Source organism: Crossiella sp. S99.2, assembly GCF_023094165.1.
Taxonomy (GTDB): Bacteria; Actinomycetota; Actinomycetes; order Mycobacteriales; family Pseudonocardiaceae; genus Crossiella.
The window spans coordinates 199541-256546 of record NZ_JALMDK010000002.1 but is presented as its reverse complement, the minus strand read 5'-3'; the positions used below and the strand labels follow the sequence as shown (position 1 = coordinate 256546).

Annotated in this window: 61 protein-coding genes and 1 tRNA gene; 43 read left to right on the top strand and 19 right to left on the bottom strand. The window is 69.9% G+C overall.

What is annotated here, in order from left to right:
- Positions 1-118: 118 nt before the first annotated feature.
- From MZC64_RS07680 to MZC64_RS07540, 30 genes are all read left to right on the top strand, one after another.
- Positions 119-529 (top strand): hypothetical protein, encoded by a 411-nt coding sequence (locus tag MZC64_RS07680; RefSeq protein WP_247761212.1) that lies wholly within the window; start codon positions 119-121, stop codon positions 527-529.
- Entirely contained in the window at positions 516-755 is a 240-nt protein-coding gene (locus tag MZC64_RS07675; protein ID WP_247761210.1) for a hypothetical protein, read from the top strand. Before MZC64_RS07680 ends, MZC64_RS07675 begins: the two co-directional genes overlap by 14 nt.
- Complete coding sequence (locus MZC64_RS07670) at positions 752-1582, top strand: hypothetical protein (protein ID WP_247761209.1); 831 nt, start codon at positions 752-754, stop codon at positions 1580-1582. The genes MZC64_RS07675 and MZC64_RS07670 overlap by 4 nt, the downstream gene beginning before the upstream one ends.
- Positions 1579-2091: a hypothetical protein gene (locus MZC64_RS07665; protein WP_247761207.1), complete on the top strand. Its 513-nt coding sequence runs from the start codon at positions 1579-1581 to the stop codon at positions 2089-2091. Before MZC64_RS07670 ends, MZC64_RS07665 begins: the two co-directional genes overlap by 4 nt.
- On the top strand, positions 2088-2966 hold the full coding sequence (locus MZC64_RS07660) for a hypothetical protein (RefSeq protein ID WP_247761206.1): 879 nt from the start codon (positions 2088-2090) through the stop codon (positions 2964-2966). The genes MZC64_RS07665 and MZC64_RS07660 overlap by 4 nt, the downstream gene beginning before the upstream one ends.
- Before the next feature lie 226 nt (positions 2967-3192).
- Positions 3193-3714, top strand: a complete 522-nt coding sequence (locus MZC64_RS07655; protein WP_247797665.1) for a hypothetical protein — start codon at positions 3193-3195, stop codon at positions 3712-3714.
- A 96-nt stretch (positions 3715-3810) separates the two neighbouring features.
- Positions 3811-4323 carry a hypothetical protein gene (locus tag MZC64_RS07650; protein ID WP_247761202.1) on the top strand — a complete coding sequence of 171 codons (513 nt, stop codon included), beginning with the start codon at positions 3811-3813 and terminating at the stop codon, positions 4321-4323.
- Between the two features lie 194 nt (positions 4324-4517).
- Complete coding sequence (locus tag MZC64_RS07645; protein WP_247761201.1) at positions 4518-5282, top strand: hypothetical protein; 765 nt, start codon at positions 4518-4520, stop codon at positions 5280-5282.
- A gap of 77 nt (positions 5283-5359) precedes the next feature.
- A complete protein-coding gene (locus MZC64_RS07640; protein WP_247761199.1) occupies positions 5360-5983 on the top strand; it encodes a hypothetical protein in 624 nt (207 codons plus the stop codon).
- 224 nt (positions 5984-6207) lie between these two features.
- A complete protein-coding gene (locus tag MZC64_RS49075; protein WP_374205687.1) occupies positions 6208-6423 on the top strand; it encodes an HNH endonuclease in 216 nt (71 codons plus the stop codon).
- Positions 6424-6893: 470 nt separating this feature from the next.
- Entirely contained in the window at positions 6894-7532 is a 639-nt protein-coding gene (locus MZC64_RS07635; protein ID WP_247761198.1) for a protein Mom, read from the top strand.
- A gap of 21 nt (positions 7533-7553) precedes the next feature.
- Positions 7554-7991 (top strand): hypothetical protein, encoded by a 438-nt coding sequence (locus MZC64_RS07630; RefSeq protein ID WP_247761197.1) that lies wholly within the window; start codon positions 7554-7556, stop codon positions 7989-7991.
- Entirely contained in the window at positions 7981-9657 is a 1677-nt protein-coding gene (locus MZC64_RS07625; protein ID WP_247761196.1) for a Terminase, read from the top strand. The genes MZC64_RS07630 and MZC64_RS07625 overlap by 11 nt, the downstream gene beginning before the upstream one ends.
- Positions 9658-9676: 19 nt before the next feature.
- Complete coding sequence (locus MZC64_RS07620; RefSeq protein WP_247761195.1) at positions 9677-10984, top strand: phage portal protein; 1308 nt, start codon at positions 9677-9679, stop codon at positions 10982-10984.
- 8 nt (positions 10985-10992) lie between these two features.
- Complete coding sequence (locus MZC64_RS07615; RefSeq protein WP_247761193.1) at positions 10993-11799, top strand: hypothetical protein; 807 nt, start codon at positions 10993-10995, stop codon at positions 11797-11799.
- Positions 11682-12251, top strand: coding sequence for a hypothetical protein (locus MZC64_RS07610; protein WP_247761192.1), 570 nt, complete (start codon positions 11682-11684; stop codon positions 12249-12251). Before MZC64_RS07615 ends, MZC64_RS07610 begins: the two co-directional genes overlap by 118 nt.
- Before the next feature lie 27 nt (positions 12252-12278).
- Complete coding sequence (locus MZC64_RS07605; protein ID WP_247761190.1) at positions 12279-13172, top strand: P22 phage major capsid protein family protein; 894 nt, start codon at positions 12279-12281, stop codon at positions 13170-13172.
- 47 nt (positions 13173-13219) lie between these two features.
- Positions 13220-13633 carry a hypothetical protein gene (locus MZC64_RS07600; protein WP_247761188.1) on the top strand — a complete coding sequence of 138 codons (414 nt, stop codon included), beginning with the start codon at positions 13220-13222 and terminating at the stop codon, positions 13631-13633.
- Positions 13630-13965 carry a hypothetical protein gene (locus MZC64_RS07595; protein WP_247761187.1) on the top strand — a complete coding sequence of 112 codons (336 nt, stop codon included), beginning with the start codon at positions 13630-13632 and terminating at the stop codon, positions 13963-13965. The genes MZC64_RS07600 and MZC64_RS07595 overlap by 4 nt, the downstream gene beginning before the upstream one ends.
- Positions 13965-14246, top strand: coding sequence for a DUF5403 family protein (locus tag MZC64_RS07590; RefSeq protein WP_247761186.1), 282 nt, complete (start codon positions 13965-13967; stop codon positions 14244-14246). The genes MZC64_RS07595 and MZC64_RS07590 overlap by 1 nt, the downstream gene beginning before the upstream one ends.
- Complete coding sequence (locus MZC64_RS07585; protein ID WP_247761184.1) at positions 14243-14674, top strand: hypothetical protein; 432 nt, start codon at positions 14243-14245, stop codon at positions 14672-14674. Before MZC64_RS07590 ends, MZC64_RS07585 begins: the two co-directional genes overlap by 4 nt.
- A 13-nt stretch (positions 14675-14687) precedes the next feature.
- On the top strand, positions 14688-15272 hold the full coding sequence (locus MZC64_RS07580; RefSeq protein WP_247761182.1) for a hypothetical protein: 585 nt from the start codon (positions 14688-14690) through the stop codon (positions 15270-15272).
- 44 nt (positions 15273-15316) lie between these two features.
- Positions 15317-15706 (top strand): hypothetical protein, encoded by a 390-nt coding sequence (locus MZC64_RS07575; protein ID WP_247761181.1) that lies wholly within the window; start codon positions 15317-15319, stop codon positions 15704-15706.
- Positions 15707-15762: 56 nt separating this feature from the next.
- Entirely contained in the window at positions 15763-16008 is a 246-nt protein-coding gene (locus tag MZC64_RS07570) for a hypothetical protein (protein WP_247761179.1), read from the top strand.
- A gap of 152 nt (positions 16009-16160) precedes the next feature.
- A complete protein-coding gene (locus tag MZC64_RS07565) occupies positions 16161-18356 on the top strand; it encodes a hypothetical protein (RefSeq protein ID WP_247761177.1) in 2196 nt (731 codons plus the stop codon).
- An 18-nt stretch (positions 18357-18374) separates the two neighbouring features.
- Complete coding sequence (locus tag MZC64_RS07560) at positions 18375-19232, top strand: phage tail family protein (protein ID WP_247761175.1); 858 nt, start codon at positions 18375-18377, stop codon at positions 19230-19232.
- 28 nt (positions 19233-19260) lie between these two features.
- The gene (locus MZC64_RS07555; protein ID WP_247761173.1) at positions 19261-20286 is read left to right on the top strand and encodes a hypothetical protein; all 1026 of its coding nucleotides are present in this window, start codon (positions 19261-19263) and stop codon (positions 20284-20286) included.
- 128 nt (positions 20287-20414) lie between these two features.
- The gene (locus MZC64_RS07550; protein WP_247761171.1) at positions 20415-20651 is read left to right on the top strand and encodes a hypothetical protein; all 237 of its coding nucleotides are present in this window, start codon (positions 20415-20417) and stop codon (positions 20649-20651) included.
- A 63-nt stretch (positions 20652-20714) separates the two neighbouring features.
- Positions 20715-21800, top strand: coding sequence for a hypothetical protein (locus MZC64_RS07545; protein ID WP_247761169.1), 1086 nt, complete (start codon positions 20715-20717; stop codon positions 21798-21800).
- 16 nt (positions 21801-21816) lie between these two features.
- Positions 21817-22557 carry a hypothetical protein gene (locus MZC64_RS07540; protein ID WP_247761168.1) on the top strand — a complete coding sequence of 247 codons (741 nt, stop codon included), beginning with the start codon at positions 21817-21819 and terminating at the stop codon, positions 22555-22557.
- Between the two features lie 38 nt (positions 22558-22595).
- On the opposite strand, the gene MZC64_RS07535 is transcribed toward MZC64_RS07540, so the two are convergent.
- Positions 22596-23003: a hypothetical protein gene (locus MZC64_RS07535; RefSeq protein ID WP_247761167.1), complete on the bottom strand. Its 408-nt coding sequence runs from the start codon at positions 23001-23003 to the stop codon at positions 22596-22598.
- A 97-nt stretch (positions 23004-23100) separates the two neighbouring features.
- Here MZC64_RS07535 and MZC64_RS07530 point away from each other — a divergent pair, with 97 nt between their 5' ends.
- From MZC64_RS07530 to MZC64_RS07500, 6 genes are all read left to right on the top strand, one after another.
- Entirely contained in the window at positions 23101-23433 is a 333-nt protein-coding gene (locus MZC64_RS07530; RefSeq protein WP_247761166.1) for a hypothetical protein, read from the top strand.
- 146 nt (positions 23434-23579) lie between these two features.
- Positions 23580-24467: a peptidoglycan-binding protein gene (locus tag MZC64_RS47635; RefSeq protein ID WP_282104979.1), complete on the top strand. Its 888-nt coding sequence runs from the start codon at positions 23580-23582 to the stop codon at positions 24465-24467.
- 2 nt (positions 24468-24469) lie between these two features.
- On the top strand, positions 24470-24595 hold the full coding sequence (locus MZC64_RS47630) for a hypothetical protein (protein WP_282104978.1): 126 nt from the start codon (positions 24470-24472) through the stop codon (positions 24593-24595).
- Between the two features lie 20 nt (positions 24596-24615).
- Positions 24616-24915, top strand: a complete 300-nt coding sequence (locus tag MZC64_RS07510; protein ID WP_247761164.1) for a hypothetical protein — start codon at positions 24616-24618, stop codon at positions 24913-24915.
- A gap of 39 nt (positions 24916-24954) precedes the next feature.
- Positions 24955-25230 carry a helix-turn-helix domain-containing protein gene (locus MZC64_RS47625; protein WP_282105053.1) on the top strand — a complete coding sequence of 92 codons (276 nt, stop codon included), beginning with the start codon at positions 24955-24957 and terminating at the stop codon, positions 25228-25230.
- 290 nt (positions 25231-25520) lie between these two features.
- Positions 25521-26966, top strand: coding sequence for a site-specific integrase (locus tag MZC64_RS07500; RefSeq protein ID WP_247761162.1), 1446 nt, complete (start codon positions 25521-25523; stop codon positions 26964-26966).
- Between the two features lie 44 nt (positions 26967-27010).
- Here MZC64_RS07500 and MZC64_RS07495 read toward each other — a convergent pair.
- Positions 27011-27086 (bottom strand) — tRNA-Thr (locus tag MZC64_RS07495).
- A 201-nt stretch (positions 27087-27287) separates the two neighbouring features.
- Here MZC64_RS07495 and MZC64_RS07490 point away from each other — a divergent pair.
- Positions 27288-28646, top strand: coding sequence for a hypothetical protein (locus MZC64_RS07490; RefSeq protein WP_247761160.1), 1359 nt, complete (start codon positions 27288-27290; stop codon positions 28644-28646).
- Positions 28647-28668: 22 nt separating this feature from the next.
- Here MZC64_RS07490 and MZC64_RS07485 read toward each other — a convergent pair whose 3' ends face one another.
- Both MZC64_RS07485 and MZC64_RS07480 read right to left on the bottom strand, forming a co-directional pair.
- Positions 28669-29901, bottom strand: a complete 1233-nt coding sequence (locus MZC64_RS07485) for a glycoside hydrolase family 88 protein (protein WP_247761158.1) — start codon at positions 29899-29901, stop codon at positions 28669-28671.
- Between the two features lie 65 nt (positions 29902-29966).
- The gene (locus MZC64_RS07480; RefSeq protein ID WP_247761156.1) at positions 29967-31571 is read right to left on the bottom strand and encodes an L-lactate permease; all 1605 of its coding nucleotides are present in this window, start codon (positions 31569-31571) and stop codon (positions 29967-29969) included.
- 139 nt (positions 31572-31710) lie between these two features.
- Between MZC64_RS07480 and kduI the strand changes: the two genes are divergently transcribed.
- The 4 genes from kduI to MZC64_RS07460 all read left to right on the top strand — a co-directional run bounded on the left by kduI (position 31711) and on the right by MZC64_RS07460 (position 34999).
- Positions 31711-32541 carry a 5-dehydro-4-deoxy-D-glucuronate isomerase gene (gene kduI / locus MZC64_RS07475; protein WP_247761154.1) on the top strand — a complete coding sequence of 277 codons (831 nt, stop codon included), beginning with the start codon at positions 31711-31713 and terminating at the stop codon, positions 32539-32541.
- Positions 32542-32552: 11 nt separating this feature from the next.
- Positions 32553-33320, top strand: a complete 768-nt coding sequence (locus MZC64_RS07470) for an SDR family oxidoreductase (RefSeq protein ID WP_308300972.1) — start codon at positions 32553-32555, stop codon at positions 33318-33320.
- Positions 33317-34075 (top strand): IclR family transcriptional regulator, encoded by a 759-nt coding sequence (locus tag MZC64_RS07465; RefSeq protein WP_247761153.1) that lies wholly within the window; start codon positions 33317-33319, stop codon positions 34073-34075. Before MZC64_RS07470 ends, MZC64_RS07465 begins: the two co-directional genes overlap by 4 nt.
- 114 nt (positions 34076-34189) lie before the next feature.
- Positions 34190-34999 carry an alpha/beta hydrolase gene (locus MZC64_RS07460; RefSeq protein ID WP_247761152.1) on the top strand — a complete coding sequence of 270 codons (810 nt, stop codon included), beginning with the start codon at positions 34190-34192 and terminating at the stop codon, positions 34997-34999.
- On the opposite strand, the gene MZC64_RS07455 is transcribed toward MZC64_RS07460, so the two are convergent.
- Genes MZC64_RS07455 through topA form a run of 4 tightly spaced genes read right to left on the bottom strand, consistent with a single transcriptional unit; the run spans position 34990 to position 41590 of the window.
- Positions 34990-36231, bottom strand: a complete 1242-nt coding sequence (locus MZC64_RS07455) for a DNA polymerase III subunit delta' (RefSeq protein WP_247761150.1) — start codon at positions 36229-36231, stop codon at positions 34990-34992. The two genes, MZC64_RS07460 and MZC64_RS07455, sit on opposite strands and share 10 nt — an antisense overlap.
- Before the next feature lie 5 nt (positions 36232-36236).
- On the bottom strand, positions 36237-38237 hold the full coding sequence (locus tag MZC64_RS07450) for a dTMP kinase (RefSeq protein ID WP_247761148.1): 2001 nt from the start codon (positions 38235-38237) through the stop codon (positions 36237-36239).
- Between the two features lie 52 nt (positions 38238-38289).
- Entirely contained in the window at positions 38290-38730 is a 441-nt protein-coding gene (locus MZC64_RS07445) for a hypothetical protein (protein WP_247761146.1), read from the bottom strand.
- Positions 38731-38785: 55 nt separating this feature from the next.
- Positions 38786-41590: a type I DNA topoisomerase gene (topA, locus tag MZC64_RS07440; protein ID WP_282105049.1), complete on the bottom strand. Its 2805-nt coding sequence runs from the start codon at positions 41588-41590 to the stop codon at positions 38786-38788.
- Positions 41591-41925: 335 nt separating this feature from the next.
- Between topA and MZC64_RS07435 the strand changes: the two genes are divergently transcribed.
- Entirely contained in the window at positions 41926-42753 is an 828-nt protein-coding gene (locus tag MZC64_RS07435) for a serine protease (protein WP_247761142.1), read from the top strand.
- Between the two features lie 82 nt (positions 42754-42835).
- Here MZC64_RS07435 and MZC64_RS07430 read toward each other — a convergent pair whose 3' ends face one another.
- The 4 genes from MZC64_RS07430 to MZC64_RS07415 all read right to left on the bottom strand — a co-directional run bounded on the left by MZC64_RS07430 (position 42836) and on the right by MZC64_RS07415 (position 47153).
- A complete protein-coding gene (locus tag MZC64_RS07430; protein ID WP_247761141.1) occupies positions 42836-43417 on the bottom strand; it encodes a hypothetical protein in 582 nt (193 codons plus the stop codon).
- Positions 43418-43491: 74 nt separating this feature from the next.
- Positions 43492-43971 (bottom strand): hypothetical protein, encoded by a 480-nt coding sequence (locus MZC64_RS07425; RefSeq protein WP_247761139.1) that lies wholly within the window; start codon positions 43969-43971, stop codon positions 43492-43494.
- Between the two features lie 27 nt (positions 43972-43998).
- Positions 43999-44706, bottom strand: a complete 708-nt coding sequence (locus tag MZC64_RS07420; RefSeq protein WP_247761138.1) for a hypothetical protein — start codon at positions 44704-44706, stop codon at positions 43999-44001.
- Positions 44707-44828: 122 nt separating this feature from the next.
- Positions 44829-47153, bottom strand: a complete 2325-nt coding sequence (locus MZC64_RS07415; RefSeq protein WP_247761137.1) for a sodium-translocating pyrophosphatase — start codon at positions 47151-47153, stop codon at positions 44829-44831.
- Positions 47154-47424: 271 nt separating this feature from the next.
- Between MZC64_RS07415 and MZC64_RS07410 the strand changes: the two genes are divergently transcribed.
- The gene (locus tag MZC64_RS07410) at positions 47425-49863 is read left to right on the top strand and encodes a DEAD/DEAH box helicase (RefSeq protein ID WP_247761136.1); all 2439 of its coding nucleotides are present in this window, start codon (positions 47425-47427) and stop codon (positions 49861-49863) included.
- Here the strand turns inward: MZC64_RS07410 and MZC64_RS07405 are convergent.
- The 7 genes from MZC64_RS07405 to ssd all read right to left on the bottom strand — a co-directional run bounded on the left by MZC64_RS07405 (position 49841) and on the right by ssd (position 56610).
- The gene (locus MZC64_RS07405; RefSeq protein ID WP_247761135.1) at positions 49841-50467 is read right to left on the bottom strand and encodes a bifunctional DNA primase/polymerase; all 627 of its coding nucleotides are present in this window, start codon (positions 50465-50467) and stop codon (positions 49841-49843) included. The genes MZC64_RS07410 and MZC64_RS07405 overlap by 23 nt on opposite strands.
- A gap of 225 nt (positions 50468-50692) precedes the next feature.
- On the bottom strand, positions 50693-51991 hold the full coding sequence (locus MZC64_RS07400; protein WP_247761134.1) for an Rv3654c family TadE-like protein: 1299 nt from the start codon (positions 51989-51991) through the stop codon (positions 50693-50695).
- Positions 51991-52191, bottom strand: coding sequence for a DUF4244 domain-containing protein (locus tag MZC64_RS07395; RefSeq protein WP_247761133.1), 201 nt, complete (start codon positions 52189-52191; stop codon positions 51991-51993). The genes MZC64_RS07400 and MZC64_RS07395 overlap by 1 nt, the downstream gene beginning before the upstream one ends.
- A 694-nt stretch (positions 52192-52885) precedes the next feature.
- Positions 52886-53590: a type II secretion system F family protein gene (locus MZC64_RS07390; RefSeq protein ID WP_282104975.1), complete on the bottom strand. Its 705-nt coding sequence runs from the start codon at positions 53588-53590 to the stop codon at positions 52886-52888.
- Positions 53557-54396, bottom strand: coding sequence for a type II secretion system F family protein (locus MZC64_RS07385; RefSeq protein WP_247761677.1), 840 nt, complete (start codon positions 54394-54396; stop codon positions 53557-53559). The genes MZC64_RS07390 and MZC64_RS07385 overlap by 34 nt, the downstream gene beginning before the upstream one ends.
- Complete coding sequence (locus tag MZC64_RS07380; protein ID WP_247761132.1) at positions 54393-55544, bottom strand: TadA family conjugal transfer-associated ATPase; 1152 nt, start codon at positions 55542-55544, stop codon at positions 54393-54395. Before MZC64_RS07380 ends, MZC64_RS07385 begins: the two co-directional genes overlap by 4 nt.
- Position 55545: 1 nt before the next feature.
- Entirely contained in the window at positions 55546-56610 is a 1065-nt protein-coding gene (ssd, locus tag MZC64_RS07375; RefSeq protein WP_247761131.1) for a septum site-determining protein Ssd, read from the bottom strand.
- Positions 56611-57006: the final 396 nt, after the last annotated feature.

The window sequence follows — 57006 nt, the reverse complement described above, 5'->3', positions numbered from 1 at the left end:
GGTCGGCCCTCCGGTCCAGAAAGTCCACAACGGACTGTAGTCGCCGCCAGGAGGGCGGCTTTCTATGCCACACAACGATTCCAGGCCGACTGAGCCACGCGGCGAACAGACGCCGGTCGTGCTAGCGACCCTGGTCACACAGATCACCGACCACGTTGCGGCCGCTCCGCCGGACCTCGCCGAGACGACCTCGGCGATTACCGCGCTGCTCGTGGCCGAACCCCGCAACCGCGACGACGTGGCCGCCGTGGTCGAGGCCATTCTCGACGACGCGCTCGGCGACCCGTTCCGCGAGACCACCGCCAACCGATGGCGCGCGCTGGTGCCCCGCTGGGTCCACCGGCCGATGCTGGGCGCGACGGTCCGGCGGATGGTGGAACTCGAACTGCTCGTGCCGACCGGCCGCTACGTCCACTGCACCGACGCGTCCGCGCGCAACACGAACAAGCTCCAGCCGATCTACGCCTTGGACCTGATCGCGCTCCGCGAGCACCAGGCCGATGAGGCGGTGACCGATGCTGCCTGCTGACCAACACCACGATGCCGAACAGGTTCGCCGGTGCCTGCGCGGCGAACTGGTCGGCGAAGAGCTGACCCCACGCGGGCGGGAAATCCTGGTCACCAGCCTGCACTGCGCAGGCTGGCCCGATCCCCGGGTTGCCGAGATCAGCCGGATGTCCACCTACGTCGTCGCGCTGATCCGGACCCGGCTCGGCCTGCCCGCGCACCAGTTCGACGCGGGAGGTGTCCGGTGACCTGGTTCAAGGTCGACGACTCCCTTCCTGATCACCGCAAGGTCCGCAAAGCCGGAACCGCGATGGGGTTGTGGGTGCTCTGCGGCGCCTGGTCGTCACGCGCCCTCTCCGGCGGGTTCGTCCCCACCGACATCGCCACCCGGTACGGCACGGCCCGGCAGGCTGCCCGCCTGGTCGCCGCCGGCCTGTGGGTGCCCGCGGTGGACGGCGACGAGGAGGGTTGGCAGTTTCACGACTGGTCCGACTACCAGCCCTCCCGCGAAGAAGTTCTGGGCCGCCGCCGGGCTGCGGCTGACCGCCAGGCCCGTAGCCGAGCACGCAGGTCCGGCCAGGACGTCACGCGTGACGAGGACCGCGGTCACGCCTCCCCCGACCCGACCCGGCCCGACCCGGATGGTTCTTACGCTGATCGGGCGGGATCTGTTGCTGTGCCGGACCGATGGGCCGCCGCCCCTCCCAGTGCACGCCGTCGGATGCCTGGCCCGGATCACATGCAGGCCGCCGTGAGCCTGGTCGCCGAGCTGGTACCGACCCAGCCCAGCGCGGTGACCAGCCGCCTGGTCGACGAGTCGGCGCGGCTGCTGGCCGAGGGCCTCGGCGTCGACCAGGTCGGCCACGGCTTGCGGCTGTGGGCCACCAAGGCGGTCGGGGCAGGTCTGTTGCCCGAGATCGTGGGCGAGGCGATGCGGGCGCCAACCGGCAACCCGTCCAAGACCTCCACCACCGACTCCAGGGTCAACGCCGCGCTCAAGCTCGCCGAGCGATTCGCGGCGGAGGAGAGCGCCCCCGCGACCCGCGTCGCCGAGCTGCAGGAGGGCCCGCGGTGACCCCGATGGGCCTCTCCGAGGCAGCCCGGCTGCTCGCCCTGGCCGCCGCCTACGACCAGCGCACGGTGGGCGAGGCCGACGTGTTGGCCTGGCGCACGGCACTGTGCGGCACGTCCTTCGCCGAATGTGAATCGGCCATCCTCGCCCACGTCCGGCGGGAGACCGTGCGCGTAACCCCGGCGCACATCCTCGACCGCGTCCAGGCCGACCGGCGAATGCGGGCCGACCGGCGGGCGGCGCTCCCCACCGGGGCCGATCGCGCCACCGCCGCCGAGGCTGCCCAGCGAGGGCTTGCGCTCATCCGCGAACAGATGGGCTGGCCAGCCCCGTCGACGGCCCAGCTCACCGCGCTGGAACGGCCATGTCCGCACCCGGGGTGCCAGGCCGTGGCCACGGTGTTGTGCCGCCGGGTCGGCTCGCTGCGGCTGGCTCGGGTCCTCGGCCGCGCCGGTGCCGTCCGCCTCCACCCGTCCCGGTTCAACACGACCCGCCAGGAGGTCACTGCGTGAGCACCACGATCGACCGTGAACGGCCCGCATGCGTCCTGGGATGCCGGACGGCATCCGGAACGCCCTGGCTCGCCCAGCACGGCTACCTGACCTGCGACCCGTGCGCGACCGAGCTGCGGTCCGCCCTGGGCGAGATCGTCGACCTCTACGCCCTGCTCGACGACGCACTGATCCCGGGCACCACCGGCCCCACCGGCACTAGGGGCGCGCCCGGTTTCGGTAGCCGGTCACCGGCCAATGACGCGGTCATCGTCGCCACCGACATCCGTACCCGGCACGAGGAGGAGGGCGACCCGCATTCGGTCCTGGCCGTCATGTCGAGCTGGGCGGACAACATCATCGAGTACACCGGCGCGCCAGAGCGGTCCGGCCCGGCCACCGTGGCGGGCGAAGTCCGGGTGATCATCAAGCACCTGGACTTCGTCACCAAACAGCTCTGGGTCGTCGATCTGGCCGAGGAAATCTATGCCCTGCAACGGCAACTGCTGGCCACGCTCGGCCTCCAGGAACGCTCGGTACCGGTTGGGACCTGCCCCGCTCGGGTGCCGGACCCCGGTTCGGCGCACCTGGTGGTGTGCGGCCAGCAGCTTCGCGTTCGGCTGCACAGCGAGCGGATCACGTGCCGCTCGTGCGGGGCGGCGTGGCCGCGGGAACGCTGGGATGACCTGCGGTTCCAGATGGGGGGACCCGCGGTCATAGAGATCGCCTCGTTCACGGTGTGGCTCCGCGTGCCCAGCGGCACCTTGCGCCGGTGGCGGCATGAGGACCAATGGCACAACTACGGCAACCGAAGCCGGGCGCTGTACGCCCGCACGGATGTACTGGCCTCATGGCAACGGAGGGGGCGTAGCCGGGTGACGGCTCCAGCCGGCTGATTCCGGCGCGAGGCCCGCGCAGTCCTAAAAGGACCGTTCAGACCGCGGGCCTCGCTACTCCCACTTCTCAACCGCGATCAGAAGGAGACCCGGCAAGCCGGGCTGCCCCAGTTTAGGTGACGCGGGACACTCTTGCGCAGCGCGCAGCGTTCCGGATATAGTTTGTGACGTCGGCAAGGGATTCAGACCCCGGCCCCGACACCACAACCGCGATCAAAGGAACTCCATGAGCAGGTATCGCAGTAGCGAGAAGACCCCAAGTCCAAACCAGTTGGGCAGCACACAGGTAGTCTCCAATTGGGCCGGACACCTGGGGCGCATCAATTGGCCCTCTCCCATGTCCAGCGTCCGGCGGGATGAATTCGGCGAACCTGTAATTTCCACTCCTGGCCTGATGATCCACGTATCGGACATGACGGTCTCCCATAGCTTGGGCTGGCACCTCAACCGGAGAATCTTCTCCAACCTTGCGGCCACCTATCGTGGACGCGTGCCGTTCTTCTCCGAAGAACCGATTGTCTTCTCTCAGGTCTACTTCCGTGAGCCGACTAACATCGCTTGGGGCATGTCCACCGACGACGCGGCAAACAAGGTCGGAATGATCCACCTCGGCCCCATCCGGCTGAGGTTCTGGGATCAGGACGGTCTTGACTGCTGGCAGTCACTCTGGCGAATCTTCGACCACACCCCAGGCCACTGGCACGGCAATCCCTGCAACTGCCACCAGGATCTGTGGACCAACCACTGATTAAGTAGGACGGTCGGGGTGAGCAAACCTCACCCGACCGTCCCGCCTCCAAACCGGCTTCAGACCCGGTGAGACCAACCGCGAACTGAGGATCAGATGACGTTTATCGTCTGGGGAGAAAACGGCAGTCACTATGAGCCGCAGGTCTCAAATGTCACCATTCGATGCACTGACTACAACTACGAATGGCATCACAGCCGTTGCTACGGCGGCGGCCGATGTGAGATCAACTTCGCCGATGGCGTTACATTCACCCACTGCGACCAGGACCTGATCGCAAGAGTTGGCAAATACTGCAACAAGTACGGCCACCTGTTCACCTCACTTCCCGTGGTCGCACCAGATATTCCGATCATCTTTGGCCACCACGGCGCAGATGGGATCTCAGTAGAAGTCAACTGGGACACTAACGATCTGCCCTTACTGAGAGTGCGACTCATTGAAGCGACTCGACACAAGATGCGGCACGTCAGCTTCAGAATCGGACAGATTGCCTGGGAGTTCTACGATCAGAACGCCTTCACCTCTTGGCAAGCAGCCTGGGCTGATTGCTGGCACCTGCGAGAGCCAAACCCGGATGCGCCGATGTGGCACAAGTTTTCCAGCTAGCCGGGAAGACCTGACACCGGAATGACCAGACTGGTGGGGGTGGCCGATCGATCGGCTACCCCCACCAGCAGGCCAGAAGTGACCCTCGACACGCTTCCATCTGCGCTGCGTTCCGGATATAGTTAGTGACGTCGGACAGGGACTTCAGACCCCCGAACCGACACCACAACCGCGATCACGACAGAGAAGGAACCATGGCCAACACCACCCCCATCGACCGCGCCAACGCGAAGATCGCCATGCTGATCAACAAGATCCAGGACCCGGCGACTCCCGATCTCGACGCCCAGCTCAACATCGCCCTCGCGGCTGAGCTGTCCGAGCGGGCAACCGTCGCCGTCGCCACCCAGCGAGCCAAGGCCGGTCGCCGACCGGAGAACCTGGTGGACTGGGACTTCGAGGTCACCGGCCAGGGCCACCACGGCAAGGGTCGCGCCGCGATCCCCTTCCGCATGGCTCAAGCCCTTGGCTGCCAGCCGATCCACCTCGACAACGTCCTCGACTCGACTCCGCGCACGGTCAGGATCGTCGGACCGGCGAGCACGATCGCGTTCATGAAGCTCCTGTTCCCAGTGCTCATGGCGGAAGCGGAGCGCCGTGGCGAAGCAGCGACCGAGATGTACATGAAGACCACCGGCAAGGACATCCCCAAGGAGAAGAGCCAGCGTGGCCGTGCGCGGCGGGACTTCTTCCGCTCGTACCTCAAGGGATTCGGTCTCGGCACCGCCATCAAGACCGCGCAAGCGCTCCGGGCCCTCGACGAGTCTCTCGCTGGCAAGGCCAGTGCAGGGATCATGAAGAGTGACCGCGACCGGATCGCGACCGCGTTCAAGAAGCGGTTCCCCGAGTGCAGGACCCTCAGCGCGGACACCCTGCACGAGGACGGATTCGAGGCCGGACTACAGGGCAGCAATCCCAAGCTGGTCACCAGCGACGAGCGGACGCCAGCTAAGAAGTAGCTGACCTGGGTGCCCCGGTTCCACACCAGGAACCGGGGCACACTTGTCACCGTTACCGCCGACACCAGGGAGAAACCGTGATCCCAGCCGGACACCACGCGACCGACTGGCGTGGCATTGCCGTCCTGTGGGGACTCAGCGAGAGCCAGGCCCGCCGCAGGAAACCATGGGCCGACCCCGCTCACCCGCCAGCGTTGACCGGCGACCGGCCGACCGGACCCAAACGCCCGCGGCTCTGGGATCACGACCAAGCCGCGGCCTACGCCAGCGGGACGCAGATCCCGGAGCTGCCGGACGTCAAGCACCCGCGCGATCTCCTCAACGCTGAGGAAGCTGCGGCCGAGCTGAACATGCGCACGGAGACGTTGACGCGGTACCGGCGCATGGAAACCGCCCGGGACAAGGAATCTGGCGAAGTCACCCTGGTGGCTGCCCACGACAAAGAGGTCTTCGGCGAACGGTACTGGTATCGGTCGACGGTCGAACGTTCCGGCAGCGACCGCGCTGCCCGCCGAGGTGAGCCACACGGCGGGCGCCCTCCCGGGCGAGGACGGATCGACGTCGACACCGGGGTACGCGAGTACCTCGAAGAGGTTGCTGCGCAAGGAAAAACAGCGGACGGGAAGGAACTCGCGGCGAGGTTGGGCATCTCGCACTCAACGGCGCTGCGACGAATCCGTGAACACGAATCCGCTACGTAGGGTTGCGCCCGACCTGCACCGAACGTAGTGTTCCTCATGTTGGTGTCGTCTATCCCCCCTGACGGCCCTGGCGAAGCCTGAAGTGCCCCAGTCTCTCTCCCCCCTGAGACTGGGGCACTTCTGCGTCAGCCGGTAGCCCTGCCTCAAGGGGGTCGCCGGTCGCCTGGTCATCGAGCCGCCGCGCCGAACGGCTACCGCCGAACTGGTCCAGCCTCCGCAAGCGAATCCTGCGCGCCGAACCAATCTGCCGGGTCTGCTCCTACCGGCTGGCCACCGAGGTCGATCACATCGTGCCCGGCGACGACCACCGGCCGGAGAACCTTCAGTCGATCTGTTCGCCTTGCCACAGAACGAAAAGCGCCCGCGAGGGCGGCCAAGCATCAGCCGCCCAACGCATCCCTGCCCAACGCCCGGCTGTCCGCCATCCTGGCCTGATTTGAGAGGTCTCCCCGATCCAAATCCGTCTACTTGCTCCGGTCGGAGGACGTGCCGAGGGCACCGTGTTCGACCACGATGAGGCCGCCGCGACCTGGCTGATCAACGCAGGCTACGCCGAAGCGGTCGACGAGCCGTCCAGCTCTTCGACCAGGCCGACGAACACCAGCTCCGCGCGCCGTGGGGGTGGGGGGTGACTCCCTCTTAGAACAGCCCCTATCGGTATGTCATAGCGACCCGCGGTCTGTACGAAACTCGGAGATTTTTGGCCCCAACTCCGGCCACGTGGCGGCCGTCCCCTTGCCCCTTGTCCCTGCCGAATCGAGCCTGCCCCTGCCCAACCCACTCGACCTGATCGACACCAGCCCACAGCCCGCCTCCAGCGTTCCGCGGCTCGACCGGTTCGACCCGCCGAAGCGCCCGAAGAACCCGCGATTGCAGATGCCGGCATTGGACCTCGGGGGTGCGGGTGAGCATGCCGACTGAGTTCCTGGTCGCCCCCTGCACCCGTGCGGCAGCCCGGTACGCCGTGGAGAACTGGCACTACAGCAGGTCGATACCCGTCTCAAAGCTCGCGTGCTTCGGGCTGTGGGAAGCCGCGAAGTTCACCGGGGCCGTGGTCTACGGACGCGGCGCAACCAGCGCACTGGGCAGGCCCTACGGGTTGTCGCAGACCGAATGCGTCGAGCTGGTGCGGGTCGCCCTCACCGACCACGCCACCCAGGTCAGCCAGGTACTCGCCGAATCCCTGCGGCAACTCCGCGCCACAACCCCGGGTCTCCGGCTGGTCGTGTCCTTCGCGGACAGCGGCCGGAACCACCACGGCGGGATCTACCAGGCCACCAACTGGATCTACACCGGAACCACGAACTCCCAGGACTGCTACTACGTCGTTCACGGCCAGCGAATCCACGGCCGGTCGTTCCGCACCAGGTACACCCGGCTGACGATGCCTGGTGAATCCGCGCTCGACTACGTCCGCCGAGCCGTCGACCCGGACGCTCATCGGCTCACCGAAGTCCCGGTGAAGCACCGCTACCTCTTCCCGCTCGACAAGGCGATGCGCCGCCGGGTCGCGCACCTGGGACGGCCCTACCCGAAGCGCTCTGGCTGACGCTGACCGAAAGGAGGGCGCATGGCGATCACTGGTCGGCCGCCCTCTGAACGGCCACGCAACCGCAACGCCAAGGTGCACGACTGGACCTTGGTGGACGCCGTGCCGTTCGCGGGTCCGAGCCCCGAGCTGCCGGAGCTGGACGACGGCTGGCACCCGCAGACGCTCGCGTGGTGGGGCGCGGTGCGGTCCATGCCTCACTGCCGCCTGTGGACCGACACTGACTGGCAATTCGCCATCGAAACCGCGTTGCTGTCCAACGAGTTCTGGCACGGCGAACCCGCCCGCGCCGCCGAGCTGCGGCTCCGGGCGGGCAAACTCGGGATCACCCACGAGGACCGTCTCAAGCTGCGCATCCGGTACGTCGACCCGCCCAGCAAAGCGCCGGCGGTTTCCGCAGCGCCCGCGGAGGTGACCCGGCTGGACGAGCGGCGCCGGAGGCTCGCCGGTGCCCCGTGAGCTGGTCTACGCCCCGGGGCACAACCGAACCCGTTCGCTCGGCTGGCTCGCCGCGGCGTGGGTGGAGCACTGGGCGGTCCACGGACCGGGTGACGTCCAGGGCGACGAGGTCGAACTCGACGATGAGTTCGCCGGGTTCCTGCTCGATACCTACTCGCTCTCCGAGCAGGGGCGGCGGCTGTACTCCCGGGCCGCGCTCGTGCGGGCCAAGGGCCGCGCCAAGTCGGAGCTGGCCGGATTCATCGGCCTATTCGAGGCGCTCGGTCCGGCCCGGTTCGCCGGATGGGCTCAGGGCGGCGAGGTGTTCGAGCACAACGGGTTCGTCTACACCTACGCCCCCGGTGAACCCATGGGCAAGCGCATCACCTACCCCTACATCCGTTGCCTGGCAACGGAAGAGTCGCAGACCGGCAACACCTACGACGTCATCCACTTCAACCTGGCGCAAGGCCCGCTCGGGGAGGACCTGCCGACCGGCGCAGCCGGACTGACCCGCATCCTGCTGCCGGAGGGCGGCGAGATCGTCCCGTCCACGGCCAGCTCTTCAGCCAAAGACGGCGGCAAGGAGTCCCTTGCCATCTACGACGAACCCCACCTGTACATCACGCCGGAGCTGCGCCGGATGTACCGGACGGTCGACCGGAACCTACGCAAGCGCAAGGCGGCCGAGCCGTGGGGGCTGCTCACCTCGACCATGTACCAGGTCGGCCAGGAATCGACCCTGGAACGCGTGCACGCCCAGGCCGACGCCATCCGCGAAGGGCGGACCCGTGCGTCCCGCCTCCTGTGGGACTACCGGCACGCCCCGGCCCAGATTGACCTGACCGACATGGACTCGATCGTCGAAGCGCTGACCGAGGTTTACGGCCCGGCCGCGGCCTGGATGGACCTGCCGGGCATCGTCACCGACGAGTTCTGGGACCTCACCAAGGATCCCGAAGACTCAGCCAGGTACTTCCTGAACCTGCGCGGCACGGCTCGGACAGCGTGGGCCAAGGCCACCGAATGGGACCCGTGCTACGCCGCAGACGTCCCGCCGGTGGCCGACGGCGACACGGTGGCGATGATGTTCGACGGCAGCAAGAACGATGACTCGACCGGCTTGATCGCGGTGCGGATCTCCGACGGCCACCCCGCGGTGCTGCACCTACAGGAACGGCCGGAAGACCTTGCACCACAACAGGTCTGGGAGGTCGATCGCGCTGAAGCTGACCTCGCTGTGCGCACCGCGTTCGAGCGGTTCAACGTGGTCGCGTTCTTCGCCGACGTCCGCGAGTTCGAGTCCTATGTGGATGCCTGGGCTCAGGACCTCGGCGCAGACCTGCTGATCGAGGCCACCACCGGCCGCGGCCGAAACGCCGTCGCGTTCGACATGCGCGGCCACATCCAGGAGTTCACCCAAGCCACCGGCCGCGCGTTGATCGACATCCGGGACCGCACCCTGACCCATGACGGCGATCTGAGGTTGCGGCGGCATGTCCTCAACGCGCGCCGGTCTCCTAACAGGCACGGCGTGTCGATTTCCAAGGAGAGCAGAGAGTCCCCGCACAAGATTGACCTCGCCGTCTGTCTCATCGTCGCCCGCTATGCCCGCCGCCTGGTTCTCGCCTCGCCCACATGGGCGAAACGGCAACGCCGCCGCGGGCGGCTCCGCGTGTTCACCTGACCGGGTAAGGGGGTGAGCGGTGACGCTGAGCCAGACCGACGCCTCCGACACTGCCGGACGGTTGCGGGCGATGTGGCCGGACCAGGCCCGCAACGAACGGGTTCTCCGCTACGTGCGAGGCGACCACGATCTACCCTTCGCGCCGCGCAACGCCCGCAACCACTACCGCTGGACCCTGGAGAGGTCGCGCACGAACTGGTGCAAGCTGCTGGTCTCCCTGATCTCGCAGAACCTGTTCGTCGACGGTTTCCAGTCCGAGCGAGACGAGACGGCCCCCTGGTCACACTGGCGGGCAAACCGGATGGCTCGACGACAGTCCGCCGTCCACCGCGCCGCGCTCACCTTCGGGCAAGCATGGGTCACCGTCTTGCCGGGCAACCCGAGCCCAGTGATCCAGGGGGTGTCGCCCCGCTCGTTCACCGCGGTCTACGGCGAGGAGTCCGACGAGTGGCCGGTGTACGCCCTGCGGCGATCCCAATCGTGGACGCCGTCCGGGCCGCGCACGCTCTACCGGCTCTACGACGACCAGGCCGTCTACTACCTGGGTGAGCAGGGCACGGGCGAGCTGGCCTACGTCGAGCACCGCACGCACGGACTCGGCGTGTGCCCGGTGGTGCGCTTCGTCGACGAGAGCGACCTCGACGAGTACTCGCCGGGCGTCGTCGCGCCGATCATCGATATCCAGGACCGGCTGAACTATGCGACGTTCCTGTTGCTGATGAGTGCCGAGCATGGCGCGCACCGGCAACGGTGGGCCGCGGGCCTGGAGCTGGACGACGGCGAGGAACCGCCGATCGGCCCCGACCGGCTGCTCCACAGCGACTCGCCGGAGACCCGGTTCGGTTCGTTCGAAGCAACCGACCTCGGCGGCCACGTCGCCGTGCTCGAACAGATCCTTCGGCATCTCGCCAGCGTCACCCAGACTCCGCCGCACAGCCTGCATGGCGCGTTGACCAACATCGCCGCGGACGCGCTCGACGCGGCCGAGGCCGGTCTTCAGCGCCGGGTTGGCGAGCGGCGGACCAGCAACGGTGAGTCCTGGGTGCAGGTGCTGCGGCTGGCGTGTCTGGCCGACGGGGACACCGCCGGATGGACGGACAGCACCGGCGCGGTCCGCTGGCGGGACACAACCACGCGGTCGCTGGCCGCGCTGGTCGACGCCTGGGGCAAGGCCGTCCAGATGCTCGACGTCCCAACCCGCGCTACCTGGGAACGCCTGCCCGGGGTCACCGACACCGATGTACGCCGGTGGGAGTCCATGCCGAAACCCGCCGACGGTCACACCCTGCTGGCCAACAGCCTCGCCCGCGCCACCGACTTCGACTAGGGGTAACCATGGCCTCAACGACCGCGGGCTTGCTTGCCACGCAAGCACATCGGCGCGACACCGTCCGGCGCTCCGCGCTTGTCGTGCGCGAGGTGCTCGGGTTGTGGACGATGCTGGACCCCCTCAAGCTCGACAAGACCAGCCCGGCCTGGTTGCGCCTGATGCTCGACCTGCTCGATCCGCAACGGCGTAGCTCCGCGGATTCCGCGCGGACCTACTACTCGGTGCTGCGCCGCGCCGAGGCCCCTTCCATCCGGCCGTTCACTGTGCCCAGCCCCCGTCAGCCGGATGCGTGGCGCGAAGCCGCGCGCACTTCGCTGTTGGTGACCGGGCCTATCGCGGTACGCCAGCTCGCGGCGCGGGGCATGGACCCGGCCGAGGCAGCCGACCAGGCCGCGCCCGGTGTGGCGGCCGCCGCCGCCCGGCACGTGGCCGCCGCCGGGCGGCGCACCATCGACACCGCGGTTCGGACCGACCCGGCCGCGATCGGTTGGCGCCGGATCACCGGGGCCGACCCGTGTTCGTTCTGCGCCATGCTGGCGAGCCGCGGTGATCTCTACCTGTCCAAGGACAGCGCCCAGTTCGCCGACCGGGGCGGCCGCCGTGAGCGGTACCACGACGGCTGCAACTGCGTACCCCAGCCTGTTTTCCGGCGCGGTGCGCCGTTGCCGGACGCCTCGGCCGCCGCCGCGCAACTGTGGTCGACGGTCACCAAGGGGCTGTCCGGCCGCGATGCCCGCAACGCCTTCCGCCGCGCACACGAAGCGCAGCAGCGATCACAACCCCCCACCGGATCGGTTCGAGGAGCACCCTGACCACGCCCACCCCATCCCCCGCCCCTGCCGCCGACGACCTCGCGGCCCTGCACCGCAAGATCGAGCAACTGACCGCCCAGCTCGCCACCGCCGAAGGCCAGCTCGGGCAGACCGCCGAACACCAGACGGCCCGTACCGCGGCTGAGGAGCGGGCCACCGTCGCCGAGGCCCGCCTCGGCCGGCTGCTGGCGGCCCGCGCCGCGGGCCTGCCGGACGCACTGGCCGAGCGGCTGAGCGGTTCCACTGAGGACGAACTCACCGCTGACGCGGCCGCACTGCACGCCCTCATCACTCCCGCCGCCCCTCCGGAACCGCCCGCCCCACCGGCAGCTCCGGCACCGCCGATCCCGCCCAGCCAGCCCGTTGAGGCACTGCGCCCGGCAGGCACCACCGATGCCAACCCCTCGATCGAGGACCCCGACTCGATCGCGAAGTTGGTCTACGGCGGGTAGTCCCACCCGTCAGCCGAAAGGACCTTATTGCCCAACGTCTTCCTTACGCCCAAGGCGATCTCGTCTGCGTCCATCGCAGCCCTGACCCATCAATCCGTACTCGCGGGCACCATCTGGCGGGATGCAGAATCGACCTTCGCGGGCCGGGTCGGCGACACCGTCACGGTGCGCACCGAGACCGTGCTCGGCGAGGCCCGCCGGTTCGTCCGCGCAGAGAACAAGCCGCTGGTCATGGACGAGCTGACCGAGACGTCCATTGACATCACCCTGGACGCCTACCTGTACAAGGGCGTCAACCTGCCGGATGAGCAGCTGACCCTGAACATCGGCGACTTCGCGCGGCAGGTCGCGCAGCCTCAGGCCAAGAGCGTCGCCGACAGCATCGAGGTCATGGTTGCCGCGCAGATAAACGCACTGACGTCGGGACTACCCATCAAGCCAGACGGGTCCGACCTGCACGCGGCCATCGTGGCCGCCGCGGTCATCCTGGACAAGGCCGGTGTGCCCGATGATGAGCGCTACCTCGCGATCAGCCCGGACGTGAAGGGGCTGTTGCTGGTCGACCCGCGCAACAAGCTGGTGCCCGCCGACGTCTCCGGTTCCCCTGCCGCGCTGCGCCGGGCGATCATTGGCGACTTGTACGGGTTCACCGTCCTCAAGAGCACCCGGCTGGCCGCCGGGTCCGCGTTGGCCTACCACCGCACTGCCTTCTCCCTGGCTACCCGTGCGCTCGATGTCCCGGCGGGCGCCACGTTCGGGCAGAGCGTCACGCACGGAGGTTTCGCGCTGCGGCTCATCCGCGACTACGACCCGATGTTCCAACAGGACCGGAGCGTTGTCTCGACCCTGGCTGGTGCAGGCACCATTCGCGACGGCGGCGCGGTCAAGCGCGCGGTCCGGCTGACGGCCGCCGCCGCCTGAGCACGCCCGCCCCGCCGCTGGCGAGCCTGGCGGAGTTACAAGGCCGGATGCGGCGCGCGATCATCGGCACCCCCGATGAGGTGCGCGCCGCATCCGCACTCGTCGACGCCTCGAACCTGGTGCGCGCCGAGGTTCCTCCGGCCAAGCTGGCTCCGATCCCGCCCGCAGTGGTCACCATCGTCTGCAAGGCCGCAGGAAGGGAAGTCAACAACCCCAACGGTTTCAGCGCCGAAACGGCCGGTGACTACAGCTACCGGCTTGGCGAGGCCGCGGTCACCGGGGTCTACCTCACCACCGACGAACTCGCCGTGCTCCGCAAGATCGCTGGCCGCTCCGGCCTGCGTTCCACCAGGACGCCCTACGGCGGGATCTACCACAGCCCGCCGCACACGGTCGTTCCGGTGATCTCCCCGGACGGGAGGCCAGCCGAGCCGATGCCCTGGTGGGAGGTGACCGATTGAGCGTGCTCGACTCCGGCCCGGAGACGGTCACGGTGTATCCAGCGGTCGAGGTCGTCGACGAGTACGGCCAAGCGGTCCGCGTCCCCGACCTGACCCGCCCGGTCACGGTCACCGATGTCCACCTGCACCCGGTCGCCTCTGCTGAATCCGCGGACCTCGGCCAGGTCGCCACGGCCCGATACCGACTGATCGCCCGCGCGGCGCCGGTCGGCCCGTGGGCGCGGGTGGACTGGCGCGGCCGGAGCTACGACGTCGTCGGCGAACCGGCCACGTGGCACGCGCCCGACCACCTCGCGCACGTCTCGGCGCTGATCCAGGCAGGGGGTACCTGATGGCTCGGGTCTACCGCAACATCGCCGACACCATGGCTCACCTGCCGGGCGTGGTCGAGGCGGTGGCCGAGGTCGCCGACGACATCGCCGCCCGCGCGAACGCGCTGCTCAACGAGCACACCGAGAGCGGCCGCGCGAGCATCGAGATCACCAGGGGGCGGACCGACTCCGTAGTCAGCCTGGTCGACCCGGCCGCCCTGTCTATCGAGTACGGCCACGCCGACCGTGCGGGCTACCCGGTGCAGGGCCTGCACATCATGACCCGGACCGCCGGCCTGTGACCGCGGAGCGGGTTACGCCGTTCCTGCCCGATGCCGACCAGCTCGTCCTGGCCGTGCTGCGCGCCGCGCTCCCCGAGCTGCCCGCCGCCGATGTTGCTCCGCTGCTGCCCGCCGACCTGGCCGACCGGCTCCGGCGGTTCGTCGCGGCCCGGCGCATCGGCGGCGCGGCACCCCACCCCGAGCTGCTCGACGAGGCCACGGTGGTCGTGGACTGCTGGGCCGCCAGCCGCGCCGACGCCGTCGAGCTGGGACGGCTCTGCCGCACCGCGCTCTACCTCGCCCACGCCCAGCAGCGCGTCACCGCACACGGCCACCTGGCCGGGTACCGCGAGTTGTCCGCACCGGCAGAGCTGCGCAGCGCGGGACAGGCCGGTCGGCTGCACCGAGTGCACGCCACCTACGCCCTGTTGATCCGCCCCCCGATTTGACCTGGAGACCCTCATGGCGCGCGACGCCACACAGACGTTCGTCCCTGGCGTCGGCGAGTTGTACACCGCTCCGCCCGGCACCCCCTACCCCGCCAATCCCGCGGCCCCTGCCGCACCCTGGGTGCAGGTCGGGCACACCAGCCGCGAGAACCCGTTGCAGACCAACAGGACCGGCGGCGAGGTCACGACCCAGGGTTCATGGCAGGACCCGGCGATGCGCACCAGCATCTCGCCGGTCACCTGGTCGGTCGCGTTCTCCCTGCTCCAATACGACCCGCCCAGTCTGAAGCTGTACTACGGGAGCAACTCCGCCGTCACCGCCGAAGGCCGGGTTCGTCCGCCGAAGACCCCGGTGCCGACCAGCGCCGCACTGTTCGTGCGGATCGTCGACGGTCGCCGCGAGCACTACCGGCACTACGACCGGACCGAGATCATCGCGGCCGACGCCGAGGAGTTCGACGTCGAGAAGCTGGCCGCACTCCCTGTCTCGGCAACGATTCTCGGCTTGGACGGACAGGACCACCTCGGCGAGATCACACCTCCTGCAGAACGACCCGCGGGTGCCACCGCGAACGGCCCTCGCCCCACCGGCGACTAGCCGCGCACCAATCTCGTTGGCAGACAACCGATCCGGGAGAACCGATGGCTGACCAGCCTGACATCATCGAACGCCTGAACACCGAAGCCCAGGGCGCGACCGCGCAGGCCCTGCCCCAGGACACTCCGGAGCTGCGGCCGTGGCTGGGCTTGCCTCGCCGCGACCGCGCCGAAGTGATCCGGCGGTTCACCTCGATTCGGCCGCACCTGGACAAGCTCAGCACCCCACCTACAACCGCAGACCAGGCCGAGGTGCTCGGCCAAGCCGCCGACGGGTACGCCCTGATGGCCGACATCGAGGACCTACTCGCCGTGGCGGCCGTCGACGAAAACATGTTCCGGTCCTGGGCACTAACCGCCACCGACGAGAGCCTGCTCGCGCTGTTCACGGTGATGGTGGACGGCCTGGGGGAAGCCGGGCGCTCGCCGAGCTGATCGAGCGGCACGGCGCGGCGGTCGAGTCCGATCTCCAGTTCTACTACCGGGTCGACTTGCGCGACCTGTGGCGGGCTGGGTCTGGGCTCACGCCGCGCCGGGTCCTCGTGCTCGTCGAGCATCTACCGCACGGCTCGGCCACCACGGCCGCGTTCTCCGGCGGGGCGCACCTGCGCGGCTGGACCCTGGATCGTCACCTGCTTGCGGGCATCTGGTCGGCCCTCTCCGGCCGGCCTGCGCCACACCCGGACCGGCCTGCGGGCGCCCGAACCGCGGCCTCGGTCGACCAGGCCCTGCCGTAGGCACGACCGGGCGGAGGTGAACGCTGACCTCCCCTGGTGGCAAGGAAGTTTCCCGCGTCTCCGTCCGGGTTCTGCCAGACACCTCGCGCGTCCTGGCAGAAACCCGGACCGCCATGGACAGGATCGAGCGGACGCTCCGGCTCGTCATCCCGGTGCACCTGGACGTCTCCGACGTTGCCGCCGACGCCCGGCGGCTCTCCGAGCAGATCGAACGCACATCCGAGGTTGAACTCGCCGCACAGCTCGACACCGACCGCGTTCGCGTCGAGTTTGCCCTGTTGCGCCAACAGCTTGAGCGGCAGGCACGGCCGATCGACATCCCGGTCCGGATCGACCGAAGCCGCCTCGACCAGCTTCGAACCAGCCTCGTGCGGGCAACCGGCGACCTGACCAAGTTCGGCCTGGCCGCCACGACCAACCTGGCCAAGTTCTCCATCGGCGCGGCGGCCGCGGCCGCCGCCGGTGGCTCGATCGTCGCAGTGCTGGGTGCGATGTCCACCGCCAGCGGCTCTGTCGCGATCCTGCCCGCCGTGCTACTGGCTGGAGCCGCCGCCTTCACCGCGATGTCGTTGGGAGCACAGGGATTCGGCGAGGCGCTCAAGGCCGTGGGCGACCCGGCGAAGTTCGCCGAGGCGATCGGCAAGCTCTCGCCCGCGGCACGCGCGGCGGCCGTCGCCGTGCGGGAGCTGGCTCCCGCGTGGCGCGAGCTGCGCATGGACGTGCAGGAGAAGCTGTTTTTCGGCGTGGGTGAACAGATCCGTGCCGTGGGCGGGACCTACCTGCCGCTGCTGAGGACCCAGCTCGCGGGCGTCGCCGATGCGCTGAACGACGGCGCGTTTGCCTTCACCGCCTTCGCGTTGCGGGCACAGACTGTCCGCGACGTTGAGCGGATCTTCGACAACAGCCGAACCTCGATTCGTCTTCTGGCAACAGGGATTGAACCGCTGCTCGCTGGTTTGCGGGATGTCGCCGCGGTCGCCTCAGACTTCCTGCCTGAGCTGGCCAGCGGCGCGGCCGAGGCGGCCAAGCGGTTCGGCGAGTTCATCGCCAAGGCCCGCGAGTCCGGCCGACTGCACGAGTGGATCAGTACCGGCCTGAACACCTTGCGCACCCTGGGCCAGATCATCGGCAACCTGATCGACGCCGTCAGCGCGGTACTCAGAGCAGGCCAGGCCACCGGCGGCGGCCTGCTCCAGGTGATCAACCAGATCACCGCGGCCGTGGCCGGGTTTCTCCGGTCGGCCGAGGGTCAGAACGCCTTGAGCGAGATGTTCTCCACCGTCTTCACCCTGGCCCAACTGCTCCTTCCGCTGCTACTGGAAGTCGCCCAGATCGTTGGAACCGTGGTCGCACCAGCGATCCGGCAGTTCGCCGAGGCCCTGCTACAGGGCGGCGGGCTGCACGAATTCCTGATCGCCCTGGGCGATGGGCTAGCCGGGCTGGCCGTCGCGGCAGGCCCGCTCGGTCAGGCGTTCTCCACCGTTCTTTCCGCTGTCTCGCCGCTGCTGCCCAGACTCGGCGAACTGGCTGGGCAACTGCTCAAGGGCCTGGCCGAGGCCATCGCCAACGTCGACTGGGACCCGCTGATCGATGACATGCTCGACGTCCTCGACTCAGCCGAGAAGATGATCGACCCGATCACCGATCTCATCTCCATGTTTCTAGGACTCCTGTCCGGGACGTCACCGCTGAGCATCGCCCTGGACGTGTTGTCCGTCGCCCTGCGTTTCGCTGGCGCTGCCCTCGACTTGGTGGCCGACATCGTGGACGGCGCGATCGAAGTTTGGGAGCGGTTCAGCAAGGCCGTCGGCATCACGGTGGACACGGTCAAGGACGACGTCCTTGACATGAGCTTCGCGACAGGCAATGCGCTGGACGACGTCGCCGACAGCTTTCTCCAGACGCAGCAAGGGATCGTCAACATCTTCTCGAACGCAGGGAACTTCCTGGTCGACGCCGGTCGGGCGATCGTGCGCGGGTTCATGCGCGGGATCGAGCTGATGTTCCCGGGGGTTCGCGCCCTGCTGGAACGGCTGACCGGGCTCCTCCCAGAGTGGAAGGGTCCCCCGAGCCGGGACCGGACCCTGCTGGTGGACAACGGCAGACTCGTCATGCGCTCGTTCCTGACCGGCCTGGAGTCCGGCGAGTCGCAGGTACGCGACTACCTCTCCGGGCTGACCGCGTCCCTGCCCGGCTTCGCGGGCACGGCCCGCACCGCGGAGCCCGCGGCCGGCCTGACCGGCGCCCACCGGGTCACGATCAACGTCTACCCGCAGCCGCACCAGAGCCCCGAGTCCATCGCCGCCCAGGTCGCCCGGCAGTGGGAGATGGAAGGGCGGTTGCTGTAGGTGTTGCGGGTTCGGTGGATGCTGGATGGCTTGCAGTTCAACGGAAACCCGGACCCGCTGGACTTGTGCACCTACGTCGTGGCCACCGAGACTGGCTGGTCGGGCTCGACCCGCGGGCGCGTCCCGCCGGCGGTTGGTGCCACCGAACCCGCCCGGGTCATCACCCTGTCCGGGTGGGTCGCGGCCCCGTCCTGGGAAGCGCGCCGCCGCGCCGAACTCCGCCTCGCCGCGCTGTGCGCGCTGGACCAGGACTACGAGTTGCGCTGCACGACCGAGTTGGGCGAGCGGGTGATGACCGTCCGGCGCGACGCCGAAACCACGGTCGCGATCCGCTCCGGCGGGTACGAACTGGACTTCTCCGTTCAGCTCGGTGCGCTCGACGGCCGCCGCTACGACGCGCAGCTCCAGAGCGCTGACACCGGTCTGGCCAACGGCGAGAACGGCGGCTTGGACTTCGAGACCGGTGGCGGCCTGGAGTTCGAGCCCACCGGCCTGGACTTCGGCCCGGCGGGCAGCAGCGGCCACGCCCGGGTGAGCACGTTCGGTACCGCAGCCACCTCGCCCAGGTTCGTCCTGGACGGACCGCTGACCCCACCGGTGACGATCAGCCGCCACGACACCGGAGCCCGCCTGGTCTACACCGCACCGATCGGCACCGGCGAGCGGATCGCAATCGACGTGCAGGACCGCACGGTGACCCTCGGCGGAACTACAACATCCCGCCGCCACAACGCGATCGTGCACGACTGGAACGCGCTGATCGTGCCTCCCGCCGGACTGAACGGTCCGGCCACCGTCGACTACGCGCTCTCCCACGGCGCGACCCCGAACACAACCGCCCGCCTCGCGGTCCAGTGGCGCGACGCGTGGCACTGAACCCGTTGATACGCAAGGAGATGAGACCGTGGCGCAGTCCCTGACCGGCCTGGGAGCCTGGGCGACCCAGCACCGGGTGAACAGCCGCGCCGCGCGCTACGCCCTGGGCGGACTGCTGGCCACCACCAACTCGACCACCCTCACCTGGGCGGACGGCGTGCTGCCCGGCACCAACAGCGGCGGCCTGATCACCGATCTGCAAGTGCTGCCTGACTCGCCCACGCCGTCGCTGGCCCTCCGGGTCCTGCCTGGCCAGTGCGTCATCTCCCGCCCCGGGCAAGGGCCATACCTGTGCACACTGGACGCCCTCGGCAGGATCACGCTCGATCCGGCCGACGGCGCGAACACCAGGATTGACCTCGTGGTCGCCCGCATCCTCGACGACCGGCTCGGCGACCCCCGCACCGAGTTCGTCATCGAGCCGATCACCGGCAGACCCTCCGGCACACCGCAGGCCCCCGACCTGCCGCCAGGCTCAATCCCTCTGGCCACGGTCACCGTCCTGCCCAACGCCACGCAGGTCACCGCGGTCACCGACCGCCGACGCTCCACCAAGACCCGGGGCAGCATCGGCACGTTGCTCCCTGGCGACACGATCAGCCAGTTCGGCTCGACAGTCGGCGACAGCCGCTACCGGGCGGGCCACCTCGAACACTGGGACGGCAACGGCTGGCGTGGCGGAAACCGCGTCGACACCTGGGACAGCTCGATTAACAGCGTCGCCAACCAGGTCGGCGCGGCCGAGCTGGCGCGGGTCAACGTCTCCGACCCGGGCTGGCCGTACCGGCTGCTGGTGCAGGCTAGCGCCGAACTCACAACGTCGCTGTGCCGCGCAGACCTCTCGATCAGGCTCGACTCGATGTCCGGCCCGGTCATCGCCGTGGGCGTCGGTCCGAACGATGGGTGGATGTGGGCACAGACCCAGATGCGCACCAGCTCAATCATCAGCGGCTCCCGCGCCGTCCTGCTTGTCGGCAACCGGGCCTTCGGCACTGGTACCTGGAACTCCGCGACGGTCAACGGTGCGCTGACCGTTCTCCGCCTACCCGCGTAGGAACGCTCCGACATGCGGGTGACGATGCCTCCTCCACGCGATGGCTGAACCGGTGCAGCCTCTGCCAGGCAGAGCGCCGATTCGCTATACCGGGAGATCAGGGTCGACAACGGGGAGGGTGGGAAACCATGGGCGTGCACAAGGGGGGCGTCATCGTTGTGGTCCCGGAGTTCAAGTGGGCACCCCGGTCCTCGATCGAGGTCCGCATGTCCGCACCAGGCAAACTCATGTCGACCGTCACCTGCCCCTGGCCGGGCGGCCCACTGGGAGACGCGCTCTGGGAGGAATACGCCCACTGGAACTTCCCCTATGTCCGGGTGGAGTTCTCCGGCGAGGACTCGCACATCGTTTCCCTTGTGACATAGACGGTTCAGCGATCGGCGCATCCTGCTCGCGAGGGGGGTTCGCTGAGCCCTGCCCCCTACCGCGTGCTCGTCGGGCACCTCCGCACCGGCCGAATCGTCGAAGAACTTCCCGGCGTGGTCGACTTCACCGACACCCTGTCCGACACCGGGTCCGCCCGGCTGTCCGTGCCACTGACTGCGGTCCCCAAGTCGGTGAACCTCGCCGGGGTCACCGCACCCTGGCGGACCTTCCTCGCCGTGGTGCGCGGCGCGGCCGTGCTGTGGGCAGGGCCGGTCATCACCCGTCGGCGCCCAATCGGCTCGGCCACCATCGAGATCGGCGCGGCCGGGCTGCTTGCCCTGTTCGACCGGCGAATCCTCGCCCGCACCGGACCGTGGTCGCCGACCGACGAGCAGGCCGACGTCGTGCTCAACGGCCTGAGTCTGGACGGCATCGCCGTCGAAGTCATGCGGGCCGCACTCAACCGGCCGGATGGCGACCTGCCGTTGGTCCTGCCGCGGGCCAGCCCCGGACCGCACTTCCGCCGGTACTTCGGTCACGAGCTGGCCAGCGCCGGGCAGCGCCTGCGCCAACTGAGCACATTGCGGGATGGACCCGACATCCACTTCGCCCCGCGGCTTCGGCCGGACGGGTCGGCGATCGAATGGGTTGCCCGCCTTGGCACACCCCATCTTGGCGCACCAACCGAGCATCACTTCGACTACGGCGCGGCCTTGCTGGACTGGGGTTTCGACGAGGACGGGGCGCGCATGGCCTCGCACGTGAGCGTGCCCGGCGACGGCGTCGAACGCGGCCGCGTCATCGGCCGAGCCAACACGGCCGACCTGGTCGAAGCCGGTTGGCCGCCGCTGGACCTGGTCGTCGGCGACTTCAGCAGCGTCAAGCACCAGTCCACTCTGGACTCCCACGCCCGCGCCTACGCCGAAGTGCTGGCGACCGGGGTGGTCACCGACACCGCCGTTGTCCGCGGTGACCTTGAACCGGCACCGGGCAGTTACCTCGTCGGCGACCACGTCGCCCTGACCCCACGTCCAGACCGCTGGACTCCGGCGGGCACCGTGCACCGCCGGATCATGCAGATCAGCAGCCGCCCTGGTGAACGCGATGAGCTGACGCTCAGTCTCGCCGAGGTGCCCGCCACCGTATGAAGGGAACAACCGTCCCGTGCCGCTCGTCCCGTCCGCCGACGACGTGCTCAGCCGCTTGCGCCGCTTGGAATCCCGAGTCGAAGAACTCAGCCGGACCACCCTGTCCAACGCGGTCATCTCCGATGGCGGGATCACCGTGCGCAACCTGGGTGGTATCCGCGCCCTGGACAGCGACGAGAACGAGAACTTCTTCATCGGCGGGTTGGACGGCACCTTGTCCCGCCCGGACGGCACCCCACAACCCGCCTTCCTGGTCTCCGATGACCGTGGCGCGTGGCGGATCACCCTGTTCGACCCGGCCCCCGACCGCGACGACTACCGGCAGTTCGTCTCGATCTCCGACTTCTCCGGCAACACGATCTTGGGCGACGACGTAGTCGACGGTCAGGGTCTGGCCCGCCCCTACATGGCAGTCCCGTTCAGCCGATCCCGGGTTGGGGACTACCCGGCGGTGACCAGCAGCGCATTCGAGGCGGTATGGGAAGCGACCGTTCTCAAGCAGCAGCCCAAGCTGTCGCTGTGGACGGTCACCGGGGCCGATGCGGGCACGGTCGGTGAGTTCGAGATCAAGATCAACGGCCAGACCGTACAACAGTGGCAGGCCACCGGCGGTTACGGCCGCGACGCCCGCGGTCCTTACTCCCTCCCTGGCCTGGTCTACCGGGATCTTGTGCGCATTGAACTGCGTGCCCGGCGCGTCAGCGGCACCGGCACAGTCCGCGTCTCCGTTGGAGATGCCCTGGGGCGGCAGTCCTAAAAGGACTGCCGCCCCAGGGCGGTGAGAACAACAGGCCGTCAGGCCGAGCCGTTGCGGAGTCCGTCATCAAGGCAGTCAGGGACCCGCTCGCCCTTCAAGCACCGTGCAGGCTGATGCGAGCCTCCGCCGGACGTGGTGATCACGACGTGCTCCGGCGGCGGCTGGACGGCTGACTGCGAAGTCGACGACGACGGCAAGGGCGACGACGCACTTGTCACGGCGTTCTTCACCGACCGCTCACCGGAACGCGCCACCTTGGGCGTGCTCGACACGGCAACCGGCCCCGTCGTGCTCGATACGGCGGTAGTGGCGGTGTCCTTCGACAGCTCGTAGTCGACCGTCACCGGTTCCTGTTCAGGCGTTCCGCCGGTCGCCACCGCCAGGCCAGCGCCCAGCGCAAGCACCATCGCACCGACGGCCAGGAACGCGGCCGCCCTGGTCTGCATCCACCCCACGATTTCCCCCTTCTCACGGCGGCCGATTCGGCCACCACCATCGGGTTACCAGACCTCCCCCCAACCGCACAAGCGCTGGTGAGAGGGGGTGACATTGGATCTATCCCAGCTCCCCACCCTCGGCGTGGCCGGTGCGCTGGTCATCGCCGTCGGCTACCTGCTGACCGCCCATCACCGGCTCTTCGAGGCCGCCCGCGCCGACCGGACCGACTACCTGTCCGCGCTGGCCGCCCGCGAGGCAGAGCACACGGCCGCGCTCAGCACGGCGCGCACCACCCACGCCGACGACCTCAGCGCGCTGCGCATCCGGATCGCCGAACTCGAACGCCGCCTTGCCGAACTCGAAAAGACCCTCGATGCCGAACGCAAGCGCCGCCGCGAGGCCGAGGACCGCGAGGCCACCGCAGCCCGCGCCCGCTGATTCCCCACCCACCAACACAGGAGGCCCACCCCTGTCCACGCCCGAACCCGACCCCGCCGACCTGGAGCTGCCCGCGCCGGTCGAGCTGATCGAGAGCACCGAACCAGCGCCGGAACCCCCGGCAGACTGGCTGGAAGGACACGCCATTGCCTGACATCAACGGCTTCACCGTCAGCCCCGACCGCAACGCCATCGGCATCCGCACCTACACCGTTCCCGGTACCTCCGTGGCCCTGCCGGTCCGCTCCGAGATCGCCCCCCTGCTCATCGGCGCGGCCGCGGAATGGCACCGCGACGTCGAACCGCTGACGCCCGGCTGGTGCTGGGGCTACGCCTACCGCAACGTCGTCGGCGGCTCCACCCCGTCGTTCCACTCGGCCGGAATCGCGATCGACCTCAACGCCCCGAAGCACCCGCTCGGCCGCGTCGGCACCGTCTCAGCCGCCCAGGCCAGCCGCATCCGCGCTATCGCCCGCAAGTACGGACTGCGGTGGGGTGGGGACTACTCGGGGCGGCGCGACGAGATGCACCTCGAAGTCATCCTGACCCGCTCGGCCGCCCTGGCGCTGGTCGACCGGATCCAGGGTGGACACCCGCCACCTGCTGGCGGCCGGCGGATCCTTCGCGAGGGTGTGCGCGGGGACGATGTCCGCCTGGTGCAGACGCGCCTGGGGGTGGCCCCGGACGGAATTTTCGGCCCCAAGACCGCCGAGGCCGTGCGGGGTTTCCAGCGCGCCCGGGGCCTAGTCGCCGATGGCATCGTCGGTCCGAAGACCTGGGCCGAGCTGGACCGCGCCCAGGAAGGCCCGCCCCCGCAGGACCGTCCGCTGCTCAAGCTCGGCGCCCGCGGGCAGGCCGTGACCTATCTCCAGCAGATCCTGAACCGCTGGTACCCGGGCATGGACCGGCTGGCCGAGGACGGCATCTACGGCCCGGCCACCGCGAACCGCGTCAGGTTCATGCAGGGCCGCGCCAACCTGGCCGTCGACGGGATCACCGGTCCGGCGACGTGGCGCTACCTACACGGAGGCTGACCATGCGCGTCCTGATCATCGTCGCCGCCCTCGCCGTCGCCTACTACGTCCGCCGGGCCGTGCTCTGGTTCATCCGCGCGGACGAACAGGTCCGGGCCGGACTCGAAGAGCTGGCCTACCGCGACTAGCCGAACCCATCCGTCGGCCGGTGACCAGCACCGGCCACAACACCAAGGGAGAACACCTGAACGACACCCGTCCCCGCCCGCTGCGCACCATCGGTTCCATCGTCGGCGGCCTGACCGCCCTGGTGGCCGGTCTGGTCGGTAGCGGCCTGCTCACCGAAGTGCAGGGCTCCGCGACCACCGGCGTGATCAACGCCGTGGTCGTGCTGCTGGGCGTCTTCGGCCTGGTCGTGGTCGGCGAACGCAAGGTCACGCCCACCAGCGATCCGCGCAATGACGACGGCCGTCCGCTGGCCGCGCATCCGGCAGAGGTCGCCGACTAAGAAGAACCTCTAGGTGTGGGCATCCCGCGATTCGCCGGGATGCCCACATCTTTTCTTTTCCTGCCCAACCCAAACCAAGGAACCTCGCCTTTGCCACAGGATGGAATCGACGAAGTTGAGCTATCAAGCCTTCCGGTCACCGTCGATCTTCTCACCGCAGCCCGAGCGCTAGGAATCGGTCGAACCACGGCTTACACACTGGCGAAACGCGGAGAAATGCCAGTCAAGGTGCTTCGACTTGGAAAGTCGTATCGAGTAATCACCTCTGACCTTCGCCGACTCCTCGAAAGCCCCGACGGCAAGCCTACGGACTGAACTCGCCCAACTCCGGCGAGCGACCACCTCGACAACGCGGGTATTTCTTGCGGTTTCATTGACGCGACCTACACATCGCTCGAAGGTGGATAAGTCCAGTGTGTTCGACGGCCGTCGGCAGTCTGCCGACCAGTCCCGCATGAAAGTAGGCGTTAGTGAAGGCCGGGAGCGTTAAGCGTGAGTGTGCCTGCCGAAAGCCAGGAACACAGAACAAGTATGGCACCGCTTGCCCGAAGCTCAAGCGGCGTGACCACGGGCTCTGGACAGTTACCCAAGAGGTCGCACCCACGGTGGACGGCAGTCGGCGACGTTTCCGCCGCTCCGGATTCAAAAGCTCTACGGAAGCACAGAAGGTTCTCGATCAGGTACGCGCGTTGCTGTCGATCCCGAAGGACAGCGACCACGAAGGGCGCGAGAAAATCTCAGCCTTGCTCGCCCAAGTAGCAAGTTCCAGAACCTCCGAAATCCCCGATTTCGAGAAGACCAAGCAGGACCTCGCCACTCGCCACCTGGCGAAGGATATCCACACCGTTGGCGAATTGCTCGACAAATGGCTAAAGCAGAAAAAGGGCAACATTCGCGACACCGCCTGGGCGCAATATGAGCGGGAAGTCCGCAACCACCTCAAGCCGCACCTCGGCCATATTGACCCGAAGCTCCTGAGCGTGGACGACCTGCACACCATGTTCACCCGCATCGACGAGACCAACGATAGCATCGTAGAAACGAACGCCCTGCGTCGCCAAGTCCAGGAGCGCCGCAAGTCGGCAAAGACCCGCGCCGAAAAGAAGGCGCTTGCTGAACAGCTCATTGCCCTTCCTCCCTTTCGCCGCCCAACCCGTCGCGCCACGCAGCACCGCATTCGCGCTTCCCTACGTGCTGCACTGAATGAGTTCATCGCGCAGCAGGCCATCTCGTTCAATGCGGCTGCACACATCAAGCTCGGACCGGCGGCCAAGCCGAAGGCGTTGGTGTGGACCCCGGGTCGTATCGCGGAGTGGCGTCGTACCGGACTCAAGCCCAGCCCGGTGATGGTATGGACGCCAACGCTGATCGGTCAGTTCCTGGACTTCGTCGCCGAGCACCGGCTGTACGCACTCTTCCACTTGGTCACCCTCCGCGGTCTCCGCCGTGGTGAGGTGTGCGGCCTGCCGACGGCGAACCTGGATCTCGAAAACCTCGGTCTAGTCGTGGACACCCAGATCGTCTACACCGAGTGGGCCAACCTTCAGACCTCCGCGCCGAAGACCAACGCTGGCGAACGTATCGTCGCGCTGGACACGGACACCGGGACCGTCCTTTGCGGCCACCTCGAACGGCAGCAGGCGGAGCGAGCGGCGTGGGGCGATGCCTGGATCGACACCGGTTGCGTCTTCACCCAGGAAGACGGCTCATGGATTCATCCCGGTTGGCTAACCGAAGAGTTCGAGCGTCTGGTCGTGTTGTCCGGCCTGCCGCCGATTCGTTTCCATGACCTGCGTCACTGCGCCGCTACGGTCATGCTGGCGGCCGGTGTCGACATCAAGGTCGTGCAGGAGACGCTGGGCCACAGCTCCGAGGCCATCACCAGGGACATCTACCAGAGCGTTCTGCCGGAGCTGGCGCGTGCGGCGGCCGAAGCGTCCGCGCAGCTCATCCCGCTGGCTCGGAAGGCCAAAGCTGGGACACTCGGCCAGACTTCGGCCGGACATCCCGCAGATACCCTCCCTGCCGAGGTCGCCGAGCAGGTCGCATGACACAAAAAACCGCAGGTCACACGCGGTGACCTGCGGTTTCCTGGTGGAGCCGCCTAGGGGAATCGAACCCCTGACCTACACATTACGAGTGTGTTGCTCTACCGGCTGAGCTAAGGCGGCGAGACGCGACAGAGTCTAGCGGTAGCTCGCCTGCCTCCCCAAACCCGGCCCGGCGGCCAGCGAAAGCGGTACGCCGCGTTACCCGTTGGTACCCGTCTCGTTAGGCCATGCGTGACGCCGGTCTCACCGACCGGATCGCCCGTGACACCACGAGGAGGGCCCGGCCTGATGCGTGCACGCCGCCTAGCCGTTGTTTGTGCTGTGCCTGCTGTTGTGTTGCTCGCGCTGGGGCCGGTGGCCGGGGCGGCGCCGCCGCCGACCACGCCGGTGCCCTCGCCGGTGGATCCGAATGGGCCTGGGATCAGTGATCCGAACGCGCCGAAGTTCCCGCCGCTGGTGGCCGATGCCGGGACCGGGCTGGGGATCATCCGGGTGTTGCCGGGGGCGGTGCAGACGAACTCGCCTGGGCTGACCGATGAGGACGAGAAGAAGTTGCCCAAGCAGGCTGCCGGGGAACTGGGGCTGGGGCTGGCTTCGGCGCAGGTGAACTCGCAGGCGGTGCAGTCCTTCGAGCGGGCCATCGCGGAGTCCTCGCCGTTCGGGTTCGCGGTGAACGGGCGGGCGCCCCGGCTGCCGGGATCGTTGGCGCAGTTGGCGATTCCGGACAATCCGGAGCCGCTCTCCGGTGGGTTGACGCCGCCGGCCTCGCCATTGGACGCGCTGGTCAAGCTGGGGTTGTTGCAGGGCAGTGTGCATGCCCGGTGGGATGAGAAGCTGGGGCCCTGTGTGGAGCCGATCGCGGACTCGCGGACCTCGCTGGCGAGTTTGTCGGCGGTGAACGTGCTGCCTGCTATTCCGGGGCTGTTGAACGGCGGGTCGCTGTTGCGGTTGCCGGACACGCTGAGCGCGCGCTCGACCGTGCGGCTGGTGGATGTGCCTGGGCGGCAAGGGAAAGCGGTGCAGGCCACGTCCACGGTGCAGGTGGCGAGCATCCAGTTGCTGGCCGGGACACCTGGCGAGGTGCGGATCGATGTGGTCAGCGCGCCGAAGCTGGTGGCGACCTCGACCGGGGACGCGAAGACCTCGACGGTGAAGTACGAGGCGCCGGTGTTGCGGGTTTCCCGTGGCGGCAAGGAACTCGGCAAGTTGGACGCGGCCGCGCCGAAGCTGGATGTGCCGGTGAGCGGGCCGTTGCCGGGGGCGGATGCCTTGAAGCTGTTGGACATCGGCGTGTTGCGGCTGTCCATCGCGCAGGTGAACGAGAAGCGGGACGGGGCGGCGGTGGGCGCGGTGGCCCGGCTGCTGGATCTGCAGCTGCTGCCCACGGATGCGTTGAAGCTGCCCGGTTTGCCGACCTCGCTGGTGCAGATCTCGTTGGGAGAACAGGTGGTTCGGGCCGCGGCGCCCGCGGGTGGGTATGTGTGCAAGGCGATCACGCCCGCGCCGAGTTCGCCTGGGCCCGCGCCCGCACCCGCGCCGCAGGGCAAGGAGAAGCCGCCGCCGCTGGCCTACACCAGCGCCGCGTACCAGACCGTGCCGCTGCTGTGGACCGGGATGATCCTGTTGCTGTGCGGGGTGATCGTGGTGGCCGCGCTGCCCCGCCGCCGCCAGCGCGGCTGACGGGGCAACGCGATCCGGTGGCTCAGAGGCCGATGGCCTTGGCGATCTCCCTGGGCTTGAGCACCCGGAGGATGGCCTCCATCAGGTAGTAGTCGCCGTAGGGCAGCGACACCTCGATGCCGTTCTCCGCCCTGCGGTTCTTGGTGCCGCGGGCCAGCACCGCGTCATGCCGGTCGGACCTGGTGGTGAGGCAGGTGCGGGACAGCGCGTCCAGCACGGTCAGCGCGGTGGTCTGGTACCGGGCGTTGCCGGTGATCTTGGCCAGGTCCAGCAGCCCGCACGCGGTGATCGCGCCGGCCGAGGAGTCGCGGATGTCGTGGGGCGCCAACGGGGAGCGGTAGTCCCAGATCGGGACCGGGCTCTCCGCCAGGTAGGGCAGAATGTGGTCGGCCATCCGGGTCGCCGCGTTCAGGAACTGGCGGTCGCCGGTGCGGCGGTAGGTGGTGGCGAAACCGTAGATGCCCCAGGCCTGGCCGCGGGCCCAGGTCGAGGTGGGGCTGTAGCCCTGCACCGTGTTCGGGCCCACCGCGGTGCCGCTGACCGGGTCGAAGTCGAACACGTGCGGGGTCGAGCCGTCCGGGCGGATGAAGTGCTTGATCGTGGTGCGGGCGTGGTTGGCCGCGATGTCGGCGTACTTGCCGTCCCCGGTGACCTCGGTGGCCCAGAACATCAGGTCCAGGTTCATCATCGTGTCGATGATGGTGCGGCCCGCGTTGCCGGTGGAGCCCAGCGAACCCCAGGCCCGGATGAACTTGCCCGCGGTGTTGTACCGCTTGCTCAGCGACTCCGCCGCGCGCACCGCGCCGTCCCGCCAGGCCGCCTCCCCGGTGAGCCGGTAGGCGGTCACCCAGGACGGGTAGAACAGGAAGCCCATGTCATGGGTGCCGGTGTCCGGGATGCGCGGGGTCAGCCGCAGCGCGGCCTCCCTGGCCCACTTCTCGAACTGCGGGTCGCGGCTGTCCACGAACCCCAGCCACAGCAGGCCCGGCCAGAACCCGCCGACCCAGCCGCCGTCGTTGACCGGGATCCACTTCTCGAACTTGGTCTCCTCGGGGAAGGTGGCCACGGTCGGCGCGGTCTGGCGCAGTTTGGCCACCGCGTAGTCCAGGGTCTGGCGCAGCCGGGCCGGGTTCGGCGCGAAGGCTTGTTCGGCCGGAGCGCCCGCGGCGGCCAGCGCCGCACCTGGCTGCATGGCCAGTGCTCCGGCGGTCGCCGCCGCTCCGGTGAGCAGCACACGTCGGGATAGCGCTGTCATCGTTGTCCTCTCGGGGAATTGCCGCACAGGGAAAGGGTGGCGCCCAGGGTTTCCGGGGACTGGGGTTACGGGACCATCCAGCCCAGCACAGGGGTCGACTGCAGGTAGCTGAGCACGCACATGGCCAGCAGCAGCAACAGGCTCCAGCCGAACACCCGGCGGAACAGGTCGCCCTCCTTGCCGACCAGGCCGACCGCGGCGGTGCCGATGGCCAGGTTCTGCGGCGAGATCATCTTGGCCATCACGCCGCCGGAGGAGTTGCTCGCGCCGAACAGGATCGGCGAGGCGCCGACCTGGTTGGCCGCGGTGGTCTGCAACCCGCCGAAGAGGGCGTTGGCTCCGGCGTCGGTGCCGGTGATGGTGACGCCGAACCAGCCGACGATCGGGGACAGGAAGGCGAAGAACGCGCCGGTGCCGGCCAGCCACACGCCGAGGGTGATGATCTGGCCGGACAGGTTCATCACGTAGGAGAGGGCGAACACGCTGAGGATGGCCAGGATCGCCCAGCCGAACTGGCGGATGGTGCGGCCGTAGATGTGCAGCGCCTTCACCGGGGAGACCCGCAGCACCAGCAGCGACAACAGTCCGGAGATCAGCAGCAGGGTGCCGGTGGCGCCGCCGATGTTGAAGGTGTACGTGGTGGAGACCGCTTTCCCACTGGCGTTGGCCACCTGCAGGCCCGGCCACTGGAACACCCAGGTGGCCTTGGCCAGCAACGCCTTCACCGCGTCGAACTGGGCCAGCGAGAAGATGGCCACGATGATCGCGTACGGGGCGAAGGCGGTGGCCACGTCCCGCCGCGAGTCCGGCTGCTCCGGTTCGTCCGCGCTACCGCCGCCGCCCACGGTGACCGGGACCGGCGCGGACCGGCGCAGCCTGGTCACCACCAGCACCGCGCCCACCGAGACGATCGCGGCGATGATGTCGCAGAGCCGGTAGGAGATGTAGTTGGAGACCACGAACTGGGTGCTGCCGAAGGACAGGCCGGCGGCCAGCGCCACCGGCCACGCCTCGCGCAGCCCGCGTTTGCCGTCGACGATGAAGACCAGCAGGAACGGCACCAGCACGGCCAGGATGGAGACCTGCCTGCCCGCCATCGCGCCGTAGGCGTCGGCGGAGAGGCCGGTGACCGAACTGAGCACGGTGATCGGGTTGCCCATGCCGCCGAAGGCCACCGGCGCGGTGTCCGCGACCAGGGACAAGGTGGCCGCCTTGAGCGGGTTCACACCCAGCGCGATCAGCATCACCGAGCAGATCGCGACCGGTCCGCCGCCGCCGGCAAGCGCTTCCAGCAGGGCGCCGAAACAGAAGGCGATCACGATCGCCTGGGTGCGTGGGTCGTCACTGATCGAGCTGAAAGCCCGCCGCAGCACCGCGAAATGCCCGCTGTGCACGGTCAGGTTGTAGATCCAGATCGCGTTGAAGGTGATCCACAGGACCACCAGCACGCTCTGCCCTGCGCCGTAGGCGGCCGAGTTGAGCGCCAGCCCGACCGGCATCGAGTAGCCCAGGACCGCGATCGCCAGGGACAGCGCCAGCGTGCTCAGCCCGGCCCAGTGCGCCTTCCAGCGGAACACGCCGAGCAGCACCAGCAGCACGACCAGCGGCAGCAGGGCGAGCAGCGCGGAGACGAACAACGACCCCGTGGGGTTCGGGTCCTGCTGATACACGGGGCCGACCTCCTCGCCTGTTCGCCGACTTGTTCCGTTCCGCAGAACGGTGTTCCATAGGGCGCGGGCACATCGTGACACCGCCCGGTCCGAAACGTAAAGGGCCATCCAGCGCATACGCTCCCGCCGGAGGCAATTCATGCAGGTTAGGCATGCGACAAATCCCGCGCAGATCGCCGGTTTCGACACCGAGCAGCTCCGCGCGCACTACCTGGTAGCGGATCTTTTCGAACCGGGACAGGTGCACACGGTGTACTCGCATGAGGACCGGACCGTGCTCGGCGGCGCCGTCCCACTGCCCGGCCGGCCGCTCCGGCTGCCGTCGGCCGACCCGCTGCGCGCCGAGAACTTCCTGGCACGACGCGAGTTGGCGGTGGTAGCGGTGCACGGCGGCGGCACGGTGACCGTCGACGGCACGGCGTATCGGTTGACCCATCGGGACTGCCTCTACGTCGGCCGCGGCGCGGTCGACGTCGTGTTCGAATCGGACGAGACGGACTCCCCGCATTTCTACCTCTTCTCCACGCCCGCCCATACCAGCCATCCGACGGAATTGGCGAGGTTCACGGATGTGGACATTCTGGAATTGGGCGAGCAGCGGACCGCAAACGTCCGATCGATCAGAAAGTTCATCCATGTGAATGGAATCAAGTCATGCCAGTTGGTACTCGGTATCACCACCCTGGCGCAGGGCAGCGTGTGGAACACGATGCCGCCGCACACGCACGACCGGCGCACCGAGTGCTATCTCTACTTCGACCTGCCCGCCGACCAGCGAGTGATCCACCTGCTCGGTGAGCCGACGGCGACCAGGAACCTGGTGGTGTCCAACGAGCAGGCGGTGATCTCGCCGAGCTGGTCCGTGCACTCCGGCGCGGGCACGCACGCCTACTCCTTCGTCTGGGCCATGGGCGGGGAGAACCAGGCCTATGACGACATGGACCCGGTCGCGCTCACCGAACTGCGCTGAAGGAGAACAGGGTGAACGGGGCAGTTCAGCGGATGTTCTCGCTGCGCGGGCGCACCGCGCTGGTGACCGGCGCGCGCACCGGGATCGGCCGGGCCATCGCCACCGGCCTGGCCGGCGCGGGCGCGGACCTGGTGCTGCTGGGCCGCGGCGGCGACCTGGCCGAGGTCGAGGCGGAGATCCGCGGGCATGGCGTCACCGCGCGCAGCCTGATCGTCGATCTGTCCGATGTGGACCGTGTGCAGCGCGAAGTCGTTGCCCTGCTTGATGATCAGGAGATCGACATCCTGGTCAACAACGCGGGCACCATCCACCGGCAGGCCGCAACCGAGGTGCCGCTGGACGACTGGCGGCGGGTGCTCAGCGTCAACCTGGACTCGGTGTTCGCGCTCTGCCAGCTCGCCGGGCGGCAGATGACCGCGCGCGGCTCCGGCAAGATCATCAACATCGCCTCGCTGCTCAGCTTCCAGGGCGGCATCCTGGTGCCCGCCTACACCGCGAGCAAGCACGCGGTGGCCGGGCTGACCTCGGCGCTGGCCAACGAGTGGGCCGGGCGCGGCGTGCAGGTCAACGCGATCGCGCCGGGCTACATCAGCACCAGCAACACCGCGGCGCTGCGCGCGGACCCGGTGCGCGAACCGGCCATCCGGGCCCGCATCCCGGCCGGCCGCTGGGGCGACCCGGCGGACCTGGCCGGCGCGGCGGTGTTCCTCGCCTCGCCTGCCTCCGACTACGTCAACGGGCACGTGCTGGTGGTCGACGGCGGTTGGATGGGCAGGTGACCGAAGGCCCCGGCGGGGCGGTGGAGAAAGCCCTGGCAGTGCTGGACGCACTCGCCGAGCACAGCCGGGTCACCGATCTGGCCCGCGCCACCGGCCTGCCCAAGTCCACCGTGCACCGGGTGCTGCAGACCTTGGCCGAACAGGGTTTCGCACTGCCGGACGCGCACGGCAACTACCTGGCCGGGCCCAAGGTGCTGGCGCTGGCCGGGCGGGTGCTGCAACGCCTGGACCCGGCCCGCCGGGCCCGGCCCGCGCTGACCGGCCTGCAGGCGGGCACCGGCTGTGCGGTGCACTTCGCCATGCTCTTCGGCGCGGAACTGGTCTACGTGGACAAGGTCGAGGCGGACAAGCCGTACCGGATGGCCTCCCGGATCGGCATGGGCCTGCCGCTGCACTCCAGCGCGATCGGCAAGGCGGTGCTGGCCGCGCTGCCCGAGATCGAACTGTCCGCGCTGCTCGGCAAGCTGCGGCTGGAGGCCCGCACACCGCGCACCGCGAGCACCCCGGCCGTCCTGCGGGAGCGGCTGACCGGGGCGCGTTCGGCCGGGTTCGCGGTGGATGACGAGGAGAACGAGCCGGGGGTGCGCTGCGTGGCCGCCGCGGTGCGTGATCACACCGGGGCGGTGATCGGCGGGGTGAGCGTGTCCGCGCTGGTGCTGGAACACCGGCTGGCCGAGCTGACCGGGCACGGCCCGCGGGTGGTCCGGGCGGCGCGGGAGGTCTCCACCGCGTTCGGCTGGTCCACGGCACTGTAGCGCAGGCCACAGAACGGTCGTTCTTCCCGCCCTTGTGTCGATCCCGGCACGTCCGGTAACTTTCTCCCCAGTAGAGAGAACGAACGTTCTTTCCGAAGCTGAGGGAGAGTCGAGATGAGCGTCAAGGCCGACACCGTTGTCCTGATCCACGGGCTGTGGATGACCCCGAAGAGCTGGGACGGCTGGGTGCAGCGGTTCACCGAGCAGGGCTACCGGGTGCTGACCCCCGGCTGGCCCGGCGTCAGCACTCCCGAGGCGACCAACGCCGACCCCAGCGCGCTCAACGGCCTGGGCATCACCGAGATCGTCGACCACTACGCCAAGATCATCGAGGAGCTGGACACGCCGCCGATCCTGATGGGCCACTCTTTCGGCGGCCTGGTGGTGCAGTTGCTGCTGGACCGCGGACTCGGCGCGGCCGGGGTCGCCATCCACGCCGGGGCGCCCAAGGGCGTGCTGCGCCTGCCACCGGCCACCCTGCGCACCGCCTGGCCGGTGCTGAAGAACCCGGCCAACCTGCGCCGCTCGGTCCCGCTGAACGAGAAGCAGTTCCGCTACTCCTTCGGCAACGTGCTCACCGCCGAGCAGTCCAGGGCCGCCTGGCTGCGGGAGGCGATCCCCGGCCCCGGCCGGCCGTTCTTCCAGGCCGCGCTGGCCAACCTGAACCCGCGCGCGGTGACCAAGGTCGACTTCCGTAATCCGGACCGGGCCCCGCTGTTGATCGTGGCCGGCGGCAAGGACCACGTGGTCACCGCGGGCTTCGCCAAGGCCAACTACCGGCTGCAGCAGCGCAACCCGAACACCACCGAGTTCCTCGCCTACCCGGAGCGCGGGCACTTGACCGCGGCCGAGCCGGGCTGGGAGCAGGTCGCGGACACCCTGCTGGCCTGGGCGGAGGCGAACCAGCGCGTGCTTCAGCCGTGATGCAGGGTGGTGACCATGGCCTCGATGGCGATCCTGGGCTTGACGTTCATGCCCAGGGCGTCCCGGCAGGCCAGCACCGCTTCCAGCCGCTTCAGAGTCGCTTCCGGGGTCCAGGCGGCGGCCGCGGTGCGGATGTCGGCGACGCAGTCGGGGTGGTTGAGCGGCACGTCCGCGCCCAGCCGGGCGGTGAGCACGTCCCGGTAGAACCCGGCCAGGTCGACCAGGGCCAGGTCCAGGGCGTCCCGCTGGGTGCGGGTGGCGCGGGACTTCTGCCGCTTCTCCAGGTCCTTGATCGCGGATTTGGCGCCGCGGGCCGCGGCGGCCACGCCCTTGCCGGTGCCGCCACCGCCGAGCGCGGTCTCCAGCGCGTCGCGTTCGACCCCGTCCTTGGCCTCGCTGACCGCGGCCGCCTCCGCCTCGGCCGTCTTGACCAGCTCGTCCGCGCTGGTGAACACGTCGTTGGGGCGGCGAAGGCCGGTGGGGATGCGCAGCACGGCCTCGCGGCGGGCGCGGGCTTCCGGGTCGGTGGCCAGCCGGCGGGCCCGGCCGACGTGCCCGCCGCAGACCGAGGCGGCCCAGGCGGCCAGGTCGGCGGGGATGCCGTCGCGGCGGCGCAGCACGTCCTCGATGGCGGCCACGGTCGGCGTGCCCAGGGCGAGCACCCGGCAGCGGGAGCGGATGGTGACCGAGACGTCCTCGGGGTGATCCGAGGGCGCGCAGAGCAGGAACACGGTCCGCGCCGGGGGTTCCTCGACCGCCTTGAGCAGCGCGTTGGCCGCGCCCTCGGTGAGCCGGTCGGCGTCCTCGATGATCACCACCTGCCAGCGGCCGCCGGTGGGGCGGCGGGCGGCGATCTGCACCAGCGCACGCATCTCGGCGACCGCGATGGACAGGCCCTCCGGCACGACCAGGCGCACGTCGGCGTTGGTGCCGCCCAGCGCGGTGTGGCAGGGGCGGCATTCCCCGCAGCCGCGCACCCCGTCGGCATCGGGCTGGACGCACTGCAGCGCGGCGGCGAAGGCCCGCGCGGCCACCGAGCGGCCAGAGCCGGGCGGGCCGGTGAACAACCAGGCGTGGGTCATCGCGCCGGGGGTGATCGGACGGCCTTCGACCAGGTCGGCTGCTGCCCGCGCGGCGGTGGACAGGGTGCGCACCGCCCCTGGCTGACCGACCACGCCGCCCCACACGCCGCTGGTGGGCGCCTGCTGGATGGCCTCTTCGGTGAGCGTCACGGGTTCTATCCTGCCTCGGCGGCTGACAATCCTGGTTCCGGCGTGGCGGTCTGCCGCGCGGCGAGCACCGGGCGGACCGCCTCGCGCACCCGTTCGGCGACCTCCTCGACCCCGCCCCCTGCCTCCACCACCACGTAGCGGTCGGGTTCGGCGGCGGCCATCTCGGTGAGCAGCCGGTGCATCCGCCAGGGCTGTTCGGCCAGGTTGGCCGAGGGGGTGGCCGGGTCCTTGTCCAGCAGCACGGTGACGTCGGCGGCCAGCCTGCCGGTGGAGAACTCGGCGAGGCCCTCCAGTTCGGCCGCGTCCATCCCGGCGCCCGCGCCCAGTTCGGCGAGTCCGCCGTGCACCGAGCGTTCCATGACCACCACCGAACCGGCTTCGAGGGCGGGTTTGACGATCTGTTCGACCAGGTCGGCGCGGACCGCGGCGGACATCAGCACCTGGGCCCGCGGGCTGTGCAGGCCGGCCTCGGCGAGCAGTTTGCGTTCCTCGCAGGCGGGGTCGGCGGCCAGCACCACCGCCTGACCTTCCGCGCGCAGCCAGTCGGCCAGTCGCTGGGACTGGGCGGAGGTGTCCGCGACCGTGTCGCCCTCCACCGCGATCAGCAGGCCGCTGCTGCGGCGCGGGCGGCGCAGCGCGGACATCAGGTCGGACAGGATCGGGCCGCTGCGCCGGTCGTCCATCTGCCGGTAGGCGATCACGCCGAGCACGGCGGCGATGATCCCGGCGCCGAAGAGGATCGGCCGGGTGCCGTCCACGGTCAGCTCGGCGCCGAAGATGTTCCAGGTCCGCGGTGGCAGCAGGCCGACCAGCACCGGCACCAGGGCCATCGAGCCCATCAGCACCAGCCGGACCAGGGACTGCATGAAGGCCACGGTGCGGCCGCGGATCTCGTCCTCGACCCTGGCGCCGATGATGGTCATGCCGGTCAGGAAGGCCACGCCCGCTGAGCCGCCGACGCCGATCACGGCGAGCAGCGCCAGCCACAGGTGCGGGGCCACCGCGACCAGCAGCAGCACCGCGCCGGCGCCGACGATGGCCGCGCCGAAGAGCCGGTTGTGCGGGATGCGCTGGGACAGCTTGGGCGCGATGATCATGCCGCTGCCCAGGCCGAGGAAGATCGAGACGAACAGCAGGCCGTAGCTGGCGTCGCCGCCCTTGAGGCTGACCGCGTACAGCTTGGCGCAGGCGATCACCGCGCCGCCTGCGGTGAACGCGCCGGCGATGCCGATCACCAGGCCGCGGATCAGCGGGGTGGTGCCGACGAACCGCAGCCCGTCCCGGATCAGCGCGAACAGGCTGGCGCCGCGCACCTGTTCGGCCTTGGCCCCGGCCCGGCCGGAGATCTCCGGGATGCGGGTGGCCACGGTGATCGAGCTGGTCAGGTAGATCAGCCCGTTGAGCACCAGCGCGAAGTAGACGATCTGGGTCGGGGTCAGCGGCAGGAACAGGGTCGGGCCGAGCACGGTGAGCGCGGTGAACAGCCCGGAGGCGGTCACCACGGACACCCCGTAGGTCATCACCATGGACAGCTGGTTGGCCGTTTCGACCTGGGCCGGTCTGCGCAGCAGGTTGGGGATGGAGGCGTCCTTGGCCGGCACCCAGAACAGGGTGCACAGCTCCAGCAGGAAGGTGGCCACGAACAGCCACCACAGCGAGCCGACCAGGGGGATGCTCAGCAGCACCAGGCAGCGCAGCACATCGCAGACGACCATCAGTCTGCGCCGGTCGAACTTGTCGGCCAGTGCCCCGGCCAGCGGGGCCAGCAGCAGCGCGGGCAGCAACTTGATCGCGACCACGCCGCCGAAGGCGAAGCTCTGCGCCTGGTAGCCGGTGGTGAGGTTGGTGGCCAGCGCGGTGGTGGCCAGCAGGGCGAGCCAGTCGCCGACGCTGCACAGCGAGTTGACCGCCCAGAGCCTGCGGAACGGGCCGATGGCCAGCACGCTGCGCACCCGGTGCACGGTCGAGGCCGACGACTCGGCGGGTTCCTGCCGGATCCTGCTCACCTCGCTCGCGCTGACGTGCACGTCCCCGAACGGGCCCCAGGGTAGCCGGGCGCTAGCCGAGCAGGCCGGAGAACCAGCTGATGAAGCTGGAGAGGAAGGCGAGCACGAGCACCACGGTGAGGATGATCAGCGCCAGGAAGCCGAGGGTGGCCCCGCTGATCCCACCGGCGGGCAGGGCGCGGCGCAGTTCGGGCAGGCGGGGTCGTGGGATGCGGGCCTTGGGCACGAACCGGCGCCGGGGCAGGGGTTCGACCTGCTGGTGGAACGGGGTGGCCTGGGCGTAGCCGGGCAGCGGCTGGTCGGCTTCGGCGCTGAGCGCGGCCTCGATGGCGGCGCGCAGCTGGGCCGGGTCGCCGGTGGCGGCCGGGGTGTCGATCCGGCGCTGGGATTCCTCGCCCGCCGGGTTGCGGGGTGGGAGCAGCGCGTCGGGCATCGGGGCCGGGGGTGACGGCGACTGGGTGCCGTCCCCGCCGGAGAGCGCGTCCTTGGCCACGGAAGCCACCTCCCGGAACCAGGTTAACGCCGGTTCCGGGAGGTAGCCGGGTGAATCAGGACTTGCTGGCCGCCTTGGACTTGCTCGCGGCCGGCTTGGCCGCGGTCTTGGCGGCCGCCGTCTTGGTGGTGGTGCTCTTCGCGGCCGTGGTCTTCGTGCCTGCGGCCTTGGTGGTCTTGGCCGCGGTGGTCTTCTTGGCCGCGGCCTTCTTCGGCGCGGCCTTCTTCTTCGGCGCCGGGCCCTTGGCGCGCTTCTCGGCCAGCAGTTCGGCCGCGCGCTCGTCGGTGAGCGTCTCCACGCTGTCGCTCTTGCGCAGCGAGGCGTTGTACTCCCCGTCAGTGACGTACGGGCCGAACCGGCCGTCCTTGACCACCATCGGCTTGCCGGAGACCGGGTCGTTGCCCAGTTCCTTCAGCGGCGGGGCCGAGGCGGCGGCCTGGCGGCCACGCTTCTTCGGCTCGGCGTAGATCGCCAGCGCCTCCTCCAGGGTCACCGTGAACAGCTGTTCCTCGGTGACCAGGGAGCGGGAGTCGGTGCCCTTCTTCAGGTACGGCCCGTAGCGCCCGTTCTGCGCGGTGATCTCCTCGTTGGAGGCCGGGTCCACGCCGACCACCCTGGGCAGGGACAGCAGCCGCAGCGCGTCCTCCAGGGTGATCGAGGCCAGCTCCATGTCCTTGAACAGCGAGCCGGTGCGCGGCTTGTTCTTGCTGCCCTCGGGCAGGACCTCGGTGACGTAGGCGCCGTAGCGGCCGTCCTTGGCCACGATGTCGTGCCCGGAGACCGGGTCGGTGCCGAGGGTGCGGCCCTCCATCGGGGTGGAGAACAGGGTCTCGGCGATCTCGGCGGACAGCTCGTCCGGCGGCAGTTCGTCGGGCAGGTTGGCCCGCTGCGACTCACCGGTGGCGTTGCCGTCCTCGTCGAGTTCCGGCCGCTCCAGGTAGGGGCCGTAGCGGCCGACCCGGACCACCACGGTGCGCCCGGCCTCGTCGGAGAACAGCGGGATGGAGTTCACCTCGCGGGCGTCGATGTGCTCGACGCTGGAGCCGACCAGCTTCTTCAGCCCGCCTGCCCGGCCGATCGAGCCCTCGGGGCCGATCTCGCCGCCGAAGTAGAACCCGGCCAGCCAGGCGGTGCGCTCCTGGCGGCCGCCGGCGATGCCGTCGAGTTCGTCTTCCAGCGCGGCGGTGAAGTCGTAGTCGACGAGCCGGCCGAAGTGCTGTTCCAGCAGGCCGACCACTGCGAAGGCGACCCAGGAGGGCACCAGCGCGGAGCCCTTCTTCCACACGTAGCCGCGGTTCTGGATGGTGCTGATGGTCGGCGAGTAGGTGGACGGGCGGCCGATGCCCAGCTCCTCCATCGCCTTGATCAGGCTGGCCTCGCTGTAGCGCGGCGGCGGGCTGGTGGTGTGGCCGTCCGGGGACAGCTCGTTGGCCAGGATCGCCTGTCCCTTGGCCAGGTTGGGCAGCCTGCGCTCGGCGTCGTCGCTCTCGCCACCGGCCTCGGAGTCCACCGCTTCCACGTAGGCCTTGAGGAACCCGGCGAAGGTGATGGTGCGGCCGGAGGCGGCGAAGACGCACTCCTCGCCGCTGGTGGCGGTGCCGGTGATGCGCACGCTCAGGGTGGTGCCGCGGGCGTCGGCCATCTGGGAGGCGATGGTGCGCTGCCAGATCAGCTCGTAGAGGCGGAACTCGTCGGATTCGAGTTCGTTGGCCACCTCGCCGGGGGTGCGGAAGGACTCACCGGCGGGCCGGATCGCCTCGTGCGCCTCCTGGGCGTTCTTGACCTTGCGGGTGTACTGGCGCGGGGTCTTGCTGACGTATTCCGCGCCGTAGAGGTGGGTGGCCTGCCTGCGTGCCGCGGTGAGCGCGGTCTCCGACAGCGTGGTCGAGTCGGTACGCATGTAGGTGATGTAGCCGTTCTCGTACAACCGCTGCGCCACGCGCATGGTGCGCTCGGCGGAGAAGCGCAGCTTGCGGCCGGCCTCCTGCTGCAGGGTCGAGGTCATGAACGGCGCGTAGGGCTTGCGGGTGTAGGGCTTCTCCTCCACCGAGGTGACCGCGTAGGGCGCGCCTGCCAGTGCCGCGGCCAGTGCGCGGGCCTCGGTCTCGACCAGCACCCGCACGTCGGAGGACTGCTTGAGCCTGCCGTCCGGGCCGAAGTCGCGGCCGGTGGCCAGGCGGGCGCCGTCCACGGTGTGCAGCCGGGCGGCGAAGGTGCGCGGGTCGGCCTGGGCGCCCGCGTCGAGCACCGCGGCGATGTCCCAGTACCCGGCGGAGCGGAAGCGCATCCGCTCGCGTTCGCGTTCGACCACGATCCGGGTGGCCACCGACTGGACCCGGCCGGCCGAGAGCTTCGGCATGACCTTCTTCCACAGCACGGGGCTGACCTCGTAGCCGTAGAGCCGGTCCAGGATGCGGCGGGTCTCCTGCGCGTCGACCAGGTCCTGGTCCAGGTCGCGCGGGCTGGCCGCGGCGGCCCGGATGGCGGACTCGGTGATCTCGTGGAAGACCATCCGGCGCACCGGGACCTTGGGCTTGAGCGTCTCCAGCAGGTGCCAGGCGATGGCCTCGCCCTCGCGGTCACCGTCTGTAGCCAGGTAGAGCTCGTCTACGCCCTTGAGCGCCTGCTTCAGTTCGTTGACGGTGGTCTTCTTGTCCACCGAGACGACGTAGAGCGGTTCGAAGTCGTTGTCCACGTCCACGCCCAGCCGGGCCCAGGACTCGCTCTTGTACTTCTCCGGCACGTCCGCGGCGTTCTTGGGCAGGTCGCGGATGTGTCCCTTGGAGGACTCCACGACGAAGTTGCGCCCGAGGTACGAGGCGATCTTACGGGCTTTCGCGGGCGACTCGACGATCACCAGTCGTCGGTTAGCTGAGCCACCGCCCGCCCCGTTTTCGCTGCTCTTCGTCCGTGCCACGCGCGCCTGCTTCCTTGTCTGACCGATCTGCCCGTCCACCCGGCCGGGCCCCCCAGCTTGCCGTGATGACCCCCGTGCAATGACCCATCATGACAGCCGCTGTGCGCGGTCACCCACGCCGATGTGGTCACAGGCCCCCTGGGGCACCTCTTTCAACAGCCGGTAAGACCGTTGACTTCCAGTGTTTCGCCGCCGACTTCCGGGGGTGGCGGCCATTCGGCCGACAGGATGTGCTGAAGCACCCCAGTCCTCTTCGCCCTGCTCGAAGGAGATCCCGGATGACCAGGCGTTTTGTCGGTTTTATGGCGGCTGCTGCGGCCGCGATGACGATCACGGGCACGCTCGCGGCTGCCCCGGCGACGGCCGCGCCGAACGCGGTGGACTACACCGCGATCGTCGCGCTGAACAATTGTTCCGGCTCGGTGGTCCGGCCCTCCGGCGCGGCGAGCACGGACAAGGCGCTGGTGCTCACCAACGGTCACTGCGTGAAGTTCATGGCCGCGGGCGAGGTGATCGTGAACCAGGCCAGCTCGCGCACCTTCACCCTGCTGAACCCCTCGGCGCAGAACCTGGGCACGCTGACCGCGACCAAGCTGGCCTACGCGACCATGACCGACACCGACCTGGCGCTGTATCAGCTGCGGGAGAGCTACGCCGACATCGAGAGCCGGTACCGGACCAAGGCGCTGCCCCTCAACGCCGCGCACCCGAAGCAGGGCGCGGACATCCGGGTGGTCTCGGGCTACTGGAAGCGGATCTACTCCTGCAAGGTCGACGCCTTCGTGCACCAGCTCAAGGAGGCGAACTGGACCTGGAAGGACTCGCTTCGCTACACCTCCAGCTGCAACACCATCGGCGGCACCTCGGGCTCGCCGATCATCGACGCCGCCGACGGCACCGTGGTCGGGGTGAACAACACCGGCAATGAGGACGGTGGCCGGTGCACCCAGAACAACCCATGCGAGGTGGACCAGGCCGGGAACGTGACGGTGCGCCGCGGCATCAACTACGGGCAGCAGACCTTCCAGGTCAACGCCTGCATGAGCACCGGCAACAACGTGGATCCGAACAAGGCGGGCTGCACGCTGCCCAAGCCGCGGGTCTGAGCACGAAACTGTGCCCGAAGGGGCCGTTCCGCACGGTGGGAGTGCCCGGAACGGCCCCTTCGGCTTCGCGCTGACCGGCAATTCAGGCGGCCGGCCAGAAGCTCTGCGCGGCCGCCACCGGGGTGGGGCCGACGAGTTCGGCGAGGCGGGCCAGCCGCCGTCGCCCGGTGAAACGCAGTGCGGGCCCGCCTGCCTTGGGTCCGAGCAGGTGCCCGGCCAGGCCCAGCCGGAGCAGCGCGGCGGCCAGCAGCGGGTGGGTCTCCGGCGCGAGCGGGTCGAGGCCGAGCAGATAACCGCTGGTCTCCAGCGCGCCCGCGGTCAGCGCCCAGATCCGCAGGGCCGGTCCGTCCAGTTCCAGGTCGTCCGGGACGGCCTTCTCGGTGCCGCGCAGCCAGGCGGTGGCCAGTGGCGCGAGATCGCAGCGGAAGGCGGTGCGCAGCAGCCTGCGCCCGTCCTCGGTGGGGCTGACCTCGGCCTGCACCCCGCGTTCGGCACAGGCCAGCGCGACCGCGTGCGCCCGCCACGGCTCGGCCAGTTCGACCGAGACCTTGGCCGCGGTGCCCCGGCCGAAGCCGACCGCCTGACCAGGGCCGCACAACAGCCCGGCCAGGTCGGCAACCCTCGGTTGCCTGGCCTCCGCGGAGTAGAAGGACAGTTGTCCCACGGGTGCAGCGTAGAACACATGTTCGACTCAGGCGACGGCCAAATCCACCCGATGGAATGAATTTCTGGGGTGTGTCAGCCCGATTTCCGCCCGACGGTCAACGCTCTGGCCCGCTCGCCTTCGCTGTCCGGGTGCAGCCGATCCGCCAGGCAGGTCCGGTGTGCGAGGACCGTGTGGCTGCCCGGACCGTCGTGGCTGCGCACGTCCAGGACCAGGCCGTCACCACCGGCGCTGAGCACGGTGTCCTGCCCGCAGAAGTCGCACGGCCTGCGGAAGGTCTCCAGGTCGGCGGGCCGGAGGCTGAGCCGGACCCACGCGGGTTCGGTCCAGCGCCGGACGCTGTCGACGACCGCGTCGATCTCGGCGCCGACCGGCGGGAACAGCGCATCGCCCTGGGCTGCCTTGCCGAACTGCTCGATCATGTCCACCGACGCGCCGACCTGCTCGTGGCCGACGATCTCCGCGCCCACTCCCCAGGCGAAGTGGGCCCGCACGATGGCCCGGACTCGCTGACCTGGCAGGAAGGCCAGGCTCTCCGTCTCGAAACGATCCATGATCGCGCGATCGTCCCAGTGACCGGGTCAGCCGCCGAAGGCGCCCTCGGTGTCCTTGACCATCCGCTGGCACTCGGGGGCCTTGCGGTATGCCTCCTCCATGCCGGGCGCGGTGCGGACCTCCTCGAACTTGGCCAGCAGCCGGGCCGGGTCGAGTTCCTCGGCGGCGAAGGGCTGCAGCTTCTCCTCGAACCGGGGGTCCTTGACGTCCAGTCCGGCCACCTCGGGCTGCTTGCGCTTGATCGTCTCGACCGCGGCGCCGAGGTAGCCGATCAGCTCGTTGTGGGTGTCCTGGCGCAGTGCGGCCGGGCGGCCCAGGCCGGTCAGCTCGGTCCTGGCGGTGCCGAGGGCGCCTTCGGTGGCGCCGAGGTAGGCGACGGTGGCGGCCTTGCGGTCCTCCGGCTTGTGGTCGGGGGAGTTGGCCTTGAGCGCGGTGAGCATGGCCCGCATGGAGCCGCCGAGGCCCTTGCAGACCGCGTCGTTCCAGCGCACCGGGTCGGCGTTGGTCCCGCCGGGGGCCGGCTGGCCGCCACTGGGCGCGGGCGGCTGCCCGCCGGGACCGCGGTCCACGCTGCCGCTGGCGCTGGTTTCCGGGGCTGAGGTGGCGCTGGAGCCACTGGACGGCGTGTCGGCACCCTGGGGGGCAGGCGTGTCGCCGCCGGAGCCACAGGCGGCCAGGACCAGGGTGAGACCGGCGGCCGCGGCCAGGACGCCGGCGGGGGTACGGCGGGCCATGAAGCTCTCCTCTTCGCTGGGGGCGCTCGCCGACGCTAGGCGACGCCCCGTGAGAACGAGGTGCAGCCCGCCCCCGGAGCCGGGGACGGGCCGCATCTGTCTAGCTATCTAGCTGGCTGCCATCAGGCAGCGCCGTTGGCGACCTTCTCGCCCTCGGACGGGCTGTCCTCGGCGATGGCGGTGCCGCGCCGCTTGGACACGATCACCGCGGCGACGATGACCAGCACCGCGAAGATCGCGATGCCCGCCCGGATCGCCGGGGAGGCGTCCGCGCCGACGGACAGGGTGACGATCGCGGGCGCGATGAGCACCGCGACCAGGTTCATCACCTTGATCAACGGGTTGATCGCCGGGCCCGCGGTGTCCTTGAACGGGTCGCCGACGGTGTCGCCGATGATCGTCGCCGCGTGCGCGTCGGAGCCCTTGCCACCGTGGTGGCCGTCCTCGACCAGCTTCTTCGCGTTGTCCCAGGCGCCACCAGAGTTGGCCAGGAACACCGCCATCAGCGTGCCGGAGGCGATGGCGCCCGCCAGGTAGCCGGCCAGCGGACCGACGCCGAGGCCGAAGCCGACCGCGATCGGGGCCAGCACCGCGAGCAGGCCGGGGGTGGCCAGCTCACGCAGCGAGTCCTTGGTGCAGATGTCCACGACCCGGCCGTATTCCGGCTTGGTGGTGCCGTCCATGATCCCGGGGTTCTCCCGGAACTGGCGGCGCACCTCGAACACGATCGCGCCCGCGGCCCTGGTGACCGCGTTGACGGCCAGGCCGGAGAACATGAACACCACGGCCGCGCCGATGATCAGGCCGACCAGGATGCCGGGGCCGTAGACGGCGAAGTCGGCATCGGCGAAGGCCTGGCCCGCGCCGAGCAGCGACTGTTTGATCGCGTCGGTGTAGGAGCCGAACAACGCGGTCGCGGCCAGTACCGCGGTCGCGATCGCGATGCCCTTGGTGATCGCCTTGGTGGTGTTGCCCACCGCGTCCAGCTCGGTGAGGATCTGCGCGCCCTCGCCGTGCACGTCCCCGGACATCTCGGCGATGCCCTGGGCGTTGTCCGAGACCGGGCCGAAGGTGTCCATCGCGACGATGACGCCGACGGTGGTCAGCAGACCGCAACCGGCCAGCGCGATCGCGAACAGCGCGACCGTGATGGAGCCGGAGAGCAGGAACGCGCCGTAGACCGCGCCGCCGATGACGATGGCGGTGTAGACCGCGGACTCGAAACCGACCGAGATACCGGCCAGCACGACGGTGGCCGCGCCGGTGAGCGAGGTCTTGCCGACGTCCTTGACCGGGCGGTAGTCGGTGCCGGTGAAGTAGCCGGTCAGCCACAGGATGATGCCCGCCAGCACGATACCGATGATCACCGCGATGGCCGCGACCATGGCCGGGTTGCCCTCGGTGGCCGCGATCTCCGGGCTGACGCTGGTCAGGCCGGTGAAGGTGTTGGGCAGGAAGGCGAAGGCCGCGATCGTGCACAGCACCGCGGAGATGATCGCGGAGATGTAGAAGGAGCGGTTGATCGCGGTCAGGCCGCTCTCCCCGGCCCTTGCCTTGGTGATGTAGACGCCGAGCACCGCGGTGAGCACACCGATGGCAGGCACGATCAGCGGGAACATCAGGCCCTGCGTGCCGAAGGCCGCGGTGCCCAGGATCAGCGCGGCGACCAGGGTCACCGCGTAGGACTCGAACAGGTCGGCGGCCATACCGGCGCAGTCACCGACGTTGTCGCCCACGTTGTCCGCGATGGTCGCGGCGTTGCGCGGGTCGTCCTCGGGGATGTTCTGCTCCACCTTGCCGACCAGGTCGGCGCCGACGTCAGCGGCCTTGGTGAAGATGCCGCCGCCGACTCGCATGAACATCGCGAGCAGCGCGGCGCCGAACCCGAAGCCCTCCAACACCTTCGGGGCCTGCCCCGCGTAGACCAGCACGACCAGCGCGGCGCCGAACAGGCCGAGGCCGACGGTCATCATGCCGACCACGCCACCGGTGCGGAAGGCGATCCGGGTGGCCTTCTCGCGGCCACCGGTCTCGTTGGCCGCCGCCGCGACCCGCACGTTCGCGCGGGTCGAGAGCCACATGCCGAGATAACCGATCGCCGCGGAGAACACCGCGCCGACGATGAAGAACAGGGAACGGCCGAGCCGTTCCATCCAGTCAGCCGCGGGCAGTGCGAACAGCAGCAGGAACACCACGACGACGAAAATGCCGAGTGTCCGGAACTGCCGGTTCAGGTAGGCCGATGCTCCTTCCTGCACCGCGGTGGCGATCTCCTGCATCTTCGCGGTGCCCTGGCCTGCGGCCAGCACCTCGCGGAGCAGGATGTACCCAATGACCAGGGCGGCGAGGGCGACTACCGCGACGACCGCGACAATTCCGCGGTCACCCCCGGTGAGCACCAGTTCCTCGGCCGCCCAGTTGCCCTGGGCGAGGCTTTGGGGGGACATCCGTCCTCCTGCTTCTCCGTGGTCCGTGCGCCAGGAGCCGGGCTCTTGCGTCCGCTCTGACGCGTGGTGAGTCACGCGCGCCACCATCGAGGCAGCGCGACGGAGGCGGAGTCTATTGGCAAGGTCACAGGGCCTTGCGGGGCGTCCCTTGTCAAATACCTAGAGTGACTTCGGGACAGGTGCGCTAGACCGTTCAAGTGGTCTGAGCTGTGGATCTTGGTCCGTTCGGGCATTGGCGCGAACCGACGGTGTGCTGTGTCAGGCTGCCGTGGTGGGCGCACGAGCGGAGCGGGCGGAGCGGGCGGAGCGGCGGCCCGGCCGGGGCGGCGGACTGCTGGACCGGGTGGTCGCCGGCATCCCGTTGGAGTCCTCGCCGTTGACCCATGTGGCCGAACTGCCCGAACGCGTTGCCGCGCATACGGACTGGCCCGCCTGGGCGGCCCCGCCCTTGATCGAGAAGTTGACCGACTCCGGGGTGCCGCGGCCGTGGGCGCACCAGGCGGCGGCGGCCGAGCTGGCGTGGTCGGGCGGGCACGTGGTGATCGCCACCGGCACCGCCTCCGGCAAGTCCCTCGCCTACCAGTTGCCGGTGCTGTCCCGACTGCTCGCCGACCCCAAGGCGACCGCGTTGTACCTGTCCCCGACCAAGGCGCTGGGCGCGGATCAGTTACGTGCGGTGAAGGAACTGGACCTGCCAGGGGTGCGCCCGGCGGCCTTCGACGGCGACACCCCGCTGGTCGAGCGGGACTGGGTCCGCGCGCACGCCAGGTGGATCTTCACCAACCCGGACATGATCCATCGCGGCATCCTGCCGGGGCACCAGCGCTGGGGCGCGTTCTTCCGCAGGCTGAGTTATGTGGTGATCGACGAGTGCCACAGCTATCGCGGCCTGTTCGGCTCGCACGTGGCCCTGTTACTGCGCAGATTGCGCCGGATCGCGGCCCGCTACGGCGCGAACCCGACCTTCGTGCTGGCCTCGGCCACGGTCGCCGACCCGGCCGCCTCGGCCACCCGGCTCACCGGCCTGCCCTGCACCGGCGTCACCGAGGACGCCTCCCCCGCGGGCCCGCGCACCATCGCGCTGTGGGAGCCGCCGCTGCTGGATGCCCTGGCCGGGGAGAACGGCGCCCCGGTCCGCCGCTCGGCAGGCGCCGAAGCGGCCCGCATCATGGCTGACCTGGTGCTGGCCGGCGCCCGCACGCTGGCCTTCGTCCGCTCCCGCCGCGGCGCCGAGCTGACCGCGATGGCCGCCCGCCGCCACCTGGCCGATGTGGACCTGGACTCCGCCGCCCGGGTCGCCGCCTACCGCGGCGGCTACCTCCCCGAGGAACGCCGGGCCCTGGAAACCGCGCTGAGCACCGGCGACCTGCTCGCGGTGGCCACCACCAACGCCCTGGAACTCGGCGTGGACATCGCCGGCCTGGACGCGGTCCTGATCGCGGGCTATCCCGGCACCCTGGCTTCCTTCTGGCAACAGGCCGGCCGAGCGGGCCGTGACGGTCAGGGCGCGCTGGTCGTCTTCGTCGCCAACGACGACCCCCTGGACACCTACCTGGTGCACCACCCCGAGGCCATGCTGTCCCGCCCGGTCGAGGCCACCGTGCTGGACCCGGCCAACCCGTATGTGCTGGCCCCGCAACTGGCCTGCGCCGCGGCCGAACAACCGCTCACCGAGGACTGCCTGCCCGCCTTCGGCGGCGAGGCGGCCCGCCAGGTGATCGACCAGCTCGTCGCCGAGGGACACCTACGCCGCCGCCCGGCCGGGTGGTACTGGTCGGATGTGCGCCCACCGCACAGCGGAGTGGACATCCGCGGCAGCGGCGGCGACAAGATCTCGGTAGTGGAGGCCGACTCCGGCCGCCTGCTCGGCACCGTCGACCCGGACTCGGCCTGCGCGGTGGTCCACCCCGGCGCGCTGTACCTGCACCAGGGCCAGTCCTACGTGGTGGACGAGCTGGACCTGGACAACCACCTGGCGCTGGTGCACGCGGAGACACCGGACTGGTCCACGATGGCCAGCACCACAGTCGAGATCAGCGTGCTCAGCACGTTGGCCGAACGCCGTTTCCCAGCAGTGGCAAGCTCGCCCGGCGCGGCGGGCGCGGCGGGCGTGACCGTCTGTCTCGGCGAGGTGGAGGTCACCGCCCAGGTCGTCGGCTACCTGCGCCGCCGCCCCTCCGGCGAGGTGATCGACCGGGTGCCCCTGGACCTGCCCGCGCAGTCCCTGCCCACCAGGGCGGTCTGGTACACGATCTCCGCCGAGCTGCTACGGAGCAGCGCACCGGGGGGCGCCGGTCTCGATCCGGCGCGCATCCCCGGTGCGCTGCATGCAGCCGAGCACGCTGCGATCGGCCTGCTACCGCTGTTCGCGACCTGTGACCGTTGGGACATCGGCGGTGTGTCCACCGCTCAGCACGCTGACACCGGGGAGGCGACGGTGTTCGTGCACGATGGGCATCCCGGCGGAGCCGGTTTCGCCGATCGCGGCTATGCCGCGGTGGTCCCTTGGTTGGCCGCTACGCGGGAGGCGATCGCCGCCTGCGAGTGCCCGGCTGGTTGCCCATCCTGTGTCCAGTCGCCGAAGTGCGGCAACGGTAACGAACCGCTGGACAAGGCGGGCGCGGTGGCCGTGCTGGACGCCGTACTGGGAGTGCTGCCCCACGACGTCCCCGCTCCGGCCACCCCAATCAGTGGGATCGTTCCGAGCTGACCAGCTCGACGACCCCGGCAAGCATGTCGTCCCGAAGGGCTTCGGTGATGGCGTCCTGCACCACGTGCGACTCGGGCAGGTTCCAGTTGCAGATCTGCGGCTTGACCCGCCAGTGCACCACGCCGTGCTGGAACGGCGAAGGCGGCAGCGGGATCCAGCTGCCCTTGCCGAGCAGCGCGATGTCGGACCGCTCGGCCAGGGCGTCCCGCAGCGGCTCGCCCGCGGTGGTCAGGAACAGCCACTTGCCGGTCGGCGTCGCCGCGATCGGCACCGGTCCGCCGGCGACCCGCAGCGCCGTGGCAACCCGGCGGCCCAGTTCGGCGTCAACCTCGATGGCGTCCAGCACAACGCCGGTGGCCAGCAGCAGCGAGTAGGGACGCCCGGTCCACCAGGAGGCCACCTGCTCGGCCTGGGTGCCGATCCGCTCCTGCCAGTCACGATGCACCGGCACCGGGCCTTCGGCCTGCACACCGTCCCGGCCCGCCCACTGCGAGCCCGCCGGATAGGTGCCGGGCAGCACCGGCCAGCCGCGGAACGCGAGACCGATGGCCTCCGCCCGCAACTCGATCCGGAATGCCCCGCGCCAACTATCCGACCAGTCCATGTCGCCTCCTACCGCAACCAAATCCTTCTCCTACAAGAAACGGCACCGCCCCCAACGGAGGTAACCGGTAAGTCGACCACCGGTCGGAACGGCACGGCGAGTAACGCAGGCCACAAGCAGGGCGGAACACAGGTTTCACCGTTGACCGCAACCCACAAACCCGTGTAATGACGCCATTTGCCCGCTCACCGCCGCTCGATGACCGCTCATCGCACCCGGCGCCGTTCACAGTTCTGCCGGACCGGCCCGCGCCCGCGCGCTCGTCGCGCCGAACACCGCCAACACCCCCGGCAGCCCCACCCGCACCCGCACCGTCACCACCCATCCCTCCACCAGACACTCCGCCAACCGCCCACCCATCTCCCCCGCCACCCGCCCCGCCGCCGCACACCCCTGCCCCGCCGCCACCAGCCGCCCAGCGGCAGCCAGCGCCGCCAGATCAGCGGCCGCCGCCGCCCGCCGTCCAGCGGCCACCACCGCGCCGAGATGGGCGACGATCACCGTCGCGGCGAGCAGTCCCACGATCATCAGCGTCGCGAGCCCGGTCGCGAATCCACGGTCGTCGCCGAGGGTGGGTCTTGGGCGCGGGTCGCTGGTCGCCGCCGGCCGGCTGGCGTTTGGTTTGGACTCGGCAGTGGAGTTGGGCTCGGCGGTGGAGTTGGGCGTGGTGGTGGAGTTGAGCGCCCAGGTGGTGGCGGGTTCGGAAGCCGTGTTGGGCGGAGTTCTCCGCGTGCTTCTCAGCGTGCGGGTGAGCAGGCATGCCCGCGTGTGTGCGCGGGCGCACCCGCACGAGCGGACAGGCACGCGCCCTCGCGCGGGCACGCGTGCGAGCGCGAGGGCGCGCACAGGCGAATGGGCAGGTGTCGGCACCAGCGTCGGCTCGCGCGCCAGTGTGGGTTCGAGCGCCCGTGCAGGTTCGCACGCCGGGGCCGGGGCGACCGGGCGCTCCGCGTTCACATCACTGGCGCTGCCTCGTACCCGGCTACTGGCGCGACGAGTCCGGAGGCGGGCTTGCCTGCGCGGGCCAACCTGCCAACGAGCGCGACCCTGTGCGCTGAGACGCCCAGTTCCGTGCGCGCCAACGGGTTCGGTCTGATGCGACCGCGACGCCACCGCCGGAGCGTCCCGCCCCAGCTCACCGACAGCGGCGGGTAATCGCCCCTGCGGAACCTCGCCCACGATCGGTTCCGCCGACTGCTCCAGCAACGCGAAAGCACTCTCCCGCAACGGAAAAGCTCCACCGAGCGGCCGCGCAACAACCTCGACCCGAACCGCATCCGCCTCAACCTGGCTGGACAGCTGCACCGGCCCAGGCACCATCTCCCGCACCACCACCGCGGCGCGATCCTGTTCACCACGCGCGATCAGCCGAGCCGCCTCCCGCGCCGCGTCCACACACCGCAGTTGAGTCACCGCCAACCGGAATCCGGCAAAGGCAAGCGCGAGCACCACGGCGATGGACGCGATGCCGATCGCCGCCTCAACGGTGACCGACCCACGATCACCGGCGAGCGGTCTTCGCATCACCTCTTCACCTCCAACGAATCCTGAAACATGTCAGTGATCCATTCGGAGAGCCACCCACCCGTGACAAAGGTGAGCAACGCCCCGCCGACCGCGGCGCAGACCATGATCACGATCGCGTACTCGACCGTGATGGTCCCGTCGTCGGAGTGCCGGAACCGCGCGAACGCATTGGGTGGCAGCAAGAACTCGGATCGCATGACTCTCCTTCGGGCGGATTTTGTCCACTGTGGACAGATTGTTGCCACGGGTGCGGCAGGTCCCACTTTCCTCGCCCTCGAACACTTCGCCAGCCAGCTCAGCGGATCTGTGGATAGCTGGGGTCTATGTGGATAACTCGCGATCACTGGGCCACTGACCGGCGGAAATGTCTGCGCTGCCTGGAAGAATGGAATTCGGGGGGACCCCCAGTCGCGCGCGCGGTGTGGGCGGGGGCGGGTACCGGTGGGCAGGGGTGGGCACCGGCGGGGGAAGTTTGGAGCGAGCCGGTGCGGGCGAGGTGGGGCGGGCAAGGTGGGGCGGCGGGCGGGTAGGCGCTGAGCGGGGTATGGGGCCGGATGGAAGTGGATGTGGGCTGGTCACCAGGTGATGGTGGTGTCGGCAGCATGGGTGGCCGCGGCTCGCGCGATGGGTGCGGGTGGAGCTGTTGGGTGAGTGGATCTTCTGGGCGCGTCTGTGTTTGGGCGCGTTGAGTACGCGCCGCATTGGGTGGGCGTCGCGTTAGGTGATCGGCGAATCGAGGGGCCTGCGAGCGGGAATGGGTTGTGGGGGAAACAAGTTCCGGGCAATGGGCAGTGGATCTGGCGGGCGGATCGATCCGGCGGGTTGAGCAGGTGGCGCGTTTGGGTGGGCGGTGGGCTTGTGCCGACACCGAGGCTGGGTGGGGGCTGGGTTTCAGTGGGGGAACAGGGTTTTGGCCAGGCCGATGATGGTGGGGACCACGCCGAGGCAGATGAAGGCTGGGAGGAAGCACAGGCCCAGTGGGGCGGTGATGAGGACTGTGGCGCGTTGGGCTCGGGCTTCGGCTTGCTGTTCGGTTTCGGTGCGGAGTTGGGTGGCCAGGTCGGTTGCGGTGTCGGCCAGGGCGGCGCCGGAGCGGGCGGTGTGGCGGGCGGCGCGGGCCAGGCGGGTCAGGGCTGGGAGTTGGGTGGCCGGGGTCCAGGCTTCGGTGGGGGTGGCGCCCAGGGTGAGGAGGGCGGCTACGTCGTGCAGGGCGGTGGCTGGTGGGCCGGTTAGTTCGGCTGCGGACAGGCGTAGGGCTTGGGGAATGGGGAGTCCGGCGCGTAGGCAGGCGGCCAGGAGGTCGCAGGCGGTGGCCAGGGCCAGTGGGTCGGAGGGTGGGGATTGGGGCGCGCGGGATCGCAGAGTGTGGCTTAGCGCAGTGGCTGCTGCGGCCAGGGGCAGGCTGATGGCGGGGTGCAGGCCGTTGAGGAGGGTGACGGCGGCGATGGAGATTCCCAGCAGGGTTGGCAGGACTGGGATTGTGCGACTGGGGTGTGGGATGGGTGGGAGGTTCAGGCGGGTGCGGTGGTTGGGGCGGGTGGGGTAGGTCAGCAGGGCCAGGGCTAGGAGGAGGGCGGCTGTGGCTTGGGTGGGCATGGTGGGGTCCGGGGTGGGAGTGAGGGGATCTGTCGGTTTGTTTGGGTTTTGGGGTTTGTGGTGTTGGCGGTTAGGTGGGCGCTCCATTCGAGGCCGAGGCAGATGAGCAGGGCGCCCAGGGGGAGCAGGAACTGGCCTGCTGGGGTTGCGGTGAGGATGCGCAGGGGGTGGGCGTTCATGGCTTCGCCCAACAGGATTGGCAGCACGGGCAAGGCGGCCAGGATGGTGGCGGTCGCCCGGGCGCCGGCCAGGCGGGCCTCGACCTGAGTGGCGAAGCGGGTTCGTTCGGCCAGGTCTCGGCGTTCGGCGTCCAGCAGGTCGGCGAGGGGGATGCCGTGGTTGTGGGCGGTGTGCCAGGCGCGGAGCAGGCGGTTGCCGGTGTTGTCGGGGTGGCTGCCGAGGCGGATGGCGGTGGCCAGGGCGGTCACGGTGGGGGCGATGGCGGGGTCGGCCTCTTTGGCCACGGCTTCGGCGGCCAGGGCCGGGTGGGTTCCGGTGCGGAGCTGGGTGACCAGCAGGTTGAGGGCGTCGGCACGGGCGATGTCGGTGTGCCGGGCCGTGCGGATGGCGTTGGCACGGGTGCGCTGGCGGTGCAGGGTCCAGGTCAGGGCGGTTGCGGCGAGCAGGCCGCCGATGCCGGCGAGCAGGGTGGCGCCGATGGGTGGGATCAGCAGCAGGACGCGGGTGGGGTGGGTTCGGCGCTGGCGAGGCGGGGGTGGGCGGAGTTGGGACAGGCGGTGCTGGCCGGTCTTGGGTGGCCAGAGCACCAGGGCCAGGGCTAGTGCGAAGGCGGCGGCTGCGGTCATGTGGGTGCGGGTTCCCGGGTGCGGAGCAGGGTGGTGAGGCGGCTTTTGGCGGTGGTCCAGCCGTGGTTTTGTTGCCAGACGGGCACTACGCGGATGTAGTCGTCGGTGCGGTCCAGGACGCCGATGGCGGCGAGGGCGCGGCTGCCGTGGTCGTCCCGGCGCAGGTGCAGGACGACCTGGAGTGCCGCGCTGAGCTGGCTGTGCAGCGCCGGGCGGGACATGCCGCCGAGGGCCGCCAGGGCTTCCAGGCGGGCTGGGACCTCGGTCGGAGAATTGGCGTGCAGGGTGCCCGCGCAGCCTTCGTGGCCGGTGTTCATGGCCGCGAGCAGGTCGGCGATCTCAGCACCTCGGGCCTCACCCAGGACCAGGCGGTCCGGGCGCATGCGCAGGGCCTGGCGGACCAGGTCGCGCAGGGTGATCTCGCCCGCGCCCTCGATGTTCGGTGGGCGGGCGACCAGGCGGACCACGTGCGGATGGGCGGGGTGGAGTTCTTCGGCTTCCTCGACGGTGACAATTCGTTCCGCGGGGTCCACGCAGCCGAGCAGGGCGTTGAGCAGGGTGCTCTTGCCGGAGCCGGTGCCGCCGACGACCAGGAAGCTCAGCCGGGCTTTCACCATGCGGCGCAACAGGTTCTCGGTGGACTCGGCGAAGGTGCCGAGGTAGCGCAGGGTGGCGAGGTCGTGGGCGGCGGGCTTCAGGGCGCGCAGTGAGATGCACGTTCCGCCCGCCGCGATCGGGGCCAGCACGGCGTGCAGGCGGACGCCGCCGGGGAGCCAGCCGTCGACGAATGGCTGGGCGTCGTCGAGCCGTCGGCCCGCGGCCAGGGCCAGGCGCTGGGCCAGGCGGCGCACGGCCTCCTCGTCGGGGAGGGTGACCGCGGTGCGGGTCAGGCCGTGGCCGCGGTCGACCCACACCCGGCCGGGGCCGGTCACCAGGACATCGGTGACGCCATCCATGCGCAGCAACGGTTCCAGCGGACCGGCGCCGATGAGTTCGCGATCGAGCAGGCGCAGGGTGTCCAGCAGGTCCGCGTCGGTGAGCAGGGCGCCAGTCTCGGCGCGGATGGCCTCGGCCAGGTTGGCCGGGGTGGGCCTGCTGCCGAGCTGGGCGAGTCTGTTGCGCACACGGTCGATCAGTCCCTTGTCCACGTCAGTCGCGGCCGTCGTCGGCCCGGTCGAGCACCCGGCGGGCGGCGCGGGCCAGCGGGCCGCGTGGCCGGTTGGGCAGGCCGCCGGTGTCCAGCGCGGCTTCCAGGCCGCTGAAGGGGCGCATGGTGACCAGGGCCGGGAGCCGGACGGCGGCTTCGACATCGCGGACGGACAACCCCGTGGGCGCGGGCCCGCGGACGACCATGGCCAGCGGCGTGCCGCGTTCCTTGGTGCGCTCGGCGATGCGGGCCGCCGCGGTGCAGGCGCGGACCTCGGCCGGGACGACCAGCACGGCCAGGTCGGCGGCGTCCAGCACGGTGCGGCATGGCTGGTTGAAATGGCGGGGCAGGTCGCAGACGACCGTGCCGCCGCCGCGACGCCCGGCGTCGAGAACCTGGTCCACCGCCTGGGGTTCGAGTTCGGTGGTGTCGTCGTCGCAGGAGAGCACGGTGAGCTGGTTGCGGCCGAAGCTGGGCAGTGCGTTGCGCAGAGTGGCGCTGCCGAGGTTGCCGCGGTTCACCGTGATGCCGGACCAGCGGACGCCTTCGCGTTTCTCACCGCCGAGGACGAGTTCGAGCCCGCCGCCCAGTGGGTCGCAGTCGAGCAGCATGGCCGGGGAACCGCGGTCGGCGGCGGTGAGGGCCAGGGCGGTGGCGAACACCGACGCGCCCGCGCCGCCGCGGCCGCCGAGCACCGCGATGACCCGGCCGTCTGGTTCGTCCTCGACCTCCTCGGCCTTGGCCAGCGCGGCGGAGAGCCAGGGCTCGGCCTCGGCCAGGCAGCTCACCTGTTCGGCGCCGACGGCCAGGGCGCGGGCCCAGATCTCCGGCGGCGGGTCGGTGCGGCAGAGGACGTAGATGCCGTTGCGGCGGGGCATACCCGCGTTCGCGCACTGGGCGAGGCCGTCGTCGTCGAGCACGACCAGCGGGGCACGTGCCCAGCGCTGACGGGCGGCGGTGAGGTCGGGGACGCACTCGACGTCGCGGCCCGTGGCTGCGGCCACGCGGAGGACCTCGTCGAGCAGGGTGTCCTCGTTGACCATGACTAGCGGGCGGGTCTCGGGCATGCGTCCCCCTGGGGTGGTGCGGTGGTTGCGGGTGTGTGTCCACCGTGGCGGGGTTGGGGGTGTGCGGCCAGGGAGTGGATTGGTTCTGTGGATAGGTGGGGGTGATGTGGATAAGTCGGGATCTTGGAGGGGGTTTGGGGGTGGGATGTCGGGTGGGTGGGGCAGGCTGGAAATGGGGGATCCCCTCGCGCGCGGGCGGACAGAAGGGAATTGCGGGGCGGAGGAGGTTCGGAGGCGTGGCGGAGGTTGGCTGGGGTGGGGTGTCGGCTGGGAGCGGTGACGGCGTGGGACGCGGCGGGGTGAGGCCGCGCGGAGCCGGGAGCCGGGAGCCGGGAGCCGGGAGCCGGGAGCCGGGAGCCGGGAGCCGGGAGCCGGGAGCCGGGAGCCGGGAGCCGG

Bases quoted from the DNA above. Each gene is read 5' to 3' on its own strand.
- MZC64_RS07460 (WP_247761152.1), top strand. From the start codon at position 34,190: ATGAGCGTCAAGGCCGACACCGTTGTCCTGATCCACGGGCTGTGGATG.
- MZC64_RS07420 (WP_247761138.1), bottom strand. From the start codon at position 44,706: ATGGCCCGCCGTACCCCCGCCGGCGTCCTGGCCGCGGCCGCCGGTCTC.
- MZC64_RS07390 (WP_282104975.1), bottom strand. From the start codon at position 53,590: ATGCCCACCCAAGCCACAGCCGCCCTCCTCCTAGCCCTGGCCCTGCTG.
- MZC64_RS47630 (WP_282104978.1), top strand. From the start codon at position 24,470: ATGCGCGTCCTGATCATCGTCGCCGCCCTCGCCGTCGCCTACTACGTC.
- MZC64_RS07600 (WP_247761188.1), top strand. From the start codon at position 13,220: ATGCGGCGCGCGATCATCGGCACCCCCGATGAGGTGCGCGCCGCATCC.
- kduI (WP_247761154.1), top strand. From the start codon at position 31,711: ATGCAGGTTAGGCATGCGACAAATCCCGCGCAGATCGCCGGTTTCGAC.
- MZC64_RS07580 (WP_247761182.1), top strand. From the start codon at position 14,688: ATGGCGCGCGACGCCACACAGACGTTCGTCCCTGGCGTCGGCGAGTTG.
- MZC64_RS07575 (WP_247761181.1), top strand. From the start codon at position 15,317: ATGGCTGACCAGCCTGACATCATCGAACGCCTGAACACCGAAGCCCAG.
- MZC64_RS07615 (WP_247761193.1), top strand. From the start codon at position 10,993: ATGGCCTCAACGACCGCGGGCTTGCTTGCCACGCAAGCACATCGGCGC.
- ssd (WP_247761131.1), bottom strand. From the start codon at position 56,610: ATGCCCGAGACCCGCCCGCTAGTCATGGTCAACGAGGACACCCTGCTC.
- MZC64_RS07645 (WP_247761201.1), top strand. From the start codon at position 4,518: ATGGCCAACACCACCCCCATCGACCGCGCCAACGCGAAGATCGCCATG.
- MZC64_RS07675 (WP_247761210.1), top strand. From the start codon at position 516: ATGCTGCCTGCTGACCAACACCACGATGCCGAACAGGTTCGCCGGTGC.
- MZC64_RS07655 (WP_247797665.1), top strand. From the start codon at position 3,193: ATGAGCAGGTATCGCAGTAGCGAGAAGACCCCAAGTCCAAACCAGTTG.
- MZC64_RS47625 (WP_282105053.1), top strand. From the start codon at position 24,955: ATGCCCACATCTTTTCTTTTCCTGCCCAACCCAAACCAAGGAACCTCG.
- MZC64_RS07485 (WP_247761158.1), bottom strand. From the start codon at position 29,901: ATGACAGCGCTATCCCGACGTGTGCTGCTCACCGGAGCGGCGGCGACC.
- MZC64_RS07590 (WP_247761186.1), top strand. From the start codon at position 13,965: ATGGCTCGGGTCTACCGCAACATCGCCGACACCATGGCTCACCTGCCG.
- MZC64_RS07395 (WP_247761133.1), bottom strand. From the start codon at position 52,191: ATGCGATCCGAGTTCTTGCTGCCACCCAATGCGTTCGCGCGGTTCCGG.
- MZC64_RS07535 (WP_247761167.1), bottom strand. From the start codon at position 23,003: ATGCAGACCAGGGCGGCCGCGTTCCTGGCCGTCGGTGCGATGGTGCTT.
- MZC64_RS07415 (WP_247761137.1), bottom strand. From the start codon at position 47,153: ATGTCCCCCCAAAGCCTCGCCCAGGGCAACTGGGCGGCCGAGGAACTG.
- MZC64_RS07635 (WP_247761198.1), top strand. From the start codon at position 6,894: ATGCCGACTGAGTTCCTGGTCGCCCCCTGCACCCGTGCGGCAGCCCGG.
- MZC64_RS07650 (WP_247761202.1), top strand. From the start codon at position 3,811: ATGACGTTTATCGTCTGGGGAGAAAACGGCAGTCACTATGAGCCGCAG.
- MZC64_RS07435 (WP_247761142.1), top strand. From the start codon at position 41,926: ATGACCAGGCGTTTTGTCGGTTTTATGGCGGCTGCTGCGGCCGCGATG.
- MZC64_RS07550 (WP_247761171.1), top strand. From the start codon at position 20,415: ATGGGCGTGCACAAGGGGGGCGTCATCGTTGTGGTCCCGGAGTTCAAG.
- MZC64_RS07405 (WP_247761135.1), bottom strand. From the start codon at position 50,467: ATGGACTGGTCGGATAGTTGGCGCGGGGCATTCCGGATCGAGTTGCGG.
- MZC64_RS07425 (WP_247761139.1), bottom strand. From the start codon at position 43,971: ATGGATCGTTTCGAGACGGAGAGCCTGGCCTTCCTGCCAGGTCAGCGA.
- MZC64_RS07385 (WP_247761677.1), bottom strand. From the start codon at position 54,396: ATGACCGCAGCCGCCGCCTTCGCACTAGCCCTGGCCCTGGTGCTCTGG.
- MZC64_RS07630 (WP_247761197.1), top strand. From the start codon at position 7,554: ATGGCGATCACTGGTCGGCCGCCCTCTGAACGGCCACGCAACCGCAAC.
- MZC64_RS07400 (WP_247761134.1), bottom strand. From the start codon at position 51,991: ATGCGAAGACCGCTCGCCGGTGATCGTGGGTCGGTCACCGTTGAGGCG.
- MZC64_RS07560 (WP_247761175.1), top strand. From the start codon at position 18,375: ATGCTGGATGGCTTGCAGTTCAACGGAAACCCGGACCCGCTGGACTTG.